At 65.4% G+C, this 54,207-nt stretch carries 59 protein-coding genes (2 of these 59 running past the window's edge); 15 read left to right on the top strand and 44 right to left on the bottom strand.

Features of this window, described 5'->3' with window-relative positions; genetic code table 11:
* The 7 genes from GJV37_RS04310 to GJV37_RS04280 all read right to left on the bottom strand — a co-directional run.
* Nucleotides 1-570, bottom strand: the 5' portion of a protein-coding gene (locus GJV37_RS04310) for an MraY family glycosyltransferase (protein WP_038803625.1). It extends 456 nt beyond the left edge of the window; only the first 570 of its 1,026 coding nucleotides appear in the window; its start codon is at nucleotides 568-570; the stop codon falls past the left edge of the window.
* Nucleotides 567-1,529 carry a UDP-glucose 4-epimerase family protein gene (locus GJV37_RS04305; RefSeq protein WP_193452166.1) on the bottom strand — a complete coding sequence of 321 codons (963 nt, stop codon included), beginning with the start codon at nucleotides 1,527-1,529 and terminating at the stop codon, nucleotides 567-569. The genes GJV37_RS04310 and GJV37_RS04305 overlap by 4 nt, the downstream gene beginning before the upstream one ends.
* A 55-nt stretch (nucleotides 1,530-1,584) precedes the next feature.
* Nucleotides 1,585-2,736, bottom strand: coding sequence for a hypothetical protein (locus tag GJV37_RS04300; protein WP_170858334.1), 1,152 nt, complete (start codon nucleotides 2,734-2,736; stop codon nucleotides 1,585-1,587).
* Complete coding sequence (locus GJV37_RS04295; protein WP_024765972.1) at nucleotides 2,729-3,034, bottom strand: lipopolysaccharide assembly protein LapA domain-containing protein; 306 nt, start codon at nucleotides 3,032-3,034, stop codon at nucleotides 2,729-2,731. Before GJV37_RS04295 ends, GJV37_RS04300 begins: the two co-directional genes overlap by 8 nt.
* Before the next feature lie 33 nt (nucleotides 3,035-3,067).
* Nucleotides 3,068-3,352: an integration host factor subunit beta gene (gene ihfB, locus GJV37_RS04290; RefSeq protein WP_003091441.1), complete on the bottom strand. Its 285-nt coding sequence runs from the start codon at nucleotides 3,350-3,352 to the stop codon at nucleotides 3,068-3,070.
* A 197-nt stretch (nucleotides 3,353-3,549) separates the two neighbouring features.
* A complete protein-coding gene (locus GJV37_RS04285) occupies nucleotides 3,550-4,149 on the bottom strand; it encodes an FMN-dependent NADH-azoreductase (RefSeq protein ID WP_037013416.1) in 600 nt (199 codons plus the stop codon).
* Between the two features lie 147 nt (nucleotides 4,150-4,296).
* A complete protein-coding gene (locus GJV37_RS04280) occupies nucleotides 4,297-4,611 on the bottom strand; it encodes a hypothetical protein (RefSeq protein WP_024765971.1) in 315 nt (104 codons plus the stop codon).
* 55 nt (nucleotides 4,612-4,666) lie between these two features.
* On the opposite strand from GJV37_RS04280, the gene GJV37_RS04275 reads away from it, so the two are divergent.
* From GJV37_RS04275 to GJV37_RS04260, 4 genes are all read left to right on the top strand, one after another.
* Entirely contained in the window at nucleotides 4,667-5,593 is a 927-nt protein-coding gene (locus GJV37_RS04275; RefSeq protein WP_024765970.1) for a PA3225 family LysR-type transcriptional regulator, read from the top strand.
* A 31-nt stretch (nucleotides 5,594-5,624) separates the two neighbouring features.
* Nucleotides 5,625-6,416 (top strand): alpha/beta fold hydrolase, encoded by a 792-nt coding sequence (locus GJV37_RS04270; protein ID WP_024765969.1) that lies wholly within the window; start codon nucleotides 5,625-5,627, stop codon nucleotides 6,414-6,416.
* A 28-nt stretch (nucleotides 6,417-6,444) separates the two neighbouring features.
* A complete protein-coding gene (locus GJV37_RS04265) occupies nucleotides 6,445-7,005 on the top strand; it encodes a peptidylprolyl isomerase (protein WP_024765968.1) in 561 nt (186 codons plus the stop codon).
* A gap of 75 nt (nucleotides 7,006-7,080) precedes the next feature.
* Nucleotides 7,081-8,913, top strand: coding sequence for an ABC transporter ATP-binding protein (locus GJV37_RS04260; RefSeq protein ID WP_170858333.1), 1,833 nt, complete (start codon nucleotides 7,081-7,083; stop codon nucleotides 8,911-8,913).
* Nucleotides 8,914-9,126: 213 nt separating this feature from the next.
* On the opposite strand, the gene GJV37_RS04255 is transcribed toward GJV37_RS04260, so the two are convergent.
* From GJV37_RS04255 to zwf, 3 genes are read right to left on the bottom strand one after another with little or no spacing between them, the layout of a single operon-like run.
* Nucleotides 9,127-9,774: a bifunctional 4-hydroxy-2-oxoglutarate aldolase/2-dehydro-3-deoxy-phosphogluconate aldolase gene (locus GJV37_RS04255; protein ID WP_170858332.1), complete on the bottom strand. Its 648-nt coding sequence runs from the start codon at nucleotides 9,772-9,774 to the stop codon at nucleotides 9,127-9,129.
* 17 nt (nucleotides 9,775-9,791) lie between these two features.
* Nucleotides 9,792-10,508 (bottom strand): 6-phosphogluconolactonase, encoded by a 717-nt coding sequence (pgl, locus tag GJV37_RS04250; RefSeq protein WP_024765965.1) that lies wholly within the window; start codon nucleotides 10,506-10,508, stop codon nucleotides 9,792-9,794.
* Nucleotides 10,495-11,964, bottom strand: coding sequence for a glucose-6-phosphate dehydrogenase (gene zwf / locus GJV37_RS04245; protein ID WP_024765964.1), 1,470 nt, complete (start codon nucleotides 11,962-11,964; stop codon nucleotides 10,495-10,497). The genes pgl and zwf overlap by 14 nt, the downstream gene beginning before the upstream one ends.
* A 186-nt stretch (nucleotides 11,965-12,150) precedes the next feature.
* Between zwf and GJV37_RS04240 the strand changes: the two genes are divergently transcribed.
* Nucleotides 12,151-13,008 carry a MurR/RpiR family transcriptional regulator gene (locus tag GJV37_RS04240; RefSeq protein WP_024765963.1) on the top strand — a complete coding sequence of 286 codons (858 nt, stop codon included), beginning with the start codon at nucleotides 12,151-12,153 and terminating at the stop codon, nucleotides 13,006-13,008.
* A 109-nt stretch (nucleotides 13,009-13,117) separates the two neighbouring features.
* On the opposite strand, the gene def is transcribed toward GJV37_RS04240, so the two are convergent.
* Together def and GJV37_RS04230 are read right to left on the bottom strand one after the other, a co-directional pair.
* Nucleotides 13,118-13,657, bottom strand: coding sequence for a peptide deformylase (gene def / locus GJV37_RS04235; RefSeq protein ID WP_170858331.1), 540 nt, complete (start codon nucleotides 13,655-13,657; stop codon nucleotides 13,118-13,120).
* Between the two features lie 64 nt (nucleotides 13,658-13,721).
* Entirely contained in the window at nucleotides 13,722-13,886 is a 165-nt protein-coding gene (locus tag GJV37_RS04230) for a hypothetical protein (protein ID WP_193452165.1), read from the bottom strand.
* A 340-nt stretch (nucleotides 13,887-14,226) separates the two neighbouring features.
* Here GJV37_RS04230 and GJV37_RS04225 point away from each other — a divergent pair, with 340 nt between their 5' ends.
* Complete coding sequence (locus GJV37_RS04225) at nucleotides 14,227-14,640, top strand: DUF5064 family protein (RefSeq protein WP_037013483.1); 414 nt, start codon at nucleotides 14,227-14,229, stop codon at nucleotides 14,638-14,640.
* A gap of 4 nt (nucleotides 14,641-14,644) precedes the next feature.
* Here GJV37_RS04225 and GJV37_RS04220 read toward each other — a convergent pair whose 3' ends face one another.
* The gene (locus GJV37_RS04220; RefSeq protein WP_170858330.1) at nucleotides 14,645-15,481 is read right to left on the bottom strand and encodes a CvfB family protein; all 837 of its coding nucleotides are present in this window, start codon (nucleotides 15,479-15,481) and stop codon (nucleotides 14,645-14,647) included.
* A gap of 169 nt (nucleotides 15,482-15,650) precedes the next feature.
* On the bottom strand, nucleotides 15,651-17,423 hold the full coding sequence (locus GJV37_RS04215) for an ABC transporter transmembrane domain-containing protein (protein ID WP_024765958.1): 1,773 nt from the start codon (nucleotides 17,421-17,423) through the stop codon (nucleotides 15,651-15,653).
* Between the two features lie 157 nt (nucleotides 17,424-17,580).
* Between GJV37_RS04215 and GJV37_RS04210 the strand changes: the two genes are divergently transcribed.
* The 3 genes from GJV37_RS04210 (at nucleotide 17,581) to GJV37_RS04200 (ending at nucleotide 19,738) form a co-directional block, all read left to right on the top strand.
* Complete coding sequence (locus tag GJV37_RS04210; protein ID WP_024765957.1) at nucleotides 17,581-17,781, top strand: hypothetical protein; 201 nt, start codon at nucleotides 17,581-17,583, stop codon at nucleotides 17,779-17,781.
* Between the two features lie 182 nt (nucleotides 17,782-17,963).
* Nucleotides 17,964-19,073, top strand: a complete 1,110-nt coding sequence (locus GJV37_RS04205; RefSeq protein WP_024765956.1) for an AI-2E family transporter — start codon at nucleotides 17,964-17,966, stop codon at nucleotides 19,071-19,073.
* A 56-nt stretch (nucleotides 19,074-19,129) separates the two neighbouring features.
* Complete coding sequence (locus GJV37_RS04200) at nucleotides 19,130-19,738, top strand: DUF4893 domain-containing protein (RefSeq protein ID WP_170858329.1); 609 nt, start codon at nucleotides 19,130-19,132, stop codon at nucleotides 19,736-19,738.
* Nucleotides 19,739-19,760: 22 nt separating this feature from the next.
* On the opposite strand, the gene GJV37_RS04195 is transcribed toward GJV37_RS04200, so the two are convergent.
* Nucleotides 19,761-20,384: a hypothetical protein gene (locus GJV37_RS04195; RefSeq protein ID WP_024765954.1), complete on the bottom strand. Its 624-nt coding sequence runs from the start codon at nucleotides 20,382-20,384 to the stop codon at nucleotides 19,761-19,763.
* 104 nt (nucleotides 20,385-20,488) lie between these two features.
* Here GJV37_RS04195 and GJV37_RS04190 point away from each other — a divergent pair, with 104 nt between their 5' ends.
* Together GJV37_RS04190 and GJV37_RS04185 are read left to right on the top strand one after the other, a co-directional pair.
* Complete coding sequence (locus tag GJV37_RS04190; protein ID WP_024765953.1) at nucleotides 20,489-21,211, top strand: RNA pseudouridine synthase; 723 nt, start codon at nucleotides 20,489-20,491, stop codon at nucleotides 21,209-21,211.
* Between the two features lie 248 nt (nucleotides 21,212-21,459).
* The gene (locus tag GJV37_RS04185) at nucleotides 21,460-21,726 is read left to right on the top strand and encodes a hypothetical protein (protein ID WP_024765952.1); all 267 of its coding nucleotides are present in this window, start codon (nucleotides 21,460-21,462) and stop codon (nucleotides 21,724-21,726) included.
* 19 nt (nucleotides 21,727-21,745) lie between these two features.
* Here GJV37_RS04185 and GJV37_RS04180 read toward each other — a convergent pair whose 3' ends face one another.
* The 3 genes from GJV37_RS04180 to GJV37_RS04170 form a co-directional block, all read right to left on the bottom strand.
* Complete coding sequence (locus GJV37_RS04180) at nucleotides 21,746-22,570, bottom strand: enoyl-CoA hydratase/isomerase family protein (RefSeq protein WP_170858328.1); 825 nt, start codon at nucleotides 22,568-22,570, stop codon at nucleotides 21,746-21,748.
* An 83-nt stretch (nucleotides 22,571-22,653) separates the two neighbouring features.
* Nucleotides 22,654-24,468 carry a monovalent cation:proton antiporter-2 (CPA2) family protein gene (locus tag GJV37_RS04175; protein WP_193452164.1) on the bottom strand — a complete coding sequence of 605 codons (1,815 nt, stop codon included), beginning with the start codon at nucleotides 24,466-24,468 and terminating at the stop codon, nucleotides 22,654-22,656.
* 58 nt (nucleotides 24,469-24,526) lie between these two features.
* A complete protein-coding gene (locus GJV37_RS04170; protein WP_038803626.1) occupies nucleotides 24,527-25,240 on the bottom strand; it encodes a lipoate--protein ligase family protein in 714 nt (237 codons plus the stop codon).
* A gap of 221 nt (nucleotides 25,241-25,461) precedes the next feature.
* On the opposite strand from GJV37_RS04170, the gene GJV37_RS04165 reads away from it, so the two are divergent.
* The gene (locus GJV37_RS04165; RefSeq protein ID WP_193452163.1) at nucleotides 25,462-26,664 is read left to right on the top strand and encodes a GGDEF domain-containing protein; all 1,203 of its coding nucleotides are present in this window, start codon (nucleotides 25,462-25,464) and stop codon (nucleotides 26,662-26,664) included.
* A gap of 109 nt (nucleotides 26,665-26,773) precedes the next feature.
* Here GJV37_RS04165 and GJV37_RS04160 read toward each other — a convergent pair whose 3' ends face one another.
* From GJV37_RS04160 to GJV37_RS04110, 11 genes are all read right to left on the bottom strand, one after another.
* On the bottom strand, nucleotides 26,774-27,178 hold the full coding sequence (locus GJV37_RS04160) for a hypothetical protein (protein ID WP_037013473.1): 405 nt from the start codon (nucleotides 27,176-27,178) through the stop codon (nucleotides 26,774-26,776).
* A gap of 23 nt (nucleotides 27,179-27,201) precedes the next feature.
* Nucleotides 27,202-28,413: a c-type cytochrome biogenesis protein CcmI gene (gene ccmI, locus GJV37_RS04155; protein ID WP_170858326.1), complete on the bottom strand. Its 1,212-nt coding sequence runs from the start codon at nucleotides 28,411-28,413 to the stop codon at nucleotides 27,202-27,204.
* Nucleotides 28,410-28,880 carry a cytochrome c-type biogenesis protein gene (locus GJV37_RS04150; protein ID WP_170858325.1) on the bottom strand — a complete coding sequence of 157 codons (471 nt, stop codon included), beginning with the start codon at nucleotides 28,878-28,880 and terminating at the stop codon, nucleotides 28,410-28,412. Before GJV37_RS04150 ends, ccmI begins: the two co-directional genes overlap by 4 nt.
* Nucleotides 28,877-29,419, bottom strand: a complete 543-nt coding sequence (gene dsbE, locus GJV37_RS04145) for a thiol:disulfide interchange protein DsbE (RefSeq protein WP_024765947.1) — start codon at nucleotides 29,417-29,419, stop codon at nucleotides 28,877-28,879. The genes GJV37_RS04150 and dsbE overlap by 4 nt, the downstream gene beginning before the upstream one ends.
* A 2-nt stretch (nucleotides 29,420-29,421) precedes the next feature.
* Nucleotides 29,422-31,395 carry a heme lyase CcmF/NrfE family subunit gene (locus GJV37_RS04140; protein WP_038803628.1) on the bottom strand — a complete coding sequence of 658 codons (1,974 nt, stop codon included), beginning with the start codon at nucleotides 31,393-31,395 and terminating at the stop codon, nucleotides 29,422-29,424.
* Nucleotides 31,396-31,397: 2 nt separating this feature from the next.
* Entirely contained in the window at nucleotides 31,398-31,883 is a 486-nt protein-coding gene (ccmE, locus tag GJV37_RS04135; RefSeq protein ID WP_024765946.1) for a cytochrome c maturation protein CcmE, read from the bottom strand.
* The gene (gene ccmD, locus GJV37_RS04130) at nucleotides 31,880-32,056 is read right to left on the bottom strand and encodes a heme exporter protein CcmD (RefSeq protein ID WP_024765945.1); all 177 of its coding nucleotides are present in this window, start codon (nucleotides 32,054-32,056) and stop codon (nucleotides 31,880-31,882) included. Before ccmD ends, ccmE begins: the two co-directional genes overlap by 4 nt.
* Complete coding sequence (locus GJV37_RS04125) at nucleotides 32,053-32,799, bottom strand: heme ABC transporter permease (RefSeq protein WP_089285719.1); 747 nt, start codon at nucleotides 32,797-32,799, stop codon at nucleotides 32,053-32,055. Before GJV37_RS04125 ends, ccmD begins: the two co-directional genes overlap by 4 nt.
* Before the next feature lie 65 nt (nucleotides 32,800-32,864).
* Nucleotides 32,865-33,536: a heme exporter protein CcmB gene (ccmB, locus tag GJV37_RS04120; RefSeq protein WP_037007440.1), complete on the bottom strand. Its 672-nt coding sequence runs from the start codon at nucleotides 33,534-33,536 to the stop codon at nucleotides 32,865-32,867.
* The gene (gene ccmA / locus GJV37_RS04115; protein WP_170858324.1) at nucleotides 33,533-34,186 is read right to left on the bottom strand and encodes a cytochrome c biogenesis heme-transporting ATPase CcmA; all 654 of its coding nucleotides are present in this window, start codon (nucleotides 34,184-34,186) and stop codon (nucleotides 33,533-33,535) included. Before ccmA ends, ccmB begins: the two co-directional genes overlap by 4 nt.
* A gap of 141 nt (nucleotides 34,187-34,327) precedes the next feature.
* Entirely contained in the window at nucleotides 34,328-34,966 is a 639-nt protein-coding gene (locus GJV37_RS04110) for a serine acetyltransferase (RefSeq protein WP_170858323.1), read from the bottom strand.
* A gap of 326 nt (nucleotides 34,967-35,292) precedes the next feature.
* On the opposite strand from GJV37_RS04110, the gene fliK reads away from it, so the two are divergent.
* Complete coding sequence (fliK, locus tag GJV37_RS04105; protein WP_170858322.1) at nucleotides 35,293-36,903, top strand: flagellar hook-length control protein FliK; 1,611 nt, start codon at nucleotides 35,293-35,295, stop codon at nucleotides 36,901-36,903.
* Nucleotides 36,900-37,241: an EscU/YscU/HrcU family type III secretion system export apparatus switch protein gene (locus GJV37_RS04100; RefSeq protein WP_024765939.1), complete on the top strand. Its 342-nt coding sequence runs from the start codon at nucleotides 36,900-36,902 to the stop codon at nucleotides 37,239-37,241. The genes fliK and GJV37_RS04100 overlap by 4 nt, the downstream gene beginning before the upstream one ends.
* 6 nt (nucleotides 37,242-37,247) lie before the next feature.
* Here GJV37_RS04100 and GJV37_RS04095 read toward each other — a convergent pair whose 3' ends face one another.
* A complete protein-coding gene (locus GJV37_RS04095) occupies nucleotides 37,248-37,745 on the bottom strand; it encodes a hypothetical protein (RefSeq protein WP_024765938.1) in 498 nt (165 codons plus the stop codon).
* Between the two features lie 441 nt (nucleotides 37,746-38,186).
* On the opposite strand from GJV37_RS04095, the gene GJV37_RS04090 reads away from it, so the two are divergent.
* A complete protein-coding gene (locus GJV37_RS04090) occupies nucleotides 38,187-39,587 on the top strand; it encodes an amino acid permease (protein WP_170858513.1) in 1,401 nt (466 codons plus the stop codon).
* A gap of 66 nt (nucleotides 39,588-39,653) precedes the next feature.
* Here the strand turns inward: GJV37_RS04090 and GJV37_RS04085 are convergent, their stop codons facing one another.
* From GJV37_RS04085 to flhA, 14 genes are all read right to left on the bottom strand, one after another.
* Nucleotides 39,654-40,061: a DUF2802 domain-containing protein gene (locus tag GJV37_RS04085; protein WP_170858321.1), complete on the bottom strand. Its 408-nt coding sequence runs from the start codon at nucleotides 40,059-40,061 to the stop codon at nucleotides 39,654-39,656.
* A gap of 1 nt (nucleotide 40,062) precedes the next feature.
* A complete protein-coding gene (locus tag GJV37_RS04080) occupies nucleotides 40,063-40,542 on the bottom strand; it encodes a chemotaxis protein CheW (RefSeq protein ID WP_015476565.1) in 480 nt (159 codons plus the stop codon).
* Nucleotides 40,543-40,614: 72 nt separating this feature from the next.
* On the bottom strand, nucleotides 40,615-41,559 hold the full coding sequence (locus GJV37_RS04075; RefSeq protein ID WP_170858320.1) for a CheW domain-containing protein: 945 nt from the start codon (nucleotides 41,557-41,559) through the stop codon (nucleotides 40,615-40,617).
* A 97-nt stretch (nucleotides 41,560-41,656) separates the two neighbouring features.
* On the bottom strand, nucleotides 41,657-42,445 hold the full coding sequence (locus tag GJV37_RS04070; RefSeq protein WP_024765935.1) for a ParA family protein: 789 nt from the start codon (nucleotides 42,443-42,445) through the stop codon (nucleotides 41,657-41,659).
* A 52-nt stretch (nucleotides 42,446-42,497) separates the two neighbouring features.
* Nucleotides 42,498-43,382 (bottom strand): flagellar motor protein MotD, encoded by an 885-nt coding sequence (gene motD, locus GJV37_RS04065; RefSeq protein WP_024765934.1) that lies wholly within the window; start codon nucleotides 43,380-43,382, stop codon nucleotides 42,498-42,500.
* 177 nt (nucleotides 43,383-43,559) lie between these two features.
* Entirely contained in the window at nucleotides 43,560-44,300 is a 741-nt protein-coding gene (locus GJV37_RS04060) for a flagellar motor protein (protein ID WP_024765933.1), read from the bottom strand.
* Entirely contained in the window at nucleotides 44,300-45,418 is a 1,119-nt protein-coding gene (locus GJV37_RS04055) for a protein-glutamate methylesterase/protein-glutamine glutaminase (RefSeq protein WP_170858319.1), read from the bottom strand. The genes GJV37_RS04060 and GJV37_RS04055 overlap by 1 nt, the downstream gene beginning before the upstream one ends.
* A 62-nt stretch (nucleotides 45,419-45,480) precedes the next feature.
* Nucleotides 45,481-47,700, bottom strand: a complete 2,220-nt coding sequence (locus GJV37_RS04050) for a chemotaxis protein CheA (RefSeq protein WP_038803629.1) — start codon at nucleotides 47,698-47,700, stop codon at nucleotides 45,481-45,483.
* 31 nt (nucleotides 47,701-47,731) lie between these two features.
* Entirely contained in the window at nucleotides 47,732-48,514 is a 783-nt protein-coding gene (locus GJV37_RS04045) for a protein phosphatase CheZ (protein WP_024764972.1), read from the bottom strand.
* A gap of 19 nt (nucleotides 48,515-48,533) precedes the next feature.
* On the bottom strand, nucleotides 48,534-48,908 hold the full coding sequence (locus GJV37_RS04040; RefSeq protein ID WP_085988857.1) for a chemotaxis response regulator CheY: 375 nt from the start codon (nucleotides 48,906-48,908) through the stop codon (nucleotides 48,534-48,536).
* A gap of 197 nt (nucleotides 48,909-49,105) precedes the next feature.
* Nucleotides 49,106-49,855: an RNA polymerase sigma factor FliA gene (gene fliA, locus GJV37_RS04035; protein WP_024764971.1), complete on the bottom strand. Its 750-nt coding sequence runs from the start codon at nucleotides 49,853-49,855 to the stop codon at nucleotides 49,106-49,108.
* The gene (gene fleN / locus GJV37_RS04030; protein WP_017520297.1) at nucleotides 49,852-50,679 is read right to left on the bottom strand and encodes a flagellar synthesis regulator FleN; all 828 of its coding nucleotides are present in this window, start codon (nucleotides 50,677-50,679) and stop codon (nucleotides 49,852-49,854) included. Before fleN ends, fliA begins: the two co-directional genes overlap by 4 nt.
* 164 nt (nucleotides 50,680-50,843) lie before the next feature.
* A complete protein-coding gene (flhF, locus tag GJV37_RS04025; protein WP_054907290.1) occupies nucleotides 50,844-52,154 on the bottom strand; it encodes a flagellar biosynthesis GTPase FlhF in 1,311 nt (436 codons plus the stop codon).
* A gap of 15 nt (nucleotides 52,155-52,169) precedes the next feature.
* Nucleotides 52,170-54,207: the 3' portion of a flagellar biosynthesis protein FlhA gene (gene flhA, locus GJV37_RS04020; protein ID WP_084357438.1), read on the bottom strand. It continues 86 nt past the right edge of the window; 2,038 of the gene's 2,124 nt are visible here — the last part of the coding sequence; its start codon lies off the right edge, out of view — the gene reads right to left on this strand; it ends in the stop codon at nucleotides 52,170-52,172.

Raw genomic sequence — 54,207 nt, 5'->3', positions numbered from 1 at the left:
CAGCAGCAACGGCAGCCAGACCTGCTCCACCACCCCGAACGCCCAGCCGCAGAGGGCTCCACCCAAACAGACGCTGACGGCCTCCAGGCCGGCAATACCGTCGATGCCGTCCATGAAGTTGTACAGGTTGAGCAGCCAAACCAGGAACACCAGCCCCAGGAGGTCACCTGCCAGGCCCAGGTCCAGCGCGCCCCAGGGCAACGGCAACACGGGCACGCCACCCAGCCAGCAGAGCAGCCAGAGCGCCGCGACAAAATGCCCCAGAAGCCGCCAGCGTGCCGGAATATGGCGGTGATCGTCGAGGAAGCCAATGGCCGCAACCAGAGCGCCGGCCGGCAGCAGGGCCACCAGGCTGGCCCCGCCGACCATCCCGAGCACGGCCGCCAAGGGCAGGCTGCCGAGAAAACCCAGTACAATCGCAACACCACCACCGCGCGGCGTGGGAATCCGGTGCGAACTGCGGGCGTTCGGAATATCCATGATGCTGCGCGCCAGCGCGTAGCGACGAACACCCGCCGTCATGGCCCAGGACGCAATGAACACTGCCAGAAGCAGCAATGCCGCACTCATCTTCTCTGCTCCTGACCGTATCCCTGCACTGTTTCCAGCAGGGCCTGTTCGACGCTCACGGGGGGAGCCCAACCCAGCCGGCTGCGGGTTGCGGAAATATCCACCTGCAGGCATCCCAGCAGGCGCTGAACCTGTTGGCCTCGCCCGGCCAGCAGCCCCAGCAGGCGCAACAACCCCGCCGGAACCGGCAGAAGTCGAGGCTGCAAGCCCATGGCCCAGCTCAGGCTGCGACACAGCTGGGCCGTGGACAGATCTTCCCCATCACTGACCAGGAACATCTGCCCTGCCGCCGCAGGATGACGCGCGCACAGCACCAACAGGTCGACCAGATTATCCCGGGCCACCAGGCTGCGGCGATTGTCGATAGCGCCGAAGGGTAACGGCAGACGGCGCTGCAAGGCGCGCATCAGGCTGGCGAAGTTGGCCTTGACCCCTGGGCCGTAGACCAGTGGCGGGCGCACCACCACGACCTCCAGTCCCGTCTGCCGGGCAATCTCGAACAAGGCTCGCTCGGCCTCGAGCTTGGATTGACCGTAAGGGTCCTGCGGCTGCGGCTCGGCATCGGCCGTGAACGGCCGACCAGGCGTGGTTTCCTCGCCATTGACCTTGATCGAACTGACAAAGACAAAACGCCTCACGCCCGCCGCCGCAGCCTGCTGCGCCAGATGCCGGGTCGCCTCGACATTCACCGCGCGAAACTCGGCGAGTGGATCGGCAGCCAGCTCGTCCATGACGTGAACCCGGGCAGCGCAATGAATCACGGCATCGATCCCTTGCAGGGCCGGCGTCCAGGATTGCGCCACGCTCAACCCGTCGATGAGCGCCACCTCGACACCTTCCGGAAACTGCACAATGGCGCCACGCTGGGCGACGCGAACCTGCACATCATCTTCCTGGCACAAGCGAGCCAGCACGCCTCGGCCGACAAAACCGCTCGCGCCCGTGAGTAGAACCTTCAATCCAGCACCTGCAGAACCTGACGCCAGCGGCGCCTTCCATGTTTGAGCGAACGCGTCAGAGCGGCGAGATGACCGGTCGCAGCGCATTCCAAGCGTGACAGCTGGGACATTGCCAGTGCAGTTCGCGGCCGGCGAAACCACACTTGCCGCATCGATAGCGCGGCATTGTCTTATACAAACCGATGATTATTGGAGCGATTTTTCCGGCTGCCGAGTCTTTTTCGCCATCGTTTCCGACTACTTCAAGGTACTCGCCGACTCCTTGCCAGGAAGGATGACGCTCCACCCGCTCCAGCAGGCTCTCGCGCCAACCGGACGCTCCCGCTGGCAGCTCGTTTTGCGCCAGTAGGGCGAGGATTGCCGGCGGCACTTCCTCGCCAGCGGCCAAACCCCGCAGGCACGCCAGCAACTCGGGCCGGGCAAGGCCATCATGGCGACGCAACAGCGGCACGATCTCGCCCAGGAAGGCCTTGGCATCGCTCGCCAACTCGCCAACGGTAGCCACGGCAGCGACCTGATCCTTGCGCCACAACTCGCAGTCCAGCCGCATCAGCAGAGCGCGCACGCAGCGCTTGTCCACACGGCGAGCCTCACGCAGCAACTCCTGCATGGCACTGCGATCGCCGGTCCTGCCCTTCTCCTGGGCGAGTTCGCAGTAGTAGTTGGCCAACGCCGCGCTCAGTTCGGGGCGACTTGCGACCAGGCGCGACGCCAACTCGATGGCGCGCGACCAGTCCTTCTCGCGCTCGCAGATCAGCCGTTGTTCATCCAGCGCTTCGAGGGAGATGGGTTCATCGCGCTGCTGCGTCAGCTCGTCCAGCAGTTCCTCGGCGCTACCCAACAGGCCGCCAGCGATGTAATCGCGCGCCAGTTCCAGGCGCACCTGTGCCACCAGCGAACCATCTTCGCCGGCGCGGCCCAGCAGTTCCTGGTGAATGTGGATGGCTTTCTCGATATCGCCGCGACGGCGAAACAGGTTGCCGACGTGCAGGTGGCTTTCGAGAGTCTCCGGGCTGACGACCAAGCCCTGGGACAAGCTTTCCAGCGCATCGTCGGAGTGTCGCTCCAGCAGGTTGTGCATGCTGTGGATACGGCTCCGAAGGTGGGTTTCGGAGGCTTCCCGGGGTCGGGAAAGAGAACGACGCCCCATCCACCAGCCGATGGCCAGGGCGCAGAAGAAGAACAGCGTGGCGATGACGCTAGGCATGGTCCGTCAGCGACTTTTCACGCAGCGCGTCATTCTCCTTGCGGAAACGAGTGACTTCGGAGCGCAGGCCGCTCATGCGGGCATGCGCCTTTGCCCGGAAGGGAATGCTCAGCAGCAGGCCGATCACGCCACCGACGATGAAGGCAAGGGAAATGAAGACCACCAGCGGCCACTGCGGCGATTGCCAGCCGAGGAAGGTCAGCTGTGCGGACTGCAGGTTCTCCAGGACGAAAACCACAACGATGGCGGCCAGGACGACCAACGCCAGAATCAGCAGGAAACGTTTTGCCCGAAGCATGGACACTCCTTCTTGAAGACGGATACCCCGGGGTCACTCGGGTTCGTTGACGCGGTCGCGCAGCTCCTTGCCGGGCTTGAAGTGCGGGACGAACTTGCCGTCCAGGCGCACGGACTCGCCGGTTTTCGGATTACGCCCCACGCGCGGTGCGCGGTAGTGCAGAGAGAAGCTGCCGAAACCCCGGATTTCGATGCGATCCCCCGTCGCCAGAGCCTGGGACATTTGCTCAAGCATGGTCTTGATCGCCAGCTCCACATCCTTTGCGGAAAGCTGCCCCTGATGGGTGACGATTCTCTCGATCAACTCCGACTTGGTCATGGTTTTCCCTTCTTTTTCAAGCGGCTAGATCAGCTCTAGGTTCTTTTAGCATGCTGATCATGCTTTGAACAGCCCGAACGGAAAGGATGTGTTTTCTGCCGGTCAAGTAGCCGGCGAATAAAAAATGGCCGACTCCCAGGCAGGGAATCGGCCACGGTCGCGTCCAGGAGCGGGAGGACGCGCAAGCGGGAAGCGGATCAGGCGATGGCGGCGAGCTGCGCCTTGGCCTTGGCCAGGCCTTTCTCGGCGAATTCACCGCCCATGTTCAGGCCTTCGGCGTGGATGAAGGTCACGTCATGGATGCCGACGAAGCCCAGCGCCTGGCGCAGGTAGGGTTCCTGGTGATCCAGCGCGCCGCCGGCGTACACGCCGCCACGGCTGGTCAGGACGAAGGCGCGCTTGCCGGTGAGCAGGCCCTGCGGGCCGGTCTCGGTGTATTTGAAGGTGACGCCGGCGCGCAGCACATGGTCGAGCCAGGACTTCAGCGTGCTGGGGATGGCGAAGTTGTACATCGGCGCGGCCAGCACCAGCACATCGGCGGCTTGCAGTTCGGCCGTCAGCTGGTTGGAGCGCTCCAGCGCGATGCGCTCGATCTCGCTGTGCTCCTGGGCCGGCTTCATCCAGCCACCCAGCAGGTTGGCATCCAGGTGCGGCACCTGCTCGATGGCCAGGTCGCGAACCTGGATCTCGTCCGCCGGGTGCGCCGCCTGCCACTGCGCGATGAAATCGCGGGTCAACTGGCGGGAAACGGAACCTTCCTGGCGGGCACTGCTTTCGATGACGAGAACGCGGGACATGGACTGGACCTCCATCGGTCATTGAATGTGTCGATGGAGGCTATCCTAGAGATGAATAAATCGATAAAAAAGCGCAAATAATCGCTTCTAATTATCGAATAAATTGATTTCTCGCAAAACTGCTTCTAGTCTTGTCCGGCAGAGTACTCAACCCGGCACGCAGGTGAGCTTGATGCGCAGCTTGATCACTGCGCGACTGAAGCTGGAAGTCAGGTTCGCTTCCTTGCCCGGCGCGATGGAAGCCTTGCGGACATGCGGAGTTTCCGGGCCATTGACGAAGACTGCGGTGCAGGTCGCCTGTTCCTGACCATTGTTGCGCAGGATGATGGCACCCATCTGGTCGCCTATGTCCTGGGTGTCATAGTCCACCTGGGTGCCCTTGAGGGATTTCTCCACTTCAATGGGATAGGCCAGGGCGGTCAGCGGCAACAGTGCCAGAACGGCACAACAAAATTTTTTCATGGCGGTCTCTTGTTGGTCTTCTGCGGACCGCCAGATTAGACAAGAGGAAGCGAGGATGAAAGCGCCCCGCGTTACCCTGGATCAGTGGAGAACCCTGCAGGCCGTGGTCGATCACGGCGGCTTCGCCCAGGCGGCGGAAGCCCTGCATCGTTCACAGTCGTCGATCAGCTATACCGTGGCGCGCATGCAGGAGCAACTCGGCGTACCGTTGTTGCGCATCGACGGGCGCAAGGCGGTGCTCACCGAGGCCGGTGAAGTGCTGCTGCGTCGCTCCCGGCAGCTGGTGAAATCCGCCGGCCAGCTGGAAGAGCTTGCCCATCACATGGAGCAGGGCTGGGAGCCGGAAGTACGCCTGGTGGTCGACGCCGCCTACCCCACCGTGCGCCTGGTGCGCGCCCTCTCCGCCTTTATGCCGCAGAGCCGCGGCTGCCGCGTGCTGTTGCGCGAGGAAGTATTGTCCGGCGTGGAGGAAGCGCTGGTGCAAGGGCACGCCGACCTCGCCATCAGCGGCCTGAACATCCCCGGCCACCTGGGCGCCGACCTCTCCATCGTCGACTTCGTCGCCGTTGCCCATCCCGATCACCCGCTGCACCGCCTGCAACGCGAAGTCACCCACCAGGACCTGGAAACCCAGATGCAGGTGGTGATCCGCGATTCCGGTCGCCTGCAGCCGCGCGACGTCGGCTGGCTCGGCGCCGAGCAGCGCTGGACGGTGGGCAGCCTGGCCACCGCCGCCACGTTTGTCAGCAACGGCCTGGGCTTCGCCTGGCTGCCGCGGCACATGATCGAGCGCGAGCTGCGCGACGGCCAGGTCAAGCCACTGCCGATGAAACAGGGCGGCGTGCGCGAGAGCCGGTTCTATCTTTACCCGAACAAGGAAAAGCCCCTGGGCCCGGCCACGCAGATCCTCGTGGAACTGCTGACCACCTTTGCCAATGTGCCACTCGACGCCCATTTCGCCGCCCCCGAAAGCCCGGTCTGAGCATATAGGCCGCACGAAAAAGGAGCCCGTCATGCCGTTCTTCGACCACGCCGGCCACCGCCTGCACTATGAGGAAAGTGGTTTCGGCACGCCGGTCCTGCTGGTGCACGGGCTCGGCTCCAGCACCCGCGACTGGGAGTTTCAGGTGCCGGAACTGGAAAAGCGCCACCGGGTGATCGCCCTCGATGTACGCGGCCATGGCCAGTCGGACAAGCCGCGCCAGCGCTACAGCATCGGCGCCTTCGCCGAGGATGTGATCGCCCTGCTCGACCACTTGCGCCTGGGCCGCGTGCACCTGGTGGGCATCAGCATGGGTGGCATGATCGGCTTCGAACTGGCCACCCGCTGGCCGGAGCGGCTGAACAGCCTGACCATCGTCAACAGCGCGCCGGAGGTAAAGCCACGCAGCCCTCGCGAGTACCTGGAAGTGGCGCGCCGGCTGTTCCTCGCCCATGTGCTGGGCCTGGATACCGTGGGCAAGGCACTGGGCAAGATGCTCTTCCCCAAGCCAGAACAGGGCGACCTGCGCCGCAAGATCCAGCAGCGCTGGCCGCAGAACGACAAGCGCGCCTATCTGTCCAGCCTGCATGCCATCATCGGCTGGGGTGTGCAGGAACGCCTGGCGCGCATAACCTGTCCAACCCTGGTGATCAGCGCCGACCGCGACTACACCCCGGTTTCGCTCAAGCAGGCCTATGTCGGGCAGATGCCCAACGCACGCCTGGTGGTAATCGAGGATTCGCGCCACGCGACGCCGCTGGACCAGCCCGAACGCTTCAACACCACCCTGCTCGACTTCATCGATCAGGTCGACCATCCCTAGAACCTCAGGAAACATCCACCAAATGACCCTGTTCAAACGCTTCCTGCTCGCTGCCTGCTCCCTGGTCCTGGCCGGCTCGGTGTTCGCCGCCGACAGCAAGAACCCGCATGTGCTGTTGTCCACCACTTCGGGCGAAATCGAAATTGAGCTGTACGCCGACAAGGCGCCGATTTCTGTGAAGAACTACCTGTCCTACGTCGACAGCGGCTTCTACAACGGAACCATCTTTCACCGCGTCATCCCCAACTTCATGATCCAGGGCGGCGGTTTCACCGAGGCCATGAAGGAGAAGGACACCCAGGCGCCGATCAAGAACGAGGCCGACAACGGCCTGCTCAACGAACGCGGCACCCTGGCCATGGCACGCACCAGCGACGTGAACTCCGCCACCAGCCAGTTCTTCATCAACCTGACCGGCAACGACTTCCTCAACCACGGCGCCCGCGACTTCGGCTACGCCGTATTTGGCAAGGTCGTACGCGGCATGGGCGTGGTCGACCAGATCGCCGGGGTCAAGACCGGCAACCGCGGCATGTTCCAGGACGTACCGACCACCCCGGTGGTCATCCTCTCCGCCAAGCGTCTGTGATTCTGCGCAATCACGGCTGACGGAGGCCATTCAAGGCGGGGCCAGGACGGCCCCGCCGACAACCCGAGACCTATCATGCTTTACCGTCGTTTCGAGCGTCTGATCGATCCCTTCCGCGACGTCCCCGAGCGCATGCCGCCGTCCGATGTCATCCGCTTCTACGTCTATTACCTGCGCCAGGTCTGGCCGGTCTTCCTCGCCCTGCTCTTCGTCGGTCTGATCGTTGCCCTGATCGAAGTCGCGCTGTTCAGCTACCTGGGGCGCATCGTCGACCTCGCGCAAGGCACCGCGCCCGCGGACTTCTTCACCCTGCACGGCCGCGAGCTGATCTGGATGGCCGTCGTCGCGCTCATCCTGCGCCCGGTGTTCAACGGCCTGCACGACATGCTGGTGCACCAGAGCATCAACCCCAGCATGACCAACCTGATCCGCTGGCAGAACCATCGCTACGTGCTCAAGCAGAGCCTGGGTTTCTTCCAGAACGACTTCGCCGGGCGCATCGCCCAGCGCATCATGCAGACCGGCAACTCCCTGCGCGATTCCGCCGTGCAGGTGGTGGATGCCATCTGGCACGTGGTGATCTACACCGTCAGCGCCCTGGTGCTGTTTGCCGAGGCCGATTGGCGCCTGATGATCCCGCTGCTGCTGTGGGTCGTCGGCTACGTCGGCGCGCTGGGCTACTTCATTCCCCAGGTGAAGCATCGCTCGGTGGTCGCCTCGGACTCGCGCTCCAAATTGATGGGCCGGATTGTCGACGGCTACACCAACATCACCACCCTCAAGCTGTTCGCCCACACGCGCCAGGAAGAGGACTACGCCCGCGAAGCCATCGACGACCAGACCCGCAAGGCCCAGCAGGCCGGACGCGTGGTGACCTCGATGGACGTCACCATCACCGTCTTCAACGGCCTGTTGATCGCCGGTACCACCGGCCTGGCCCTGTGGCTGTGGACCCAGTCGTTGATCTCGGTTGGCGCAATCGCCCTGGCCACCGGCCTGGTCATCCGCATCAACAACATGTCCGGCTGGATCATGTGGGTGGTCGGCGGCATCTTCGAGAACGTCGGCCAGGTGCAGGACGGCATGCAGACCATCGCCCTGCCCCGCCAGGTGAACGACCAGCCCGGCGCCAAGCCGTTGGTGGTGAGCCATGGCGAAGTGCGCTTCGACCAGGTGGATTTCAGCTACGGCAAGGGCGGCGGCCTGATCAGTGGGCTGGACCTGACCGTACGCCCCGGCGAGAAGATCGGCCTGGTCGGACCGTCCGGGGCCGGCAAATCCACCCTGGTGAACCTGCTGCTGCGCCTGTACGACCTCGAGGGCGGGCGCATCCTGATCGACGGCCAGGACATCGCCCACGTGACCCAGGAAAGCCTGCGCGCGCAGATCGGCATGGTCACCCAGGACACTTCGCTGCTGCACCGTTCGATCCGCGACAACCTGCTCTACGGTCGCCCGGATGCCAGCGAGGCGGAGTTGCAGGACGCCATCCAGAAGGCGCGCGCCTCGGAGTTCATTCCGCAACTGAGCGACGCCGAAGGCCGTACCGGTCTCGACGCCCACGTCGGTGAGCGCGGCGTGAAGCTTTCCGGCGGGCAGCGCCAGCGCATCGCGATCACCCGCGTACTGCTCAAGGACGCGCCGATCCTGATCCTCGACGAGGCCACCTCGGCGCTGGACTCCGAGGTGGAAGCGGCGATCCAGGAAAGCCTGGAAACCCTGATGCAGGGCAAGACGGTAATCGCCATCGCCCACCGGCTTTCCACCATCGCCCGCATGGACCGGCTGGTATTGCTGGAGCACGGCCGCGTGGTCGAGAGCGGCAGCCATGCCGAGTTGCTTGCCCATGGCGGGCTCTACGCGCGGCTGTGGCGGCACCAGACGGGCGGCTTCGTCGGGGTGGATTGAAGCCCGAGGGTCACGCGCGATCCTTTCGCGAACAGCCCCGCGTCGGGGTTTGTTCGCGAGCAAGCTCGCTCCTGCTGGGAGCAGTCCTGCACCGGGCGCGCTTTTCTGTAGGAGCGAGCTTGCTCGCGAACCCGCACGGCAACTCTGCTCAGCCGCAGAAGCCCCCATAAAAAAGCCCGGCACAAGGCCGGGCACGTCCAAATCCAGGACAGCTCAGTGTGTGTCCAGTAGCGCCAGCGCCTCACGACTCAGGCGTTCGACCGTCGACCAGTCGCCGCCGTCGACGGCGGCCTTGGGCAGCATCCAGCTGCCGCCCACGCACATCACGTTGGCCAGGCGGTAATAGTCATTCAGGTTGTCCGGGCCGACGCCGCCGGTAGGGCAGAAACGGATGTCCGGGAACGGACCGCCGAAAGCCTTGAGCGCTTCCACGCCGCCGGCGACCTTCGCCGGGAACAGCTTGAAGCGGCGCAGGCCATGGCGATAAGCGGCCATGATTTCCGACGCGGTGGCAACGCCCGGCAGCAACGGCACAGGGCGAGTCACAGCGTACTGCAGCAACTCCTCGGTGCAGCCGGGCGTGACGATGAACTTCGCCCCCGCCTCTTCCGCCTGGGCGAAAGTTTCCGGGTCGAGCACGGTGCCGGCGCCGACGATCAGCTCCGGGCGTTGCTCGCTCAACTGGCGGATCGCGGTGAGACCCAGCGCCGTCCGCAAGGTCACTTCCAGAACGGTGATGCCGCCGGCTGCCAGAGCATCCGCCATGGGCAGGATGTCTGCCTCGCGGTCGATGGTGATCACCGGCAGGATGCGCGCACGCTGCGCCAGGGCATCGATCTGCTGGATGTGTTGTTCAGGCATAGCGGTAACTCCGTGCTTCAGGGGCACCAGTGGATCGAAAGAGGTGAACGCAGGAACGCATTGACCGGCATGCGCTGGTCGTCGTTATCGCTGAGCGCCTGACTCAGCGTGGCCAGCTTGGACTCGCCCTGGATGGCCAGGATCTGCACCCGCGCGCCCTGCAACACGGCTCGGGTGAGGGTCAGGCGCTGGTGCGGCACGGTCGGCGCCCACATCGGCAGGCATCGGCGTGTGCCGGCCGGGTCGAGCGCCTCGACCAGGTTGGTGCTGCCAGGGAACAGCGAAGCCGTGTGGCCATCGTCGCCCATGCCCAGCACCAGCACATCGATGGGCAGCGTCAGCTCGTGGAGGAAGCGATCGGTCTTGTCGGCCGCCTCCTCAAGGCTGCTCGCCGGCTGATACAGGCCGATGAACTGCGCCTTGCCCGCCTCGCCCTTGAGCAGATGGCGGCGCAGCAGGCCTGCATTGCTGTCAGGGTGCGACTCGGGCACCCAGCGCTCGTCGGCGAGGCTGACGGCCACTTTCGACCAGTCCAGTACCGCGCCGCTCAGGGCCTCTAGGAAAGCCACCGGACTGCGCCCGCCGGACACCACCAACAATGCGCGACCGCGTTCGATCAATGCCTCACGCAGCGCGTCGGCTACCGCTTCGGCGAGGCCGCGGGCCTGCTCGGCGGCGTTGTTCCAGGTCTTCCAGGCCATGCCTTCTTTCAGTGTCGGTTCAAAGATCGCCATACCAGTCCCTCCCGTCGCGAGCGATCAGGGCAACCGACGCCTGCGGTCCCCAGCTTCCGGCCGGGTAAGGCTTGGGCTCCTCGCCCAGGCGGCCCCAGCCGTCGATCAGGCCATCGCACCATGTCCAGGCGGCCTCGATCTCGTCCTTGCGGACAAACAGGTTCTGGTTGCCTTGGGTGACTTCCAGCAACAGTCGCTCATAGGCATCCGGCGTACGGGCGGTCTGGAAGGTTTCGGAGAAATTCAGTTGCAGCGGGCCGGTGCGCAGTTGCATGCCCTTGCCCAGGCCCTGGTCCTTGGTCATCACCTGCAGGGAAATGCCCTCGTCCGGTTGCAGACGGATGATCAGCCGGTTGCTGATCAACGAGCGCTGCTCCGGGGCGAAGATGTAGTGCGGCGGTTCCTTGAAGTGGATGACGATCTGCGAGTGCTTCTGCGGCATGCGCTTGCCGGTACGCAGGTAGAACGGCACGCCGGACCAGCGCCAGTTGCGGATATCCACCCGCAGGGCGACGAAGGTCTCGGCGTCGCTGTTGGGGTTGGCATTTTCCTCGGCGAGATAGCCCGGCACGGGCTTGCCGTCGATGTAGCCGGCGGTGTACTGGCCGCGCACCACGCGGGTCGCCAGTTGCTCGGGAGCGATGGGCTCCAGCGCGCGCAGCACCTTCACCTTCTCGTCGCGAATGCTGTCGGCGGTGAGGTTGGCCGGCGGGTCCATGGCGATCAGGCAGAGCAGTTGCAGCAGGTGGTTCTGCACCATGTCGCGCAGCTGGCCAGCCTTGTCGAAGTAGCCCCAGCGGCCCTCGATGCCGACCTTCTCGGCCACGGTGATCTCCACGTGGGAGATGTGGTTCTGGTTCCACTGGGTCTCGAACAGGCTGTTGGCGAAGCGCAGCGCGATGAGGTTCTGCACCGTCTCCTTGCCCAGGTAGTGATCGATCCGGTAGATGCGGTTTTCCGGGAAGAAACGCGCCACGGCGTCATTCACCGCGCGGGACGATTCCAGGTCGTGGCCGATGGGCTTCTCCAGCACCACCCGGGTGCGTTCGGCGAGGCCGGCAGCGGCAAGGTTCTCGCAAATGCCGCCGAACACCGAGGCGGCGGTGGCGAAGTAGGCGACCAGGGTCTTCTCGTCGCCCACCAACTCGGCCAACGCCTGGTAGGAGCCGGCGTCGAGGAAGTCCATGCTCAGGTGATGCAGGCGCGCCTGGAAGCGGGCCCAGACCTGTTCATCCCACTCTTTCGCCGGGACATACTGGCGCAGACGGCGTTCGATGGTTGCCAATGGCGCTTCCGTGGCGCCGTCATCGCGGGCCAGTGCAAGAATGCGGGTATCGCGGTGCAGCAGGTCTTCGCGGTCGAGCTGGTAGAGCGCCGGCAGCAGTTTGCGCAGGGCGAGATCCCCCAGGGCGCCGAACAGCGCAAGGGTGCAGGGCAGAACGCGGACTTCAGGCATTTGTTGTTACCAACCAAATTTTGAACGATAGTTAGCCTTCTACGCCGGCATTAAGACAAATATGTAGTAATTAAACAACATATTTCTGCCGTTTCGCGCCGTTGTTGGTCGCTTGCCAGCCTGACGTTAGGATAGCGCCGCTGGCCGCACCTACCCGGTCAACCGTCGATTGCCCAAGGAGCACGGATGAAAAACCTGCTGGAGCAGATCCAGAGCCGTCTGGAAGAGCTGAACAAGGCCGAGCGCAAGGTCGCCCAGGTGATCCTGCACGACCCGCAGCAGGCCACGCGCTTCAGCATCGCCGCGCTGGCCCAGGCATCGAGTGTCAGCGAGCCGACGGTGAATCGCTTCTGCCGCTCCTTCGGCATGAGCGGCTATCCGGAGCTGAAGATCCAACTGGCGCAGAGCCTGGCCAGCGGCGCAGCCTTCGTGACCCAGGCCGTGGCAGCCGACGACGGCCCCGAGGCCTACACGCGCAAGATCTTCAGCAGCACCATCGCCTCGCTGGACAGCGCCCACAAACTGCTCGACCCGAAGGTGATCGACCGCGCCGTGGACCTGTTGATCCAGGCCCGGCAGATCCACTTCTTCGGCCTTGGCGCGTCCAGCTCGGTGGCCCTCGACGCGCAGCACAAGTTCTTTCGCTTCAACCTGGCGGTGTCAGCGCAGAGCGATGTACTGATGCAGCGGATGATCGCCTCGGTAGCACACACCGGCGACCTGTTCGTGGTGATTTCCTACACCGGGCGCACCCGCGAGCTGGTGGACGTGGCCCACCTGGCGCGACAGAACGGCGCCTCGGTGCTCGGCCTGACCGCCGCGGACTCGCCGCTGGCCCGCGCCAGCACCCTGAGCCTGGACATCCCGCTGCCCGAGGACACCGACATCTATATGCCGATGACCTCAAGGATCATCCAGCTCACCGTGCTCGACGTGCTCGCCACCGGCGTGACCCTGCGCCGCGGCGTGGATTTCCAGCCGCACCTGCGCAAGATCAAGGAAAGCCTGGTGCCGACCCGTTACCAGCTCGACGAGGAAAGTTGAGGGCGGCGCCGCCCTCGGCTCTGGAAAAGCCCACTCCTGCAAACGCGCGCAGAACCATCACCTGCTGTAGCAGCAAGTTCGCTGCTATGGAGAAAAGCTTGAGCTGGTGTCAGTCATCCGCGCTCGGATCGAGCCCCGGGAACAGCACCTCGGTAAAGCCGAACTTGCTGAAATCGGTGATGCGCGACGGATACAGCCGGCCGATCAGGTGGTCGCACTCGTGCTGCACCACCCGCGCATGGAAGCCTTCCACCATACGGTCGATGGGCTGGCCCTGGGGATCGACGCCCTGGTAGCGGATGCTCCGGTAACGGTCCACTGCGCCACGCAGGCCCGGCACCGACAGGCAGCCTTCCCACCCCTCCTCCAGCTCGTCGCCGACAGGCGTGATCAGCGGATTGAGCAGGATGGTCGGCGGCACTGCCGGTGCATCCGGGTAGCGCTCGCTGCGCTCGAAACCGAAGATCACCAGCTGCAGGTCCACGCCGATCTGCGGCGCGGCCAGGCCAACGCCGCCAACGTGGTGCATGGTCTCGAACATGTCATCGATGAGTTCCTGCAACTCGGCCGTTCCGATCATCGAATCCGGTACCGGCGGTGCAATGCGCAACAGGCGGTCGTCGCCCATCTTGAGAATGTCGCGGATCATGGCGATCTCCAGCAGCCAGCGAGAGTCGCATCCTCGTCCAGCCACCGCCTCCACGCAAGCCCCGTCAGGACAGCGCTAGAGCTGCCAGGCCGCAGGTTATCGCCCCGATCAGCCCCAATAGAACCAACGCACCGACCTTGTGCTGCAGATGATCGATGCGCTTCACAGCCGCCAGGTCATCGATCTCGGCCATCCGATGCCGGCGGAACACCAGCACAGCGCAATACATGATGTAGCGCTAGCCAGCTTTTTCCCCTTTTCCGTGGTTCGGAAGACCCGCAGCGCCCCGTCTGCAGGCAGTTGAAGCGCGACCCCGCCCTGCTTCGGCAGCCTGTGCCCCACCCTTGATGCAGGTCAGCCGAGTCCCAGCGGGCGGGTTCGAGAATATCCGCGGGCAGCTTTGCAATAGCTGCCTGAGCGTTGAGATCGAAGGTGGTGTCTCGGCACTGCCGTAGACTGCCCTGTGCTGGCCGCAATGCGGGAAGCGAGCTACGGTCACTACGCTTGCCAGTTGAGCCGCTGAGCCCCCGGGGTGCGGTGGCCATGGGTTCTTACCTCCAGGAGAGAGAATGACCGCTCCCGCTCAGGTCACCATCCATTCCACCGCTGGCCTCGACCGCCAGCAGTACCGGATCCGCCTGCGCTACCGGGTGGAGAACGCCGCCAGCCGAGAGGCGCTGGTGGTATTCGAAGTGGATGGCGAAATCGATGGTCAGCCGTTCAGCGACAGCTTTGAGTTGCCCGGTGATATCGCCTTCAACTTTGCCGGCAGCGCCACGCGCATCCTGCGCCGTCACGGCCTGCGTGCATGCGCTGGGCCGGTGCTGCGCTTTCGCAAGGAGCATGACCAGGTATTCGACGACCTGCGTCGCCAGCTGAAGGCCGAGCCGGGCACGCCGGTCGACCTGCAGCGCATGGGCTCGCTGGCCCCGGCCGAGCCGCGTTGCGCAGTGGCCGAATCCATCGTCCGCGGGCGCGGCTGAGCCGTCAGGCCAGCTCGATGCGATCGTCGTGGATGACGATCAGGCCCTGCTTGAACAGGCCGCCGATGGCCTTCTTGAAGTTGCCCTTGCTGACGCCGAACTGCTGGGCGATCCGCTCCGGCGGGCTCTTGTCGCTGATCGCCAGCTTGCCGCCGGCATCGCGCAGAGCCTGGAGTATCTTCTCGCTCAGGGCATCCGAGAGCCCCGCGCCGGCGGGTTGCAGGCTCAGGCTGATCTTGCCGTCGGCGCGCATCTCCTTGATGTAGCCCTTCTCACGCAGGCCACCCCGGAGGAACTTGAACGCTTCGTTCTTGTGGATGAGCCCCCAGTGTTTGCCTTCGATGATCGCCTTGTAGCCCAGGTCGGTACGCTCGACGACCAGCAGGTCGACTTCCTGGCCGGCCTTGTAGTTCGCCGGGGTGTTGTCCAGGTAGCGGTCCAGGCGCGCGGTGGCGGTGATGCGGCGGCTGCGCTCGTCGAGGTAGACGTAGACCACGCAGTAATCGCCAACCTGCAGCGGACGTTTCTCTTCCGAGTGCGGCAGGAGCAGGTCCTTGGGCAGCCCCCAGTCGAGGAACAGACCGATGCGATTGACCTCCACCACCTTGAGGCTGGCGAAACCGCCGACCTGCACCTTGGGCTTCTGGGTGGTGGCGATCAGGCGGTCTTCGCTGTCCAGGTAGATGAACACGTTCAGCCAGTCGCCCACCTCGGTGGGTTCGTTCTTCGGCACGTAGCGCTTGGGCAGCAGGATTTCGCCGTGGCTCTCGCCATCCAGGTAGAGACCGAAATCGGTGTGCTTGGCCACCTGCAACGAATTGAACCGACCTATGACTGCCATGACGCTTACCTCGTGAACGGGGCGGGTATTCTACGCGCATTGGCGCAAGGATGCGCCTCAAGCCGCCGAACGCCGGCTTCATGTAGGACCGAGGGGACGCCCAGCCCTTGCTCGCGAACCAGGCTCTGCGGCAGCTCCGGAGTTAAGCAGTTCGCGAGCGAGCTCGCTCCTAAAGGCTGTGTTCCTTCTGGCCGAACTGGAGTTCGGCCAGGCGCGCATACAGGGGACTGCTTACAACCAACTCGGCGTGCCGCCCCAGCGCCACCAGGCGACCATGCTCGATCACCGCGATACGGTCGGCATTGAGCACCGTGGCCAGGCGGTGGGCGATCACCAGCGTGGTGCGGTCACGCATCAGCCCCGGCAACGCCTGCTGGATCAGGTGTTCGCTCTCGGCATCCAGCGCGCTGGTGGCTTCGTCCAGCAACAGGATAGGCGCGTCCACCAGCAACGCGCGGGCAATCGCCAGGCGCTGGCGCTGCCCGCCGGAAAGCCCCTGGCCGCTCTCCCCCAGATGAGTCTGATAACCCTCGGGCAGACGCAGGATAAATTCGTGGGCGTGGGCTGCACGGGCGGCAGCCTCCACTTCAGCATCGCTGGCGCCGGGGCGGCCGTAGCGGATGTTCTCCTCCACCGTGCCGAAGAACAGCGCCGGGTTCTGCGAAACCAGCGCGAAGCTGCGGCGCAGGTCCGTCGGATCGAGTTGGGCGATGGGCTGGCCGTCGATCAGGATGCGCCCCTGCTGCGGGTCGTAGAAGCGCAAGAGCAGGTCGAACAGAGTGGACTTGCCCGCGCCCGACGGCCCCACCAGCGCCAGGGTTTCGCCCGGCTCCACGTGCAGGTCGATGCCATCGATGGCCCATTGCTCCGGGCGCGACGGATAGGCGAAATGCACGCCCTGCAGATCGATACTGCCGACGATGCGCTCGGGCAAACGCAGCAAGTCGCTGGCCGGTGCGTGGATTTCACTGCGCGCCCGCAATAGCTCGGCGATACGCTCGGCCGCACCGGCGGCGCGCTGCAGCTCTCCAATCACCTCGCTCAGCGTGCCGAAGGCCATGCCGACGATCAGGCTGTAGAACACGAAGGCAGCGAGGTCGCCGGGGCTGATGCGCCCGGCGATCACGTCCATGCCGCCGACCCAGAGCATCACGCCCACTGCGCCAAGTACCAGCAGGATCACCACGCTGACCAGCCAGGAGCGCTGCATGATGCGCTTGCGCGCGGTGTCGAAGGCGTCTTCCACCGTGCGCCCGAAGCGTGCGCGGTCCTGCGCCTGGTGGTTGTAGGCCTGTACCGTCTTGATCTGGCCGAGGGACTCGCCGACGTAGCTGCCGACATCCGCCACGCGATCCTGGCTGAGCCGCGACAGGCTGCGCACGCGGCGGCCGAACAGCAGGATCGGCGCAATCACCAGCGGCAGCGAAGCAACCACGATGCTGGTCAACTTGGCGTTGGTGAAGAACATCAGGATCACCCCGCCCAGCAGCATCAGAACATTACGCAGCGCCATCGACAGCGAGGAGCCGATCACCGACTGCAGCAGCGTCGTGTCGGCGGTCAGCCGCGACTGGATTTCCGAGGCGCGGTTGTTCTCGTAGAAGCCGGGGTGCAGTTCGATCAGGTGGTCGAACACGCGCTGGCGGATGTCCGCGACGAACCGCTCGCCAATCCACGACACCAGGTAGAAGCGCACGAAGGTACCCACCGCCAGGCACAGCACCAGGGCGAAGAAGATACCGATGGCGCGGGTGAGCAGCTGTTCGGACTGGGTGATGAAGCCCTGGTCCACCAGCAGGCGGATGCCCTGTCCCAGGGACAGGGTGATGGCGGCGGTGAACAGCAGCGCCAGCAACGCGCCAAGGGCACGCCAGCGGTAGGGAGCGAGGAACGAGCGAGCCAGGCGCAAGGCATTGCGCTGGCGGGACGACAGCAGGGACATGGCGGGCTCTGAAAGGCCGGAGTGCGCAGAGGGTAGCACTGCCGCCACACCGCGCGCGAAGGACGATTCAGGCAGCCGAATGAGACCGTTCGTTCCATGACCGCCCCGAAACCTGCTCGTTTGATGTACAATGGGCGGCCAATTTGCGCAGACAGGTATGGCAGATATGACTACCAAGCCCTCCACCCGCCAGAAAGCCGCCCCCAAGGCTCCCGCCGCTACCGCGACCAGCGAAGCCCTGGAAGCCCAGATCGCCGCCTTCCTGAACTCCGGCGGTGAGATCCAGCAGATCGCCAAGGGCGTGACCGGTCAGAACTACGGCGCACCGAGCCGCCACATCAGCCTCGGCAAGAAGTAATACCCGCTGGCAAGCCTGCCGAACCTCGGCAGGCTGCCCGCCTCCCCCCGCTCCACCTCCGCGCTTTTCACGATCTCCCCGCAATACCGAACTTCCTTTATTGCCTGAATACCTTGCACTCGGGCAGAGTCCGCCGATAGTTAAGGACTGGGCCACGTCGCGCCCGCTGCAAGGAGCACCCCATGCTGCCCTCCCCGGAAAAGCTGCTGTCGCGCAACCTGCTCGATGTGCTGATCCGCGCCGGCCTGATCCTGTTGCTGGCCCTGTTCTGCTTCCGCATCTTCCATCCCTTCCTCGACCTCATGCTCTGGTCGGTGATCCTCGCCATCACCCTCTACCCGTTGCATCAGTTGCTCAGCGGCTGGCTGGGCGGACGGCCCAACAGCGCGGCGACGCTGATCGTGATCCTCGGCCTGGTGATCCTGCTGGTGCCGGTGGTGGTGATCGGCATGTCGATGGCCGATTCGGTGCGCGACCTGGTGCACGCGATCCAGAACCGCACCCTGCAGATACCTCTGCCACCCGACTCGGTGCAGACCTGGCCGGTGATTGGGCAGTACATCTATCCCTTCTGGACACGCGTGGCCACCGACTTCATGGGCGTGGTGCACCAGATGGCCCCGCACCTGCAGGGCGTCGCCAAGACCCTGGCGGGTCAGGCGGCGGGTGCGGGCATGGGCCTGATGCAGTTCCTCGCCGCGTTCGTCATTGCCGGGGTGATCATGGCCTACGGCGAACTGGGCAGCCGAACCTCCTGCGATATCGCCATCCGTATCTCCGGCCCGGAGCGCGGACCGGGGCTGGCCGAGCTGTGCACCGGCACCATCCGTGCGGTAGCCCAGGGCGTGGTCGGCGTGGCCTTCATCCAGACCATGATCCTCGGCCTGGGCTTCGTCGTCATGGGCATCCCCGGCGCCGGCCTGCTGGCCCTGGGCGTCCTGTTGCTGGGCATCACCCAGTTGCCGGTGGTGCTGATCACCATCCCGGCGATCATCTATGTATTCATGACCAACGATTCGCTGCTGGTCGCCATCCTGTTCACGATCTGGACCATGGCCGGCGGCCTCTCCGACAACGTCCTCAAGCCGCTGATGTTCGGCCGCGGCGGCAAGGTGCCGATGCCGGTGATCCTGATCGGCGCCCTGGGCGGCATGCTCAGCAATGGCATCATCGGCCTGTTCGTCGGCCCGGTGGTACTGGCGCTGGGCTACGAGCTGTTCATGTCCTGGGTCCACGAGCGCGAGGCGCCCGTCGCTCCGCCCATCGAGCCAACAGTTCGGGACGCCCCCTGAACCCCCTCGCCCGCGGCTCGCGCCGCGGGATTTCCCCCTGCAATGGAATGCACAAGATGTCGAAACGCTGCTCCCTCACCGCTGCCCTGCTCACCGCCGGCCTGCTGCTCTCCCCGTTGGCCTTCGCCGACGACACCGCGACCGTCTGGCCCGCCGCGGTCAACGCTGCCGACCAGCAGCGCCTGACGACCCTCGATGGCGAGGTCAAGCGCCTGCTCGACCAGCTCCAGCAGAGTGAAGACGAGACCACCCGCAACGAAGCGCTGAATCTGTACCGCATCGTGCTGGAAGATCCCGAACCACTGGCCGACGCGGCCCTGACCGGGAACTGGAAATGCCGCTCGGTGCAGATCGAAACGGAAGCACTGTACGGCTACCCGAATTTCAAATGCTCGGTGCGGCAAACGCCCAAGGGCCTGTACCTGGAGAAGACCAGCGGTTCGCAGCGCATCAGCGGCTATCTGCAACGCCTGGACGACAAGCGGCTGGTATTCGTCGGCGGCGCTTCGGTGAACGACGACCCGCAGGTGGGATACAGCGGCCTGGAGCAGGCGGCGGCGCGCGAGACCGACGTGGTCGGCTTGGTGCGCAACTCGCACGACGGTTTCGTGCTGCTGGTGCCCGAGCAACTGGGTGGCTACAACCTGTTCCGCTTCACTCGCTGAACCCTGCCACACCAGCAAGGGCCTAGAGCAGCGCCACCATTTCCTTGAGCGTCACCGCCCAGGTACCTTTCGCGTTGAGGTAGCGATAACCGAAGCGCGAGCCATTGGCCTGGGTGGTGAGCACCGCGTTCCAGGCCAGCCCGCGCTGCAGGTCGTGCGCCGGGTCGAGAAGGAAGAAGGCGTCGTCGCTCATCCCCACCGCCAGGCACCAGTGGCGGATATCGCTGTCCTTGCGGCCGTGGAAGCCCAGCACCACCGGGATGTTCTCGTCGAGGTGCCGCCGGGTCAGCTCGACCATCCGCGTACCGTTGCCGCGTTCGACGCGGTATTCCTTGTCGCTGATGACCTTGAGCAGCTCCAGCAGATCCGCGCCGGTGGTGCCAACGCGCACCAGGGTCTCGTGCGCGTTCAACGCCTCCATCAGCCGCCCGTAGCGGGTGCGCGAATCCACCGGCGCCAGGCCCTTGGCCGCGCGCCGGCCGAGCTGGTTGCGCGCCAGCATCGCCATCACCAGGCAGTACGGGCCGCACGCGCCGTCCATGTCGCCCTGGCGCAGGTGCACCTTCTCGCCACGCTTGTTGATCAGGCCGCCGCTGCCGTGTTCGTCCAGGTCCCAGCCCAGGCCGTCGATCAGGGTGATCCGCATCGCGCTTCCTCATTGCTTGCTCTGCAGTTGTGACCGGAAGCCGCGCGGATCATTCCGCCGGCTTGCGGTTACAATGATCGCTTTCCCCTGTCTGGTTACCCGAAATGTCCGAAGCCATCCGCCTGTCCAAGCGCCTCGCCGAGCTGCTGCCCTGTTCGCGCCGCGAAGCCGAGCTGTACATCGAGGGCGGCTGGGTCACGGTGGACGGCCAGCGCGTGGAAGAACCGCAATTCAAGGTCGACGCCCAGCGCATCGAACTGCTGCCGGGTGCCTCCGCCGACCCGATTCCGCCGGTGACCATCCTGGTGCACAAGCCGGTCGGCCTGGGCAGCGGCAACGGCGCGAACTCCGCCCAGCAACTGCTGACGCCGGACAAGCGCTGGGCCGAGGACAACCTGCAGCAGCGCCTGCTGCGCAAGCACTTCGGCCACCAGTTCAACACCACGGTGCTGGAGACCGACGCCAGCGGCCTGCTCGTCTACACCCAGAGCCGCGGCGTGCAGCGCCGGCTGGTGGACGAGGCGGACAACATCGAGCACGAGTACGTGGTCGAGGTCAGCGGGCAGATTGCCGACAATGGCCTGAAGCGCCTGTGCCGTGGCCTGGTCATCGACGGCCGCGAGCTGCCGTCGCTGAAGGTCAGCTGGCAGAGCGAAAACCGCCTGCGCTTCGCCGGCAAGCAGTTCCGCCCTGGGCAGATCGGCGCCATGTGCCGGGCCGTCGGTCTGCATGCCCTGTCGATCCGCCGCCTGCGCCTGGGCGGCGTGGCCATGGGCAAGCTGCCGGTTGGCCAATGGCGCTTCCTGCAGCCGGGCGAGAAGTTCTGAGCGTCTACGAGACCAAGGTCGCAGGCGCCCGAAAATAACCTGGGCGCCTCTCTAAACTGCGGCTTCCAGCCGTTATCGATAACGTCGATAGTCACCAGTCGGCGCATTCAGTTCTCTTGATAGTCCGTGCGCGGCATCTTTGCCCCATCAACTCGCTGGCAGGAGATTCGCCGGCCCCGCAGTCGGGCCGCAGGGGCGAACGAGCTACTCGCGAGACGCCCCCAACGGATCGTCAAGAGGACACCACCATGCAAGTCATTCTCGATTTCCTGCTGCTCGTTGGCTCCCTGGTGGAGCTGCTGCTGTATGTCGCCCTGGCCAGCATCGTGCTCGCCGCCGTGGTGCTGCTCAGCGTCATTGCCGTGCTGACCCTGCGCTCGCCGGGCTCGGCCGTGGTCATCCCCGACCGTCGCCCCTCGGTCAGCCGCCAGCCGCGTCCGGCGGTCAAGCATCAATTGGCCCGGCCGATACTGGTCGCCGTGGCGAACGAGCCGATCCTGGCGAAGACCGCGTGACGCCGTCCTCGCCAGCGGTTCAGGCCGGGTAGCGCCCGAGCGCTGCCCCCAGTTCGCGTTCGAGTTCCCCGTCCCGCTGGCCACCGTTGTCCATCATCCAGCGCACCCGCTCCAGCGTCGCGGGTGCGGACATGTCACCGACGAAGCGCTGCGATTCATCCACCAGTGCCGCCTGGTCCGCTGCGGTCACCTGATCCACCACCGCCTTCACATGGACGATGCCTGCCGCCGGGAAGGCCGCGATCCGTCGCGCCAGGGCCTCGCAGAATCCTTCCAGTTCCGCATCCGCCAGTGCCCGGTTGATCCAGCCGTAGCGCTCTGCCGTGTCCGCATCGAAGTCCTCGCCACCCAGGCAGACTTCCAGCGCCCTGCCCCGCCCGAGCATCTGTGCCAGGCGCACCGTACCGCCCGCGCCAGGCAACAGGCCGACCGCCACTTCCGGCTGGCCAAGCAGCGCGCGTTCACGGGAGGCGAAGCGCATATCCAGCGCCAGGAGGAATTCGCTGCCGGCGCCACGCGCGCGGCCGCGCAGTTCACCAATGGTCACCTGCGGCAACCGGCTGAAACGGCTGAGCAGCGCGCTGAGCGGGCTGGCCATGCCGGCGGGCAGCTTCATCGGCGGCGCGTCGAGCTGGCTGCCGAGATCGTAGTGGGCAAGGAAGAAGTCCGGGTTGCTGCTGCGGAACAACACCACACGGATATCGGCGTTGCGCTCGAGCTCATCGGCCAGATGCAGCAGGTCGATGACCATGGCGCGGTCGATCAGGTTGATCGGTGGATGACGGAAGCTCACCACGGCTACGCCGTCGCGGTCCTCCCGGGTAAAGGTGCGGTAGTCGCTCATCGATGGGGCCTCCATTGCGAAGACCCGAGGATGCGCCGGGGCGGGCAGCCCACCCCAGCACTATCGATGCGCGGAATGGCCCGTCAGTGGTGGCCGATACCCTGGTCTTCCAGGTGGTCAGCCTCGAACAGGGTTTCCAGCTCCTTGCGTGCCTCGCGTGCAGTCTGGACTACGGCTTTCTCGTCGTCGTAGACGCGGTACTGGGCCATCAGCACCGCCTCGTCGTGGCGCTTGAAACGGCGGATGCGCGCGCCGACCTGCTCCTCGTTCAGGCCCAGGCCGGTGAGCAGCAGGCGGCTCATTTCCAGGCTCGAGTGGAAGGTTTCGCGCACCGGCGTCGCGTCGGCGTCCAGCAGGTGATAGACGTGCTGGCGGTTGCGCGCCCGGCCGATGACCTTGATGTGCGGGTAGAGCTTGCGCACCAGGCGCGCGGTCTCGATGTTGGTCTGCGGATCGTCGGTGGCGACGACGAAGAACTCGGCTTTCTCCACCTGGGCGGCACGGAGGATCTCCGGGCGCAGCGGGTCGCCGTAGAAGATCGGGATATTGCCATAGCTGCGGGTCAGTTCGATGGTATCCACCGAGGTGTCCAGCGCGACGAAGGGCACGCCCTGGGCGCGCATGATACGGGCGACCACCTGGCCCATCCGGCCCATGCCGGCGATCACCACGCGCGGCGCGTCGTCCGGCAGTTGGCGGTATTCCGGCGGCGGTTCGCGCAGTACCGCGGGCTTGGGTTTGATACTACGTGCAAGGGCCAGCACCATCAGCGGCGTCATCGCCATGGACAGCGTGATGCCCAGCACCAGCAGTGAATGCATGTCGGCGTCCATCAGTCCCTGCGCCGCCGCCAGCTTGAACACCACGAAGGCGAATTCGCCGCCGGCGCCGAGCAGCACGCCCAGGCGCAGCGCCGACACCTTGTCCAGGCCACCGGCCAGACGGCCGATGACGAACAGCAGCGGCAGCTTGATCGCCACCAGCAGCAGGGTCAGGCCAATGACCCGGAACGGCTCGTTCTTGAGCAGGCCGAGGTCAGCGCTCATGCCCACGCTGATGAAGAACAGCCCCAATAACAGGCCCTTGAAGGGCTCGATCTGCGCTTCCAGTTCATGGCGGTACTCGGAATCCGCCAGCAGCAGGCCGGCGAGGAAGGCGCCCAGCCCCATGGATACGCCGGCCTCCTCCATCAACCACGCCGTACCGACCACCACCAGCAAGGCAGTGGCGGTGGACAGGTCCGCCTGGCCGGTACGCGCCACCGAGCGGAACACCGGGCGCAGCAGGAAGCGCCCGCCGATCACCACCACGGCGATGCTGCCCACCACTTCGATCACATGGGCGACATCGCCACCGGGCGCGAGGGTGTCGGCGCGGGCGCCCAGCAGCGGGATCATGGCGATCAGCGGGATCGCGGCGATGTCCTGGAACAACAGGATGGCGAACGCCAGGCGTCCATAGGGACTGTTGAGTTCCTTGCGCTCCGCGAGGATCTGCAGGCCGAAGGCGGTGGACGACAGCGCCAGGCCGCCACCGATCACCACGGCGGTATTCACCAGCAGCTCGAACACCAGCACGGCGAGGCTGCCCAGTGCCAGGGCGGTCAGCAGCACCTGCGCCAGGCCCACGCCGAATACCTGCTTGCGCATCACCCAGAGGCGCTTGGGCGACAGCTCCAGCCCGATGATGAAGAGCAGCAGCACCACGCCAAGCTCGGAAAGACTGGCGACGCTTTCCGGGTTGTCGATCAGGCCCAGCAGGTATGGCCCGATGATCACCCCGGCCAGCAGGTAGCCCAGCACAGCACCGAGTTGCAGGCGCTTGGCCAACGGCACCATGAACACCGCGGCGATCAGGAAGACCACCGTGGATTGCAGGTAATTCGTCCCATGTTCCATGTATCAAGACTCCTTGGAAGGGTTGGGGCGAAGCGAAGATCCACCCACGTCGTTCGTATCACACATCCAGCGCCACACCCTCGGCCAGCAAGTGCCGCTGGAACTGCCCGGCCAGGGCGTCAACCTGGTCCCAGGGCTGTTCGTACAACTCATCCAACGCCACGTGGCTGGTGGCGCGCACGCGGGCGTCGAGCCCACAATTCTCGTAGAAGGCGTTCACCGCATCGACCATCGGCTCGCGCTGGTTTTCCATCAGGATCGCGCCGTGGGCCAGGACCACATAACGCCCGTCGCTGGGCCGGCGACGCCAGCGCTGGGCGGTGCCCACCAGCTTGCGACCGCCCAGGTTGACGTTGTAGCGGCCATCGCAGAAGGCGCCATCCACTTCCCCCAGGCCCGGATCGAGGCCGAGGGCGGCCAACCAGTCGCACAGCGGCTGGCACAGGCGCAGGTAGGCGGTTTCGATACGCGTCTGCTCGTTATCGCCCGGCGGGATCGCATAGACCAGTGCGACATTGAGCACGCCAGGGGACTGCGGTACCGGTTCGCCACCGGTGTCGCGCAGGGCTATCGGCCACCCCAGCCCGGCACACGCGGCCTCGGCGGCAGAAAAGCCTTCCAGTCGGCTCAGCCGGCGCGGCATCACCAGGGACTGCTCCAGTGGGCGCCAGAACAGCAGGCCGCTGTCACGCTGGCCGGCAAAGGTGGCGTCCAGCAGCGTGCGCTCAGCATCCAGGCCCTGCTCCGTCGGCAGTCTTTGCACTCTATTCATGACGCATATCCTTGAGCGAACCGGGTTGCGGACTATGCCCGCAGAGGGCCTATCCGACAATGTTCCAGGCCAATTCGTTGCCAGGGTCGGAAATTTATCGATAGCGGTCTGTGACTCCCTCAATGCAAGGCCAGGTCACGTCAGGCTCGATCGCCACGACAGCGTGGCAGCGGCTGACTATTCTGCAACTGCCCGACACTTTGCGCAGGAGGCCAGAGCCCGTGTCCAGGACGTTGCTCCAGCGACTGCACCACGCCATCGCGGTCAACGACGCGCTGGCGCTGCCGATCGCCCGGGAAAACCTCAGGCGGCTGTATCTGTCGGCACCGCTGGCCGTGCTGTTCGATCTGATCCACATCATCGTGTTCAAGCTCAATCTGCAAGGGGCGAGCGCGGCGCACGACGGCTGGAGGATGGACATCATCCGCGTGCATGCCACGGTCGCGGTGCTCTTCTCCCTGCTCGGGCTGCTGGCATGGCTCGCCTTACCCCCCAGGCGCAGCGCGCCGCTGTGGTACATGCAACTGCTGACCACCCTGGGCAGCGCCTTGTTGCTGGGCTTCGGCGTCGCCATAACCGGCGCAGACCAACAGGTCACCAGCAGCATCACGCCCTTCCTGATGGCCTCGGTGGCCGCCGCCCTGATCCTGCTGATGCGCCCCCGACTGGCGGTCTCTCTCTACATTCTCGCCTTCGCCGCCTTCGAACTGACGATCGGCCTGACCCAGGCTGATCCGCAGCTGCGCCTGTCCAACCAGATGGGCGGGCTGACCATCTGTGGCATCGGCGTGATCCTTTCGCTGATCCTCTGGCACGGCCATGTGCGCAACCTGCGCCAGCGCGAGTTCCTCCGCCAACAGCGGCTGGAACTGGAGGAAAAGAACCGCCAGCTGGAATACCTCGCCGGCCACGACCCGCTGACCGGGTTGTTCAACCGCCGCCAGTTCGACCAGCTGGTGAGCATGGAACTGTCCCGCGCCGCGCGCCAGCCGGCGCCCATCAGCCTGCTCATGGTGGACCTGGATCATTTCAAGTTCATCAACGACCGCTATGGCCATCCACTGGGCGATGAAGTCATCCGCCACACCGCCACGCTCCTGCGCAACTACACACGCACCGGCGACAGCGTGGCGCGCCTGGGTGGCGAGGAGTTCCTGCTGCTGTTGCCCGACACCTCGCAGCCGCAGGCGCGCACCATCGCCGAAAAGGTGCGCCGCTTGCTGGAGGAAACCCCGTTGCCGATGAAGGACGGCCTGCTCTACCTCACCGCCAGCTTCGGCATTGCCTGCCTGGAAGCGGGCGTTCCCGGCACCTACGAGGGACTTTACGCAGCAGCGGACAAGGCGATGTACAAGGCCAAGGCGAGCGGACGGAATCGGGTGGAAGTGATCGAACTGGGGACGGAGATGGGGAGGTTCGATTGAGCGCCGCCTCGGTGGAACCTGTAGGAGCGAGCTTGCTCGCGAACGAGACTCCCGGCGACACCGGCGTCAAGCGGTTCGCGAGCACGCTCGCTCCTACGAAAAGTCCGCGTTATTGCGCGTACTTGCGCGTCAGCCCCGGCGGCACGCCGCTGCTGTCGGTTTCGGTCCAGGGGCCTTGCGGGCCGACGCCCCAGTACCAGCCGTTGTCCCAGTGGTAATAGGTACGCTGGCGGTAGTAGAGGTCCTTCTGGCCCTGGATCACGTAGACGCCCAGGCTGGCATCCCAGCGCCCCTTGCCACCGGGCGGCGGGGCGAACTGGGTCGGGCGCTTGGCAGCCGGTGCGGAGCTCGGCTGCGGGGTGATCGGCGAAGACGACTGCTTGGGCGGCGGTGTCGGGGTAGTCGGATGCGCAGGCGGAGACGTCTGTTGTGGCGGCTGCTCAGGTTGCTGCGGCTGCACCACGCAACCACCCAGTACCAGCATGGCGCCCAGCGCCAGCACTCTGCCCTTCATCGCTCAACCCTCTCTTGTTCGTCTTAGTTCTGATCCGGGCTGTCGATGGTGATGCTCTGCTCGCCCGCGTTGGCAGTAGACAACGCTTCGCTGCGTCCGATCCATTCGCCGGTGATGGCATTGCCGGCACGGGAGATCCGCGCGACGAGCTGCACCTGCGGGTGCTGCGAGAGCTTGAGCTGCGGCATCATCGCGTCGGCATCACTGAGGGAAACCTCGCTGGGCAGGTCGGAGACCTTCAGGCGCTTCACCGCCAGCGGCATCGGCGGGCCGCTCACTGCGCGGGCGAAGACGAACACGCTGTCGTCCGGCTTGACCTGGCCCTTCACGGCGGCGGTGAGGTCGACCTTCACCTTCAGGGTCACGCCGGCAGTCTGCGCAGCGGCAGGCGCCTCCGGCGGGATCTCGCCCTTCTCGACCATGCGCTGGCGGGCGCGCTCGATGCCACCGGCAATGGCGCTGCGGGACGGATCGTCCTGCGGCAGCACGGCAACCAGGCGGCCCCAGTAGTCGATGGCGTCGGCGTACTTCTCGTCCTCGAAGGCGGCGATGCCGAGCAGACCGAGGGTGGTGACTTCCTGCGGGTCCTTCTTCAGGGCTTCGTCGGCCAGCTCGCGGACCTGCTGGGTCAGCGCCTTGTCACCGGCGAAATACAGCGCCTGGGCCCACTGGCCGAGCACTTCCGGCTGGCGCCCGGAGAGGCGCGCGGCCTGCTCGAAAGCCTTGGCAGCGTCGCCGGCGCGGTTCTGGGTCATGTAGGTGCGGCCGAGGAAGTACCAGCCTTCGGCGGAATCCGGCTGGGCCTGAACCGCACGCTCCAGGCGAGTGGTCATTTCTTCCATGGAATGCGGCGCGGTGGCGAATTCGCGGGCCAGGGCGACCTTGTCGCTGGCGCCCCAGTGCAGATACAGGCCCAGGGCGAGGAATGGCAGGACCAGCGCGACGATCATCGGCGCCGCACGGCCCAGGCGCGAGCGACGGTCCTCGCTGGCACCGTCGGTATCGGAGAGCAGCTCGCGGGCCGCTTCGGCGCGGCCGGCTTCGAGCTGAGCGTCGTCGAGGGTTCCGGCGTCACGCTGGGCGGTCAGCTCTGCTAGGCGTTCCTGGTACAGGGCGACGTTGAGGGCGGTGCGGTCTTCCTCGGCCTGGGCCTTGCGGCCACGCAGCAGAGGGACGAGGAGAAATGCCAGGGCTACCAGCAACAGCAGGCCGGCAGCGAGCCAGAAATCGATCATTTGTCTTGGTTATCCAGCAATTGGTCGAGACGCGCCTGCTCCTCGGCGGACAGCGTGGTGGAAGTGGCAGCGGCCGGGCGACGGCGGCGCACGACGATGGCGCCGATGACGATCACGCCCAGCCCCAGCAGCGCGGCGGGGCCGAACCAGAGCAGCCAGGTGCGCTCGCTGACTTCGGGCTTGTAGCGCACGAACTCGCCGTAGCGGTCGACCATGTAGTCGACGATCTGCTGATTGCTCTTGCCGGCCGCCATCTGGGTGTAGATCTGCTTGCGCAGGTCGGCGGCGATCGGCGCGTTGGAGTCGGCGATGTCCTGGTTCTGGCACTTGGGGCAACGCAGCTCGGTGGTCAAGTCGCGGAAACGTTCGCGCTCGGCGTCGTTGGCGAACTCGTAGGTGTCGATGGCCGCGTGGGCGATACCAGTAAGAGCCAGGCCCAGCGCTGCGGCGGCAACAAGTCGCTTCATTTGCCTAGCGCCTCGTCGACCAGCCCCTGGTAGATCGGCGCCAACTGCTCGCGCCAGACCTTCTCGTCGACGGCACCAACCAGCTTGTGGCGGATGATGCCGTCTTTGTCGATGATGTAGGTCTCCGGCGCGCCGTAGACACCCAGGTCCAGGCCGAGGGTGCCCTGTGCGTCGGCGATGTTCAGCAGGTAGGGGTTGTGCAGCTCCTTGAGCCACTTCTGCGCGGCGGCGCCGTCATCCTTGTAGTTGATGCCGTAGATCACCACGCCCTTGGCGGCGAGGTCGGTCAGCACCGGATGCTCGAAGCGGCAGGTCGGGCACCAGGTGCCCCAGACGTTGACCAGCGCCGGCTTGCCCTTGATATCGGCCTCGGTGTAGGTCTTGCCCGGCTCGGTGACGCTGGGCAGGGAGAACGCCGGGAACGGCTTGCCGATCAGCGCCGAGGGCAGCTCGCTGGGGTCCAGCCACAGACCACGGAAGAGGAATACCGCGACGACCAGGAAGATCGCCAGGGGCAACAGCAGGATCGCACGCTTCACACTCAGGCTCCCTGTCCGGCGAGGCCCAGGGCCTCGCGTACACGCGTTTTCACTTTCAGCCGGTAGCGACGGTCGAGCGCCGCCAGCACGCCGCCCAGGGCCATCAGCAGGCCACCGAGCCAGATGAAGCGCACGAAGGGCTTGATGTGCACGCGCACGGCCCAGGCGCCGCTATCCAGCGGCTCACCCAGGGCGACATAGAGGTCGCGGGTCAGGCTGCCGTGGATGCCGGCCTCGGTCATCATCGAGTTCTGCACGCTGTACAGGCGCTTCTCCGGGTGCAGCGTGGCGACTTCCGAACCATTGCGGGTCACGACGATGGTGCCCTTGTCGGAGGTGAAGTTCGGCCCTTCGAAGTGATGGGTGCCCTCGAAGCGGAACTGGTAGCCGGCCAGCTCGACCGACTCGCCCGGCGCCATGCGCAGGTCGCGCTGGGCGCTGAACTGGCTGGTGAGCACCACGCCGATGGCGCAGATGGCAATGCCGAAGTGCGCCAGTTGCATGCCCCAGTAGCTGCGGTTCAGGCCCGCGGCACCGGCGATCACGCCCTTGTGGCGGACCTTGTCGAAGAAGTCGCGCACACCGGCCAGTACCACCCACGCGGCGAGCATGAACACGGCGAGCACTTCCCAGTGCAGTTCGCCATACAGGAAGCTGCCGAGGCCACCCAGCACCACGGTGCCGATCAGCACCGGGGTGAGCATGTTGCGCAGCCAGCGGGTCGGAGTGTCCTTCCAGCGCACCAGCACACCGACCGCCAGGGCCAGCATGAGGATGGCGATCAGCGGCACGAACAGCGCGTTGAAGTAAGGCGGGCCGACCGACAGCTTGGCGCCGCTGATGGCGTCGAGCACCAGCGGGTAGAGGGTGCCCAGCAGGATCATCGAGGCGGTGACCACCAGGATCAGGTTGTTCAGCAGCAGCAGGGTCTCGCGGGACCACAGGGCGAAGCCGACCTGGCTCTTGACCACCGGCGCGCGCAGGGCGAACAGCGTCAGCGAGCCACCGACCACCACCAGCAGGAAGGCCAGGATGAACACGCCACGCTCGGGGTCCGAGGCGAAGGCGTGTACCGAGGTCAGCACGCCGGAACGGACCAGGAAGGTGCCCAGCAGGCTCAGCGAGAAGGCCGCGATGGCCAGCAGCACGGTCCAGCTCTTGAACACGCCGCGCTTCTCGGTCACCGCCAGCGAGTGGATCAGCGCGGTGCCCACCAGCCAGGGCATGAACGAGGCGTTTTCCACCGGGTCCCAGAACCACCAGCCGCCCCAACCCAGTTCGTAGTAGGCCCACCAGGAGCCCAGCACGATACCGACGCCGAGGAAGGTCCAGGCCACCAGCGTCCAGGGCCGCGACCAGCGCGCCCAGGCGGCGTCGAGGCGACCGCCGAGCAGCGCGGCAATAGCGAAGGCGAAGGCCACCGAGAAGCCCACGTAGCCCATGTAGAGCATCGGCGGGTGGATGATCAGGCCCGGGTCCTGCAACAGCGGGTTGAGGTCGTTGCCGTCCGCCGGCACCTGCGGCAGCAGGCGGCTGAAGGGGTTGGAGGTGATGATCAGGAACAGCAGGAAACCGGTGCTGATCATGCCCATCACGGCCAGCACGCGGGCCAGCATCACTTCCGGCAACTGGCGGGAGAACACCGAGACAGCGAAGGTCCAGCCGCCGAGGATCAGCGCCCAGAGCAGCAGCGAGCCTTCGTGAGCGCCCCACACGGCGCTGAACTTGTAGTACCAGGGCAGCGCGCTGTTGGAGTTGCTGGCGACGTAGGCCACCGAGAAATCATCGTGGAGGAAGGCCCAGGTCAGGCAGCCGAAGGAGAACAGCAGGAAGGCGAACTGCCCCCAGGCTGCCGGGCGCGCCAGGCTCATCCACTGGCGATCGCCGCGCCAGGCGCCGATCAGCGGGAAGAACGACATCACCAGCGCCATGCACAGCGCGAGGATCAGCGAGAGGTGGCCGAGTTCGGGGACCATCGTCAGTTGCTCCCTTGTTGCGGCGCGGCATTGCCGTTCTGGCTGGCTTCGTAGTGCTCCAGCTTGCCGCTGTCCTTGAGTGCCTTGGTGACTTCCGGCGGCATGTATTTCTCGTCGTGCTTGGCCAGCACTTCATCGGCGGTCAGCACGCCGGCCTCGTTGATCTTGCCGAGGGCGACGATGCCCTGCCCTTCACGGAACAGATCAGGAAGGATGCCGCGGTACTTCACCGTGACTTCCTTGGCGAAGTCGGTGACCACGAACTCCACGTCCAGCGAATCCGCCGAACGCTTGAGCGAGCCCTTCTCCACCATGCCGCCGGCGCGGATACGCGTGTCGTGCGGCGCTTCGCCGTTGGCGATCTGGGTCGGGGTGTAGAACAGGTTGATATTTTCCTGCAGGGCCGACAGCGCCAGGCTGACGGCGACACCGACACCGGCAACGATGGCGAGAACGATGTACAGACGCTTCTTGCGGACCGGATTCACTTGCTGGCCTCCCGGCGCAGACGACGCGCCTCTTCTTGCAGGTAACGCCGGCGCGCCACGATGGGCGAGACGACGTTGATCGCCAGGACCACCGCGCAGATGGCGTAGGCGGACCACACGTAAGGGCCATGGTGCCCCATGGCGAGGAAATCGGAGAAAGACTCGAAACTCATAGCACGCGCTCCACCTCGGCCTTCACCCAGCTCGCGCGGGCTTCGCGCTTGAGCACTTCCAGGCGCATGCGCATCAACAGCACCACGGCGAAGAAGCAGTAGAAACCGGCGACCATCATCAGCAGCGGAATCCACATCTCCGGCGGCATTGGCGGCTTTTCGGTCAGGGTGAAGGTGGCCGGCTGGTGCAGGGTGTTCCACCAGTCCACCGAGTACTTGATGATCGGGATGTTCACCACGCCGACGATCGCCAGCACGGCGCAGGCCTTGGCGGCGCTGTCGCGGTTGGTGATGGCCTGGCCCAGGGCGATGATGCCGAAATACAGGAACAGCAGGATCAGCATCGAGGTCAGGCGTGCGTCCCAGACCCACCAGGCGCCCCAGGTCGGCTTGCCCCAGATGGCCCCGGTGACCAGCGCGACGAAGGTCATCCAGGCACCGATGGGCGCGGCGCACTGCACGGCGACGTCGGCGATCTTCATTTTCCAGATCAGGCCGATGGCGCCGGCCACGGCGAGCATGACGTAGCAGGACTGGGCGAGGAACGCCGCCGGCACGTGGATATAGATGATCCGGAAGCTGTTGCCCTGCTGGTAGTCCGGCGGCGCGAAGGCCAGGCCCCAGACGGTGCCGGCAGCCATCAGCACGATTGCAGCGACGGCGAACCACGGCAGCCAGCGTCCGCTGATCTCGTAGAACCACTTGGGCGAGCCAAGTTTGTGAAACCAAGTCCAGTTCATCATCAGGCTCTGTATTTCAAAGCTCTAGTCTGCCGCCGGTGCCGCTTCCCAGCCCGGCGATCGTTCGTTCACTCGCCGACGCTGATCTTCAGCCCGGCGGCGATGGCAAAGGGCGTCAGCGTCAATGCTAACGCCGTCAGGCTGGCCAGCCACAACAGGTGCCCGGCGGTGGGCAGCCCCTGCAGCGACGCCTGAAGCGCTCCGCTGCCCAGGATCAGCACCGGAATGTAGAGCGGCAGAATCAGCAAGGCCAGCAGCAGGCCGCCACGCTTCAGCCCGACGGTGAGTGCAGCGCCCACGGCGCCCAGCAGGCTCAGTACCGGCGTACCCAGCAGCAGCGACAGCAGCAGGTCCGCCAGGCAGCGCGCCGGCAGGCCCAGCATCAGGGCGAACAGCGGCGACAGCAGCACCAGGGCCAGCCCTGAAACCAGCCAGTGTGCCAGCACTTTGGCCAGGACCAGTAGTGGCAGGGGGTGCGGCGAAAGGACCCACTGCTCCAGGGAACCATCCTCGAAATCGCTGCGGAACAGGCCGTCCAGCGACAGCAGCACCGCCAGCAATGCCGCGACCCAGACGAGGCCGGGCGAAAGGTTCTTGAGCATTTCCGATTCGGGGCCGACCGCCAGCGGGAACAGCGCGATGACGATGGCGAAGAACACCAAAGGATTAGCCAGCTCCGCCGGACGGCGGAACAGCAGGCGCGCTTCGCGGGCGAGCAGCAGGGTGAAGACGTTGCTCATCGCGCCGCCTCCCGTGCGTGCTGACCCAGGTCGAGGGCGCGATAGCCTGAAGGCATACGCTCCAGGGTGTGGTGGGTGGTCAGCACCACCAGGCCACCGCGCTCGCAATGGCCGGCGAGGTGTTCTTCGAGCTGCGCCACGCCCTGTTTGTCCAGGGCCGTGAAGGGTTCGTCGAGGATCCACAGCGACGGCGCGTCGAGGTAAAGACGCGCCAGGGCCACGCGGCGCTGCTGGCCGGCGGACAGGGTATGGCAGGGAACGTCCTCGAAACCGCGCAGGCCGACGGCCTCCAGCGCTTGCCAGATGGCATCGCGGTTGGCCGGCTGGTGCAGCGCACAGAGCCAGGCGAGATTCTCTTCGGCGGTGAGCAGGCCCTTGATGCCGGCGGCGTGGCCGATCCACAACAGCAGCCGGGCCAGCTCGTGGCGTTGCTCGGCGAGCGGCTTGCCGTTGAGCAGCACCTCACCGGCGGTGGGCTGCATCAGCCCGCTGAGCAGGCGTAGCAGGCTGGTCTTGCCGCTGCCGTTGGGGCCGACGATCTGTAGCATCTCGCCCGCGCCCAGTCGCAAATCGAGACGCTCGAACAGCATGCGCCAGTCCCGCTCGCAGGCGAGCGCCACGGTTTCGAGGAGGGGATGGTTCAAGGGCATCGGCAACCGTCGGGCAGAAAACAGTCAGTGGTGCAAAAAAGCGGCCATACCGTCCGGACCGCCAAGCGCAGCCTCGGGCGGCGCATTATACACAGCCGTTCCTAAGCCCGACGTCAGGTTTTTCGACAGCTTGTAACGCCCTCAGGCGCGGCGTCTGGCCTCTGAACCACCCGGCTCGCCCGACTGCGCCTCTTCGTCGCGGGCGTTGCGGGTGTGCATGGAGCTGATCGGTGAGCGCCCGTGCTGCTGCTTGATCAGGCTGTGGGTGTGCCGGGAGATATAGGCGTGGTCGGCCGGGATATCGCGGTTGACGAACGCCGAGGCACCGATGGTGACGTTATCGCCGATGTGCAGGCCATCGCCTACGATGCAGACATTGGCGCCAATACTCACGTTGTCACCAATGACGATGGGCTGGCTGCCATCGTTCTTCTGGCCGATGGTGGTGTTCTGGAAGATGCTGAAGTTCTTGCCGATCACCGCCTTGCGGGTAATGACGATGCCCACCAGATGCGGAATGTACAGGCCCTCACCGACCGGGATGGTCACCGGGATCTCGATACCGAAGCGCTCCGCCAGGCGATCGCCCATGCGCTCGGCGCGCTTCTGCCAAAAACGATAGGGGCTCGAATGGAGGAACTGGGCAAGACGAAACCAGAACATGTAACGGTAGCGGGAGCGCTGACGGTAGCGCCGCCACAGGCGCGACCAGCTGAAGTGGCGTTGCTCGCCGCCCAGCATCTCGATTCGCCAAAAACGCTTCAGTTCCGCAAAGGTCATTACTGCATTCCACCTGATACAGCCAGCGCTCCCTGCGGCAATGAAAACGTAATATTACGCCGATAGTGGGCCATGTCTCAAAGCAAAGCAGCCTTCCCGGTCAGGTAACAATGGCGTAAAGCCGCGAAACTGAGCGCCTTGAGAACATTTTCGAGATTTACGGCAACATTTTGCCGTCGTCTCGCTTAAGCCAGTCTTAACGCTTTGACAGCCTGCGAACTTCCTCGCCCTGTTGAGGATCGCCCATCCGGACCGCCGGTCTAAAGTGTCCACGGTCGCGGCCGATACACTGGCCGTAATCCCGTCACGCCGCCCACAGGTCCCCGATGCCGAGCGAAATTGGCGCTTCCCGTCCGCTACCGCCTACGCCGTCGCTGCGCAGCACGCAGAACGCCGCCGAGCTGACGCTCAAGCTCGCGCAAAGCCTGGGCGACCTGCTGCCGCCGGGGGACAAGGCCCATGCGGAAGTGCTGGCGGTACGCGACGGACAGGTGAATTTCCAGTTGCTACTGCGCCTGACCATGGCCAGCGGCCAGCAGGCGCTGGTGGTGGCGGAAAGCTCCCAGGCGCTGCCCAAGGGCAGCACCCTTCAGCTGTCGACTCTGAACCAGACCAGCCTCGCCGCCACCCTGCTGACCCAACCAAGCCTGGGCTCGCTGGGCCTGGGCGGCGCCAGCCAGACACCGCTGGGAAGCCTCGACCTCGACGTATTGCCGGTCGGCACGCTGATCCAGGGCAAGGTCGATGCCAGCCAGTTGGTCGCCCTCGGCAAGGCCGAACAGGTGGTTTACAAGGTCCTGGTGACGCTGCTCAACACTCCGCTGGCCGGGCGCCAGCTGAGCATCGAATCGCCCAACCCGCTACCGCTCAACAGCCTGCTCAGCGCCCGTGTGCAGGACCAGCAGGCCTTGCAGTTCCTGCCGATGAATGCCCGCCTGGAACAGCTCGACCTGAGCCTGCAACTCAGCGCCCAGCAGAGCCGCCAGGGCCCCCTGGACGGGCTGCTCAAGGCGCTGCAGGGCGCCGGCAGCAACCCGGACGTGAGCCCCGAGTTGCGTCAGTCGGTGGACAAGTTGCTCGGCGCACTGCCGGACATTCGCCAGCTCAGTGACGCCAAGGGCGTGGCCCAGGCCTTCCAGCAGAGCGGCGCGTTCCTCGAAGGGCAGATGCTGCGCGGTGTCGAAAGCCTTCCCCTGGACCTCAAGGCCAACCTGCTGCGGCTGATCGCCCAGTTGCTGCCTGCCGTGCAAGGCGGCACGGCGGCGGCCGTGCTGAACAATCTGCCGGGCAACGCCATGGCCGGTGCCAGCAATCTGGCGCAGGCCATGCCGGCCTTCGTGCGCAACGCCCTGGGTGTCATCGGCCAGACCAGCGGGCGCACACCGTCAGCGATCAGCTTTCCGCTCCCCAGCCGGCTTGCCAGTGAGCTGGAGCAGGAAGGTGATCTCGAATCGCTGCTCAAGCTCGCCGCGGCCGCGGTTTCGCGCCTGCAGACACACCAGCTGGGCAGCCTGGCGCAAAGCGACGTTCTCCCCGACGGCACGGTGGTGAATACCTGGCAGCTGGAAATCCCCCTGCGCCATCAACATCAGATGGTGCCGATCCAGGTGCGTATCCAGCAGGAAGAAAAGGACAGCCCGGCCAGCGAGCGCGAGCAGCAGACCCGCGACATGCTCTGGCGCGTCGACCTGGCATTCGACCTGGACAGCCTCGGCCCGCTGCAGGTCCAGGCCACCCTGGCCCACGGCAGCATCGGCACCCAGCTGTGGGCCGAGCGCGACACCACCGCCAACCTCATCGATGGCGAACTGGGCACCCTGCGCCAACGCCTGAGCGACGCCGGCCTGACCGTGGGCGAGCTGAGCTGCCGCCAGGGCAAGCCGCCCCAGGGGGCGCGGACGGCCGTGGAACAGCGCTGGGTGGATGAGACCGCATGAAGAAGGCCAGGAAAGCCCCACACCAGGTGATCGCGCTCAACTATGACGGGCAGAGCGCGCCGACCCTCACCGCCAAGGGTGACGACGAACTGGCGGAAACCATCCTCGCCATCGCCCGCCACCATGAGGTGCCGATCTACGAGAATGGCGAACTGGTGCGCCTGCTGGCGCGCCTGGAGCTGGGCGACGCGATTCCCGAGGCGCTCTACCGCACCATCGCCGAAATCATCGCCTTCGCCTGGTATCTCAAGGGCAAGAGCCCGCTGAACGACACACCAGGGGCGCCGCCGGACGCGATGCCCCTGTTGCTGGAAGGACCGGACTCCCGGCGCCAATGACCAGCCTCAGCTGCGACACTCGCAGCCGAGCTGGGCCGGCGGATGATCGCCTGCCGGGGCGAAATCGCAGAACTCTCGAACCGATTGACGGATTGGCTGCCGGTCCTCGCTGTGATAGAGCACCATGCCGCTGGTCACTTCGCGCAACTGCGCCAGCGACAGCGGCTTGTCCAGCACATCCAGCAGCGGTACGCGGTTGGCCCAGGCCCATTGCATCAGCCCGCGCTTTTCCTCGGCACTGTAGTGCCCGACCAGCAGGAACTGGCGGAAGGTATTGCTCTGGCTCAGCGCCTTGAGGCTCAGCAGCTCGCCGGGCCCCGGGCGGAAGTCGTCATGGATGAACAGGCTGTAGCGTTGCCGGGTGGCGAGCGCCTTGCGTACTTCATCCAGGTTCAGGCACAGGCTCAGGTGATAGAACTCCAGACGATTGAGCAGCACGCTGTAGTTCAGCAGCCGACCGGGATGCGAGCACAGCACCATGGCACGTCGGGAAATGGTCGCCATATCGATGGCCTCGGGAGAAGTTTTGACGAGGCCAATTTAGCGACGATTTGACGCCTTTCTTATCAGATAAATCCGAATCACCTGTCAGCCTCATCCCACAAAATCCTGATCAGATGGATGGTAGTCCGCCGCTATCGCCCAACATCGGCACGGAACTGCCCCCCAGCTTTCGCCATCCATGCAGTCCGGATCGGAATCTGGAACCTGTTCAACTTTGAGAGCCAGCCCGGCGACAGGTGGGCAAAAGCACATGAAGTCGCCGTCCTCTTCGGCTACACACAACCGTCAAGCTGTGCAGTGACCGGAACCGAACCGGCAGTCACCAGTGTCAATTGGACGACGGGGCGCCGGAAGGACGAGTTCTCGGTGATTCGATTGGCAAGCACCTCCATCCGTTCATACCGTCCACCGTGCGGCAAGGGAAGTCTGATTTTGAGCAAGATGAATGATCTGGCCAGCGAGGCCCCCAGCACCGAACTCAAAGGCGGCCTGAAGTCCCGCCATCTGACCATGATGTCCATCGCAGGAGTGATCGGCGCGGCGCTTTTCGTCGGCTCCGGCAAGACCATCGCCATGGCGGGGCCGGCTGCGGTACTAGCCTACCTGGGCGGCGGCATTCTGGTGGTGCTGGTCATGCGGATGCTCGGCGAAATGGCCGTCTCGCAGCCCGATACCGGATCGTTCTCCACCTACGCCGACCGCGCCATCGGACGCTGGGCCGGTTTCACAATCGGCTGGCTGTACTGGTACTTCTGGGCTCTCCTGATGGGCTGGGAGGCCTTCGTCGCCGGCACCATCCTCAACAGCTGGTTCCCGATGATTCCGGGCTGGAGCTTCGCCCTGATCGTTACGCTGGCGTTGATGCTGGTGAACTTCATGAACGTGCGCAACTACGGCGAATTCGAGTTCTGGTTCGCCCTGATCAAGGTCGTTGCCATTGTCCTATTCATCTGCATCGGCGGCCTGGCGATCGCCCACCTGTGGCCATGGGGGAACACCAGCGGATGGTCGAACCTGACCGCCGTCGGTGGCTTCATGCCCAATGGCGGGCAGGCCGTGGTGGTAGCCCTGCTAGGCGTGATGTTCGCATTCCTCGGCGCCGAGATCGTCACCGTAGCCGCAGCCGAGTCGGCCAATCCCGGCAAGGAAATCATCAAGACGACTAGATCGGTGGTCTGGCGCATCTGCCTGTTCTACATCGGCTCGATCTTCATCGTGGTGGCCCTTGTGCCCTGGAACAACCCGCACCTTGGCGATCCGACCTGGGGTTCGTATCGCGTCACCCTGGATATGCTGGGTATTCCCCACACCGGTCTGATCGTCAATTTCATCGTCCTGACCTCGGTGTGCAGCTGCTTCAACTCGGCGCTCTACACGGCCTCGCGCATGCTCTACTCGCTGTCGCGACGCGGCGATGCCCATCGCATCATGCAGATCACCGGGCGCAGCACCGGCACCCCCTACGTGGGCGTGATGATCTCCAGCATCTTCGCCCTGGTGGCGATATTCCTGTCGGCCATGCACTGGATGGACGTGTATGACGTGCTGATGCAGGCCACCGGCACCATCGCCCTGTTGGTCTACCTCGTCATTGCGTTCTCTCAGTTGCGCATGCGCCGCAAGCTGGAGGCCGAGGGCCGGGACATCCAGCTCAAGGTCTGGCTGTTCCCGTGGCTGACCTATACCGTGATCGTGTTCATCATCGGCGCCTTCATCATCATGGTCTGGGAAGGAACCTACTTCTACGAAGTCGTCTACACCCTGCTGCTGGCAACAGTCATCGTCGTCATGGGCATCGTCGCGCAGACGTTCAACATCGGCACGAAAAGTCGCAGGCACTGAGTACGGCGACAATCACCAGGCCCCACTTCCGGGGCCTGATTCATTTTCGGGCTAGATGCCCGGCACTCAGTCGCGCACCTTGCCCTGATGCAGGCGGGCGACCAGCTCGGCCTCGGCCTGGGACAGGCCGCAGCTCTGGGTCAGGTCTTCGGGGCTGGCGCCCATGCCGACCAGGCGCGCGGCCTGGCTGAAGGACAGGCTGGTGGGGTCGCGCTGCTCGATGCGCACCAGGCGCTCCGGCAGCGGCGCGACCTGTTTGGCCAGCTCGCGCAGCTCTTCGCCCATGCGGATATTGATCTGCTGGTACGACTCGATGCGCTTGCCCTGCTCTTTCAGGCGCTGCTCGAACACTGCCAGCTGCTTGGCCAGTTCGGCAGCCTGCGCCTGCTGGTCGCGCTGCCGGCCGGACAGCCAGACGCAGGCCAGCGCCAAACCGGCGCAGACGATACCGAGTACCACCAGGGCGATCAGCACCTCAGATGCTCTCCAGCTCCGACCACTCTTCCTCGGTCATCATCTTGTCCAGCTCGACCAGGATCAGCAGCTCACCGTTCTTGTTGCAGACGCCCTGGATGAACTTGGCCGATTCCTCGTTACCGACGTTCGGCGCGGTCTCGATCTCGGACTGGCGCAGGTAGACGACCTCGGCAACGCTGTCGACCAGGATGCCCACGACCTGCTTGTCGGCCTCGATGATGACGATGCGGGTGTTGTCCGAGACCGGCGCCGGGTCCAGGCCGAAACGCTGGCGGGTGTCGATCACGGTGACCACGTTGCCGCGCAGGTTGATGATGCCCAGCACGTAGCTCGGGGCACCGGGGACCGGCGCGATCTCGGTGTAGCGCAGCACTTCCTGGACCTGCATCACGTTGATGCCGTAGGTCTCGTTGTCCAGGCGGAAGGTGACCCACTGCAGAATCGGATCTTCGGCACCTTGCGCTGACGTTTTCTTCATATCCCCTCGCCTCTTCTGGTACCGCGCCGCCTGCGGCGCGATGGTTGTCTTTCAATAAGGTAGCGCCCGGCCTCAGGGCTTCAGGTGCTTGGCCGCGCCGCTGGCGATCAGTTCGGCCAGGGCCGAGACATCCAGCAGCGCGCACATCTGGTCGATCACCGTGCCGGCCAGCCACGGGCGCTGCTGGCGCTGGCTGCGCCACTTCACCTCGGACGGGTCGAGGCGAACCGAGCGGCTGACCTGGTGCACGGCCAGCCCCCACTCGTAGCCCTGCACGGAAATCACGTACTGCAGCCCCTCGCGGTAGTCGTCGCGGTAGCGCTCGGGCATCACCCAGCGCGCGGTGTCGAGCACCTTGAGGTTGCCGTTCTGCCCCGGCAGGATGCCAAGGAACCAGTCCGGCTGGCCGAACAGCGGGGTCAGGTCGTGCCCCGCCAGCGGATAGATCGAGCCCAGGCAGACCAGCGGCACTGCCAGGGTCAGGCCGGCGACGTCGAACAGCAGGCACTCGAACGGCTCGGCAGCCCATACCGGACGACCATCGTCGAGCAGCTTCAGCGGCGCAGCGGGCATCTCGGCACTGCCGGGCTGGTGCAGGTCGATGACCTGGCCGATCTGCGCAGGCGGCTCGTCGGCGATCGGCGCCTCGATGACCGGGGCGACCGGTTCGGGCAGCCGAGCCTCGATGACCCTGGGTTCAGCAACTGGCGCTCGGGCGACGCCGCTCAGGCGCGCATCACGAACCTGCTCTTCGAGCACGGCCGCTTCGAATTCGTCGAGGCTGACGCTGGTTTCCGGCGCCTGCATCACCGCTGCCTGAGGTTCGGCGGTGAGTGGCTCCACCGGCTCGCTGACCACCAATGCCACCGCGGCGACCGGAACCGGTGCAACGGGTGCGGCAACGGGCTGCGCCAGCGGCTCCACGGCGAAGTCTTCGAAAGTGGCCTCCTGCAGCAGCGCGTCCAGGTAGGACTGCAGCGCGAGCTGGGGGCGAGTGGCGGTAGCGGAACGACTCATGATGGATAACCGCGCAAGGTAACTGTCCAGCCTATCGGCAGCGGATGCGCAGGACTTGAACGCATCCGTCGGATTCTTCTGTGGGTGCCAGCCATGCTCAGGCTACCTGGCTCGCCGGCACATGGGCCAGCAGATGCTTGAGCAACGCACGGTAGGCGATCACGCCCCGGCTGTTGCTGTCGTTGCGCGACGGCACCATGCCCAGGCGGCTGGCGTCGCGCAGCTTGGTATCCACCGGGATGAAGGCTTGCCACAGCGTGTCCGGGTAGGTATCGCGCAATACCCGCAGGGTGCCCAGGGACGCCTGGGTACGGCGGTCGAACAGGGTCGGCACGATGGTGAACGGCAGCGCCTGCTTGCGCGAGCGGTTGACCATCTTCAGGGTGTTGACCATGCGCTCCAGGCCCTTGAGGGCGAGGAACTCGGTCTGCACCGGGATCACCAGGTGCTGGCTGGCCGCCATGGCGTTGACCATCAGCACACCCAGCAGCGGCGGGCTGTCGATGATCGCGTAGTCGAATTCGTTCCACAGTTGCGCCAGGCTCTTGGCGATCACCAGGCCCAGGCCGTTCTGCCCCGGCGATTGGCGCTCCAGGGTGGCCAGCGCGGTGCTCGATGGCAGCAGACGGATGTTCTCGTGGCTGGTGGGCAGCAGCAGTGACTCGGGCAGTCCCTCGGGCACGTTGCCCTGGTGCAGGAACAGGTCGAAAACGCTGTGCTCCAGGCTGTCCGGGTCATGGCCGAAATAGCTGGTCATCGAGCCGTGGGGGTCCAGGTCGACGATCAGCACGCGCTTGCCGGCATCCGCCAGCAGGCCCGCCAAGGCGATGGAGGAAGTGGTCTTGCCGACGCCACCTTTCTGGTTGGCTACCGCCCAGACTTTCATAGTGCGCGCTCCCCGGTGGCACAGCATCGGCTCAGGATCGTAGTCATGGTTCTCATTGCCCTGTGGCCGATGACGAAGAATTGACGGCACCACTGGCGGGCGCCTCACTGGCAAGCACTGGTGCAGGTTGCGTGCCAGCATGCCGCAAGGCCGGATCGGGCTGTGCCTTGCCGCTACCGACACCGCTGATGCTGCGGCGCACCTCCAGGTTGCGGGAGATCACCAGCACCACCCGGCGGTTGCGTGCGCGACCATCCGCCGTGGCATTGTCCGCCACTGGCTGGAATTCGCCATAGCCCACCGCTGCCAGCCGACCGGCGTCGAGGCCGTCCTGGGCGAGCATGCGGACGATGCTGGCGGCACGGGCCGCGGACAACTCCCAGTTGGTCGGGTACTGCGAATTATGGATCGGCACGTTGTCGGTGAAGCCTTCGACATGCACCGGATTGCGGTAAGGCGCCAGAATCCTGGCGACCTTCTCGATGATGGCGAAGGCAGCGTCATTGGGGATCGCGTCGCCGCTGGGGAACAGCAGGCTGGAATTGAGGGTGATCTCGATCCAGAACTCGTTGCCGCGCACCGACAGCTGTTCGCTGGAGATCAGGTCGCCGAACGCCTGGCGCACGCTGTCGCTGATCTGCTGCAGGGTATCGGGGCTGCCCTGGGCCTGCCCCTCGTCCTGCGGCTCGGTGATCGACTGGTCCGGCTGCTGGGTCCGCGGGCGCTCCTCGCCGACAGGAATCGGGCGGATCGAACGATCCGGCTGGTTGAACACACCGGTCAGGGTTTCCGAGAGGATCTTGTACTTGCCTTCGTTGATCGAGGAGATCGAGTACATCACCACGAAGAAGGCGAACAGCAGGGTGATGAAGTCCGCGTAGGACACCAGCCAGCGTTCGTGATTCTCGTGTTCCTCGTGGCGTCTGCGGCGAGGCATGTCAGTGGCCTGCGCGATCGATTGACGAGATCAGCGTTGGATGCCAGGGGCTTCCAGACAGGGCGGCGAGACGAGCCATAGTTACTCTATGGCGAGGAGCGCCAACGCAGTATGGGAGACTCTGGCGCCGAAGATGGCTTGGCGAATCGGTCAAGCAGGCCACTTTGTCCCTCCCCCTCAGCCGACGAAGCCTTGCAGCTTCAGCTCGATGGAGCGCGGGTTCTCGCCTTCGGCGATGGACAGCAGGCCCTCCATCAACATTTCGCGGTAACACGACTGGCGCAGCACGATGCTCTTGAGCTTGTTGCCGATGGGCAGCAGCAGGAGGTTGGCCAGGCCGACGCCATAGATGGTGGCGACGAAGGCCACGGCAATGCCGTTGCCCAACTGGCTGGGGTCGGCGAGGTTGCCCATCACGTGGATCAGGCCCATCACCGCGCCAATGATGCCGATGGTCGGCGAATAGCCGCCCATGGCTTCAAATACTTTGGCCGCCGCGAGGTCGCGGCTTTCCTGGTTGTACAGGTCGACTTCGAGGATGCTGCGGATGGCCTCGGGCTCGGTGCCGTCCACCAGCAGTTGCAAGCCCTTGCGCGCATAGGGGTCACGCTCGGCGTCGGCGACGGTTTCCAGGCCCAGCAGGCCTTCCTTGCGCGCCGTCATGCTCCAGCCGACCACCTGGTTGATGCCGCCGACCAGGTCCACCTTGGGCGGCAGGACCATCCAGCGCAGCATGGTCAGCGCCCGCTTGAGCACTGCCACCGGGGTCTGCAGCAGCGCGGCGGCCAGGGTGCCGCCGACCACGATCAGCGCCGCCGGGCCGTTGGCCAGGGCACCGACGTGCCCGCCCTCGAGGAAGTTGCCACCGATGATGGCAACCAGCGCGAGGATCAGGCCGACCAGGCTGAGGACATCCATCAGCCGCAGGCCTCGGTCAGGTGGCGACCGATGTCGTCCAGGCTGTACACCGCATCGGCCAGGCCGGCCTTGGCGATCGCCATGGGCATGCCGTAGATCACGCAGCTGGCCTCATCCTGCGCCCAGACCTGGGCGCCGCCCTGCTTGAGCATGCGCGCACCTTCGCGGCCGTCGGCGCCCATGCCGGTGAGAACCACCGCCAACACCTTGTCGCCATAGGCCTTGGACGCGGAACCGAAGGTCACGTCGACACAGGGCTTGTAGTTCAGGCGCTCGTCGCCGGGGAGAATGCGGATAGCGCCGCGAGCGTCGACCATCATCTGCTTGCCGCCGGGAGCCAGCAACGCCACGCCGGGACGCAGTATGTCGCCATCCTCGGCTTCCTTGACGGTGATCTTGCACAGCTTGTCCAGGCGCTCGGCGAAGGCCTTGGTGAAGGCCGCCGGCATGTGCTGGATCAGCACCAGCGGCGCGGGGAAGTTGGCAGGCAGCTGGGTCAGGACCCGCTGCAGCGCCACCGGCCCACCGGTGGACGTACCGATGGCTACCAGCCGGTAGGGCTTACGCTTTGGGGCGACGGAAGTCGTCGGCGCCGGAGTCGCTGGCGCATGGCTGCTGCCCGAGGAAGCGGGAGCGGCATGGCGCGCGGCGCTGCTGGCCGCCGGTGCTGCTGAAGTCGGCGTGCTGGAGGAATAGGACGAGTACGCGGCAAAGCGGCGATTGCTCTTGGCGATGGTGTGGACCTTCTCGCACAGCAACTGGCGGACCTTGTCCGGGTTGCGCGAGATGTCCTCGAAGTTCTTCGGCAGGTAATCGACGGCGCCGGCGTCCAGCGCATCCAGGGTCACCCGCGCACCCTCGTGGGTCAGCGAGGAGAACATCAGGACCGGCGTCGGGCAGCGCTGCATGATGGTCCGTACGGCGGTGATGCCATCCATCAGCGGCATCTCGTAGTCCATGGTGATCACGTCGGGCTTGAGCGCCAGCGCCTGATCGATCGCCTCGCGGCCGTTGGTCGCCGTGCCGACCACCTGGATCTGCGGATCAGCCGAAAGAATCTCCGAGACGCGGCGGCGGAAGAACCCCGAATCGTCCACCACCAGGACTTTGACAGCCATAGACACTCCTGAAAAAAACTTCTTCCATCACGGGCGCGGGCCTCGCGGCCCGCGCACGGCGGTCAGATACGACGGGCGTAGCGCTTGAGCATGCTCGGCACGTCGAGGATCAGCGCGATGCGCCCGTCCCCGGTGATGGTCGCTCCGGCCATGCCCGGCGTGCCTTGCAGCATCTTGCCCAGCGGCTTGATCACCACCTCTTCCTGGCCCACCAGTTGGTCGACCACGAAGCCGATGCGCTGGGTGCCCACGGAGAGGATCACCACGTGGCCCTCGCCCGGCTCGTCATGCTGCGCGCCCGGCACCAGCCAGCGCTTGAGGTAGAACAACGGCAGGGCCTTGTCGCGGACGATCACCACTTCCTGGCCGTCGACCACGTTGGTGTTCGACAGGTCGAGGTGGAAGATCTCGTTGACGTTGACCAGCGGGAAGGCGAAGGCCTGGTTGCCCAGCATCACCATCAGGGTCGGCATGATCGCCAGGGTCAGCGGGACCTTGATGACGATCTTCGAGCCCTGGCCCTTGGTCGAGTAGATGTTGATGATCCCGTTGAGCTGGGAAATCTTGGTCTTCACCACGTCCATGCCGACACCGCGGCCGGAGACGTCGGAAATCTCGGTCTTGGTCGAGAAGCCCGGCGCGAAGATCAGGTTGTAGCAGTCGGACTCGGACAGGCGATCGGCCGCGTCCTTGTCCAGCAGGCCCTTCTCCACCGCCTTGGCGCGCAGCACGTCCGGGTCCATGCCTTTGCCGTCGTCGGAGATCGACAGCAGGATGTGGTCGCCTTCCTGCTCGGCGGACAGCACCACCTTGCCCGAGCGCGACTTGCCGGCGGCTTCGCGCTCGTCCGGGCCTTCGATGCCGTGGTCGACCGCGTTGCGCACCAGGTGCACCAGCGGGTCGGCCAGGGCTTCGACCAGGTTCTTGTCCAGGTCGGTTTCTTCGCCGATCAGCTCGAGGTTGATCTCTTTCTTCAGGTTGCGCGCCAGGTCGCGGACCTGCCGCGGGAAGCGGCCGAAGACCTTTTTGATCGGCTGCATGCGGGTCTTCATGACCGACGACTGCAGGTCGGCGGTGACCACGTCGAGGTTGGAGACGGCCTTGGCCATCGCCTCGTCGCCGCTGTTCAGGCCCAGGCGCACCAGGCGGTTACGCACCAGCACCAGTTCGCCGACCATGTTCATGATCTCGTCCAGGCGGGCGGTGTCCACGCGCACGGTGGTTTCCGCTTCGTTGGCCGGCTTCTCTGCGGCGGCGGCCGTGCTGGGCTTGGCCGCGGCAGGCTTGGCGGCAGCAGCCGGTGCGGGCGCGGCGGCGGGCTTGGGCGCCGGCGCAGCAGGCTGGGCAGCCGGCTTGGCGGCCGCAACCGGCTCTTCCTTCGCGCCGGTGAACTGGCCCTTGCCGTGCAGCTCGTCGAGCAGCTTCTCGAATTCGTCGTCGGTGATGTTGTCGTCGCCGGAGGCCGCCGGAGCTTCCTCGGCCCTGGCCGCGGCAGCAGCCTCGACGGGAGCGGCGGCTTCTTCCTTCGCGCCGGTGAACTGGCCTTTGCCGTGCAACTGGTCGAGCAGCGCTTCGAACTCATCGTCGCTGATCTCGTCACCGCCACTGGCGGCCGGAGCCTCGGCCAGCGGAGCCGGGGCGGACTTGGCGGCTTCCTTGGCGCCGGCACTGAACTGGCCCTTGCCGTGCAACTGGTCGAGGAGTGCTTCGAATTCGTCGTCGGTGATGTCGTCGCCACCCGCGCCAACCGGTGCGGCAGGCGCATCAGCGGTGGGCTCGAGGGCATCCATCAGTTGCTCGAACTCGGCGTCGGTGATGTCGCCGTAAGCGGCTGGAGCTTCTTCCGCCACTGGCTCGGCCACGGCCGGAGCAGGAGCTTCGGCCGGGGCGGCGTTCGGATCGGCCAGGCGCGACAGGGCAGCGAGCAGCTCGGGCGTCGCCGGAGTCGGCTCCTGCGCGTCACGCACCTGCTGGAACATGACGTTGACGGTATCCAGCGCCTGCAGCATCACGTCCATCAGCTCGGCATCCACGCGGCGTTCGCCCTTGCGCAGCATGTCGAACACGTTTTCGGCGATGTGGCAGCACTCCACCAGCGCGTTCAGCTGGAGGAAGCCGGCACCACCCTTGACGGTGTGGAACCCACGGAAGATGGCATTGAGCAGGTCCATGTCTTCCGGGCGGCTTTCCAGCTCGACCAGTTGCTCGGACAGTAGCTCGAGAATCTCGCCGGCCTCCACCAGGAAGTCCTGGAGGATTTCGTCATCGGCGTCGAAGCTCATTCGGTGCTCCCTCTACAGCGTCAGGCGACGCTTAAAAACCAAGGCTGGACAACAGGTCGTCGACATCGTCCTGACCGGACACGACGTCCTTTCTTGTATCGGCAGCAATCTGCGGACCTTCACCCTTGGACGATCTTTCTTTTTCCACCGCGTCGCGCATGCCGTCGTGGTCATGCTCGATACCGGCGTAGCGATCGACCTGACCCGCCATCCAGACCAGCTTGACCAGGTTCGACTCGACCTCGGTCACCAGCTTGGTGACGCGCTTGATCACCTGCCCGGTGAGGTCCTGGAAGTCCTGCGCCAGCAGGATGTCGTTCAGGTGGGCGGAGAGCTTGCGGCTGTCCTGGGCGCTGATGTAGAGGAACTGCTCGACGCGCTTGGCCAGGTCGCGGAAGGCGTCGGCGCCCAGCTCGCGGCGCATGAAGCGCGACCAGTCTTCCTGCAGCTCCTTGGCCTGGGTCTCGATGTGCATGACCACCGGAGTGCACTCCTCCACCAGGTCCATGGTGCGATTGGCCGCTTTCTCGGTCATCGTCACCACGTAGGACAGGCGGTCGGTCGCGTCGGCGATCTGCGACATCTCCTCGGCGTGCCGGGAGTTGGGATCGATCTGGAAGTTGACGATGGCGTTGTGCAGCTCGCGGGTGAGCTTGCCGACCTCCTGGTAGAGGCCTCGGTCGCGCGCCTGGTTAAGCTCGGAGATCAGTTGCACGGCGGTCTGAACGTCGCCGCGTTCGAGGCAGTCGACCAATTCGCGCGCGTGTTTTTTCAGGGTCGACTCGAAGTCACCCGCGGATTCGTTGAAATCCATGACGCCCTCTATGCCGGCCTTAGCTGCCGACCCGCTCGAAAATCTTCTCGATCTTTTCTTTCAGCACCTGAGCGGTGAAAGGCTTGACCACATAGCCGTTGACCCCGGCCTGGGCCGCTTCGATGATCTGGTCGCGCTTGGCTTCGGCGGTGACCATCAGCACCGGCAGGTGCTTGAGGCGCTCGTCGGCGCGGACCGCACGAAGCAGGTCGATGCCGGTCATGCCGGGCATGTTCCAGTCGGTCACGAGGAAATCGAAGTTGCCGCTGTGCAGCATCGGCAGCGCAGTGGTGCCGTCGTCGGCTTCTGCGGTGTTGGTGAACCCCAGGTCTCGCAGGAGGTTCTTGATGATGCGCCTCATCGTGGAAAAGTCGTCCACGATGAGAATTTTCATGTTCTTGTCCAAACCTGCCTCCATCGATACCAAACGCGCCCTGGCGGGCGTGCCGTCAATTCATTGAGCGCCGTGCGCTCTTTGGGGTGGATGCGTCAAAGGAACGTCACCCAAAAATTCGTAAGCCTATAACTTGCCTAAGGAAATTCCTTTCAGGCTTTCCGCTCAGAACAAGCAGCCGCGAAACTACCCGATGCTCAGCGCGCGCGCCACTCCGCCAGTCGCGAGCGCAGGCGCGCGGCGCACTGGCTGTGCAACTGGCTGACGCGGGACTCGCTGACGCCCAGTACTTCGCCGATCTCCTTGAGGTTGAGTTCCTCGTCGTAGTACAGCGCCAGCACCAGCCGCTCGCGCTCGGGCAGCTTGGTGATGGCGTCGGCCAGCGCCGCCTGGAAGCGTTCGTCTTCCAGGCCGTGGGACGGCTCGTTGTCGTGGTGGGATGCGTCTTCGGCAAGGCCACCGCCCTGTTCACCGTCCTGCAACATGTCATCGAAGCTGTACAGCCGGCTGCCCTGGGTGTCGCTGAGGATGCCGTAATAATCTTCGAGGCTCATATTGAGTTCGGCAGCAACCTCCTGATCTTTAGCGTCGCGTCCGGTGCGCGCCTCGACGGCGCGGATGGCGTCGCTGACCATACGGGTGTTGCGGTGCACCGAACGGGGCGCCCAATCGCCCTTGCGCACCTCGTCGAGCATGGCGCCACGGATACGGATGCCGGCGTAGGTCTCGAAGCTCGCGCCCTTGCCCGCGTCGTACTTCTTCGCTGCCTCCAGCAGGCCGATCATCCCGGCCTGCATCAGGTCTTCCACCTGCACGCTGGCCGGCAGGCGGCCCAGCAGGTGGTAGGCGATGCGCTTCACCAGTGGTGCGTGTTTCTGGATCAGCAGTTCCTGGGAGTTGTGCGCCTGTGCCTTGCTGTACATACGCGCTCCGGAGGCCGCGGTCATACGGCCGAACCCGTGGGATGTTGCACCAGGCGCTCGACGAAGAACTCCAGGTGCCCTCGTGGGTTGGCCGGCAGCGGCCAGCTGTCGACCTTCTGCGCCACCGCCCGGAAGGCCAGGGAAGCCTTGCTGCGCGGGAACGCCTCATACACCGAACGCTGCTTCTGCACCGCCTTGCGCACCGACTCGTCGTAGGGGATGGCGCCGACGTACTGCAGCGCCACGTCGAGGAAACGGTCGGTGACCTTGGTCAGCTTGGCGAACAGGTTGCGGCCCTCCTGGGGGCTGTGCGCCATGTTCGCCAGCACGCGGAAACGGGTCATGCCGTAGTCGCGGTTGAGCAGCTTGATCAAAGCATAGGCATCGGTGATGGACGTGGGTTCATCGCAGACGACCAGCAGCACTTCCTGGGCCGCGCGAACGAAGCTCACCACCGAGTCGCCGATGCCGGCGGCGGTGTCCACCACCAGCACGTCGATGTTGTCGCTGATGTCGCTGAAAGCCTGGATCAGGCCGGCATGCTGCATCGGCGTGAGGTGCACCATGCTCTGGGTGCCCGAGGCCGCCGGGACGATGCGGATGCCGCCGGGCCCCTGGAGGATCACGTCGCGCAGGTCGCATTCGCCTTCGATCACGTCGGCCAGCGTGCGCTTGGGCGACAGGCCCAGCAGCACGTCGACGTTGGCCAGGCCAAGGTCGGCGTCCAGCAGCATGACGCGGCGACCAAGATCGGCCAGCGCCAGCGACAGATTCACCGACACGTTGGTCTTGCCCACGCCACCCTTGCCACCGGTGACTGCGATTACCTGAACGGGATGCATGCCCATATCAATACCTTGTCTCGTCGTTCGACCGTCACGCTTCTGGCGTTCCGGCTAATCCGGCTGCGGTGCTCCACCGCTTCCGGTGCTCGCGGATCATCTTGCAGAGCATCCGCATCGCTTGGGCGGCCCAACCGGCCGCCCCACGCCCCACCCGGGGCTCACAATCCTCAGCTGGCGCGACGCACCGGCTGCTGGTAAAGGCCGGCGAACATGTCGGCCATGGCGTCCTCGCTGGGCTCTTCCGGCGACTGCAGGCTCACCGCACGGCTGACCAGTTGGTGCGCGCGTGCCACATGCAGGTCATCCGGGATCTTCGGCCCGTCAGCCAGATAGGCTACCGGGAGATGCTGGCTGATAGCCAGAGCCAGAGCTTCGCCGAGGCTTCCCGCTTCGTCCAGCTTGGTCAGGATGCACCCGGCCAGCCCACAGGAACGATAGTTCTGCCAGGCGGACTTGAGCACCTGGCTCTGGCTGGTCGCGGCCAGCACGAGGTAATTCTTCACGTTCAGGCTCAGCGACGACAGCGCTTCGAGCTGCATGCGCAGCGCCGGATCGTTGGCCGGCAGGCCGGCGGTATCGATCAGCACCAGACGCTTGCGCGCCAGCGGCGCCATGGCCTGGATCAGCGACTGGCCAGGATCGACCAGGGTCACCGGCACATTGAGGATACGGCCCAGGGTCTTGATCTGCTCCTGGGCGCCGATGCGGAAGCTGTCCATGGACACCAGGGCAATGCTCTGCGCGCCGTACTTGAGTACGTAGCGGGCAGCCAGCTTGGCCAGGGTGGTGGTCTTGCCCATGCCGGCCGGGCCGACCAGGGCGATCACGCCGCCCTGCTCCAGCAGGTCGGTTTCCGGGGTGTTGATCGAGCGCGCCAGGTGCGCCAGCAGCATGCGCCAGGCCTGCTTCGGATCGGCGATGGAGGCTACGCGCTCCAGCAGGCTGCGCGACAGGTCGGCCGGCAGGCCCATGCGCTGCAGGCGACGCCACAGGTTGGCCTGCTTCGGGCGCTGGTTCTGCAGCTGGTTCCAGGCGATGGAGCCCAGTTGCACTTCAATCAGTTCACGCAGGCCGTTGAGCTCGAAGCGCATGGCTTCCAGCGCCTGCTGGCCGGCGGCAGCCGGCGTCGGGGCGGCCGGCGCGGCCATGGCTTCGGCCAGGGTCTCGGCAGCACTGCGGCGCGGCGCTTCGGTGCCGTACATTTGACGGTCCTTGCGCACGCCATCGGTTGCGCGGGCCGGGGCCGACAGGTCCGCCTTGGCCTGGGCGATCTTCGCCTGGGTCTTGCGCAGCTCGGCTTCCAGCGCCGGGTTCGGCTTGCTGGCGGCCACCGGTGCCTGGTAATCCAGCGCGGCGGTCAGCTCCACGCCGCCGGCGACACGGCGGTTGCCGATGATCGAGGCATCCGGGCCCAGCTCGTCACGGACCAGTTTCATGGCCTGACGCATATCGGCGGCGAAGAAGCGTTTTACCTGCATGGCCTAGGACCTCAATCAGTTCTGCCCAACAGTGGCGACAATCGTGACTTGTTTGTTGTCCGGGATTTCCTGGTAAGCCAGCACGTTCATGGTGGGAACCGCCATCCGGGCGAATCGCGACATCATCGCGCGGATGGGACCCGCCACCAGCAGAATCGCCGGCTTGCCGAGCATCTCCTGACGCTGCGCCGCTTCAACCATCGAGCGTTGCAGCTTTTCGGCCATTCCGGGTTCCAGCAACATGCCGTCTTCGGAGCCCTGTCCGGCCTTCTGAAGACTATTGAGCAATATCTGTTCCAACCTGGGTTCCAGAGTGATCACAGGCAGCTCCGGCTCTAGTCCCACAATGGTTTGCACGATTGCGCGGGACAGCGCGACGCGAACCGCCGCCACCATCGCGGCGGGATCTTGACTCTTCGCCGCCACGTTGGCGATGGCCTCGGCGATGGTGCGGATATCGCGTACCGGCACCTGCTCCTGCAGCAGTGCCTGAAGCACCTTGAGCAGGGTCGACAGGGAAATCAGCCCCGGCACCAGCTCCTCGGCGAGCTTGGGCGAGGTCTTGGCCAGCAGTTGCATCAGTTGCTGGACTTCCTCGTGGCCGAGCAGCTCGTGGGCATGCTTGTGCAGCACCTGGTTCAGGTGAGTGGCAACCACGGTGCTGGCATCCACCACGGTGTAGCCCAGGGACTGCGCCTGGTCGCGCTGCGAAGCCTCGATCCAGACGGCTTCCAGGCCGAAGGCCGGGTCCTTGCCGGCGATGCCGTTGAGGGTGCCGAACACCTGGCCGGGGTTGATCGCCAGGTCGCGATCCGGATAGATCTCGGCTTCGGCCACGCTGACACCCATCAGCGTCAGGCGATAGGCGTTGGGCAGCAGGTCGAGGTTGTCGCGGATATGCACCGACGGCATCAGGAAGCCCAGGTCCTGGGACAGCTTCTTGCGTACGCCCTTGATCCGCGCCAGCAGCTGGCCGCCCTGGTTGCGGTCCACCAGCGGAATCAGGCGGTAGCCCACTTCCAGGCCGACCATGTCCACCGGAGTCACGTCATCCCAGCCCAGTTCCTTGGTCTGCTCGGCGCGCTGGGCGGGCAGCAGTTCCTGCTGGGTCTGGGCTTCCTGCTCGGCCTTCTGGCTGGCCTTGCGCTGGCGGCTCCAGATCATCCAGGCGCCGCCGGCAGCCAGGCCACCCAGGCCGACGAAGGAAACGTGCGGCATGCCGGGCACCAGGCCCATGGCGATGAGGATGGCGGCAGAGATGGCCAGCGCCTTGGGCGAGGCGAACATCTGACGGTTGACCTGGGCCCCCATGTCCTCGGAGCTGGACACACGGGTCACCATGATCGCGGCGGCGGTGGACAGCAGCAGCGAGGGCAACTGCGCCACCAGACCGTCACCGATGGTCAGCAGGGCGTAGACCTTGCCGGCATCGCCGAAGCTCATCGAGTGCTGGATCACCCCGATGGCCACGCCACCGATGAGGTTGATGAACAGGATCAGCAGGCCGGCGACGGCGTCGCCGCGGACGAACTTGCTGGCACCGTCCATGGAGCCGTAGAAGTCGGCTTCCTGGGCCACTTCGGCGCGGCGCTTCTTGGCTTCCGCCTGCTCGATCAGGCCGGCATTGAGGTCGGCATCGATGGCCATCTGCTTGCCGGGCATGGCGTCGAGGGTGAAACGCGCACTCACCTCGGAGATACGCCCGGCGCCCTTGGTGACCACCACGAAGTTGATGATCATGAGGATCGCGAAGACCACGATGCCGACGACGTAGTTGCCGCCGATCACCACCTCGCCGAAGGCCTGGATCACCTTGCCGGCGGCCGCGTGACCGTCGTGGCCGTGCAGCAGCACGACGCGGGTGGACGCGACGTTCAGCGCCAGGCGCAGCAGGGTGGCGACCAGCAGGATGGTCGGGAAGACGGCGAAATCCAGCGGGCGCAGGGCATACACGCTGACCAGCAGGACGACGATGGACAGCGCGATGTTGAAGGTGAACAGCACATCCAGCAGGAACGGCGGGATGGGCAGGGTCATCATCGCCAGCATCGCC

Origin of the sequence: Pseudomonas nitroreducens (assembly GCF_010994165.1) — a bacterium.
Classification (GTDB): domain Bacteria; phylum Pseudomonadota; class Gammaproteobacteria; order Pseudomonadales; family Pseudomonadaceae; genus Pseudomonas; species Pseudomonas nitroreducens.
This window is presented reverse-complemented; position numbering and strand designations above follow the sequence as displayed.

Bases quoted from the DNA above. Each gene is read 5' to 3' on its own strand.
- GJV37_RS04300 (WP_170858334.1), bottom strand. From the start codon at position 2,736: ATGCCTAGCGTCATCGCCACGCTGTTCTTCTTCTGCGCCCTGGCCATC.
- GJV37_RS04295 (WP_024765972.1), bottom strand. From the start codon at position 3,034: ATGCTTCGGGCAAAACGTTTCCTGCTGATTCTGGCGTTGGTCGTCCTG.
- ihfB (WP_003091441.1), bottom strand. From the start codon at position 3,352: ATGACCAAGTCGGAGTTGATCGAGAGAATCGTCACCCATCAGGGGCAG.
- GJV37_RS04285 (WP_037013416.1), bottom strand. From the start codon at position 4,149: ATGTCCCGCGTTCTCGTCATCGAAAGCAGTGCCCGCCAGGAAGGTTCC.
- GJV37_RS04280 (WP_024765971.1), bottom strand. From the start codon at position 4,611: ATGAAAAAATTTTGTTGTGCCGTTCTGGCACTGTTGCCGCTGACCGCC.
- GJV37_RS04275 (WP_024765970.1), top strand. From the start codon at position 4,667: ATGAAAGCGCCCCGCGTTACCCTGGATCAGTGGAGAACCCTGCAGGCC.
- GJV37_RS04270 (WP_024765969.1), top strand. From the start codon at position 5,625: ATGCCGTTCTTCGACCACGCCGGCCACCGCCTGCACTATGAGGAAAGT.
- GJV37_RS04260 (WP_170858333.1), top strand. From the start codon at position 7,081: ATGCTTTACCGTCGTTTCGAGCGTCTGATCGATCCCTTCCGCGACGTC.
- GJV37_RS04255 (WP_170858332.1), bottom strand. From the start codon at position 9,774: ATGCCTGAACAACACATCCAGCAGATCGATGCCCTGGCGCAGCGTGCG.
- pgl (WP_024765965.1), bottom strand. From the start codon at position 10,508: ATGGCGATCTTTGAACCGACACTGAAAGAAGGCATGGCCTGGAAGACC.
- zwf (WP_024765964.1), bottom strand. From the start codon at position 11,964: ATGCCTGAAGTCCGCGTTCTGCCCTGCACCCTTGCGCTGTTCGGCGCC.
- GJV37_RS04240 (WP_024765963.1), top strand. From the start codon at position 12,151: ATGAAAAACCTGCTGGAGCAGATCCAGAGCCGTCTGGAAGAGCTGAAC.
- def (WP_170858331.1), bottom strand. From the start codon at position 13,657: ATGATCCGCGACATTCTCAAGATGGGCGACGACCGCCTGTTGCGCATT.
- GJV37_RS04230 (WP_193452165.1), bottom strand. From the start codon at position 13,886: ATGTATTGCGCTGTGCTGGTGTTCCGCCGGCATCGGATGGCCGAGATC.
- GJV37_RS04225 (WP_037013483.1), top strand. From the start codon at position 14,227: ATGACCGCTCCCGCTCAGGTCACCATCCATTCCACCGCTGGCCTCGAC.
- GJV37_RS04220 (WP_170858330.1), bottom strand. From the start codon at position 15,481: ATGGCAGTCATAGGTCGGTTCAATTCGTTGCAGGTGGCCAAGCACACC.
- GJV37_RS04215 (WP_024765958.1), bottom strand. From the start codon at position 17,423: ATGTCCCTGCTGTCGTCCCGCCAGCGCAATGCCTTGCGCCTGGCTCGC.
- GJV37_RS04210 (WP_024765957.1), top strand. From the start codon at position 17,581: ATGGCAGATATGACTACCAAGCCCTCCACCCGCCAGAAAGCCGCCCCC.
- GJV37_RS04205 (WP_024765956.1), top strand. From the start codon at position 17,964: ATGCTGCCCTCCCCGGAAAAGCTGCTGTCGCGCAACCTGCTCGATGTG.
- GJV37_RS04200 (WP_170858329.1), top strand. From the start codon at position 19,130: ATGTCGAAACGCTGCTCCCTCACCGCTGCCCTGCTCACCGCCGGCCTG.
- GJV37_RS04195 (WP_024765954.1), bottom strand. From the start codon at position 20,384: ATGCGGATCACCCTGATCGACGGCCTGGGCTGGGACCTGGACGAACAC.
- GJV37_RS04190 (WP_024765953.1), top strand. From the start codon at position 20,489: ATGTCCGAAGCCATCCGCCTGTCCAAGCGCCTCGCCGAGCTGCTGCCC.
- GJV37_RS04185 (WP_024765952.1), top strand. From the start codon at position 21,460: ATGCAAGTCATTCTCGATTTCCTGCTGCTCGTTGGCTCCCTGGTGGAG.
- GJV37_RS04180 (WP_170858328.1), bottom strand. From the start codon at position 22,570: ATGAGCGACTACCGCACCTTTACCCGGGAGGACCGCGACGGCGTAGCC.
- GJV37_RS04175 (WP_193452164.1), bottom strand. From the start codon at position 24,468: ATGGAACATGGGACGAATTACCTGCAATCCACGGTGGTCTTCCTGATC.
- GJV37_RS04170 (WP_038803626.1), bottom strand. From the start codon at position 25,240: ATGAATAGAGTGCAAAGACTGCCGACGGAGCAGGGCCTGGATGCTGAG.
- GJV37_RS04160 (WP_037013473.1), bottom strand. From the start codon at position 27,178: ATGAAGGGCAGAGTGCTGGCGCTGGGCGCCATGCTGGTACTGGGTGGT.
- ccmI (WP_170858326.1), bottom strand. From the start codon at position 28,413: ATGATCGATTTCTGGCTCGCTGCCGGCCTGCTGTTGCTGGTAGCCCTG.
- GJV37_RS04150 (WP_170858325.1), bottom strand. From the start codon at position 28,880: ATGAAGCGACTTGTTGCCGCCGCAGCGCTGGGCCTGGCTCTTACTGGT.
- GJV37_RS04140 (WP_038803628.1), bottom strand. From the start codon at position 31,395: ATGGTCCCCGAACTCGGCCACCTCTCGCTGATCCTCGCGCTGTGCATG.
- ccmD (WP_024765945.1), bottom strand. From the start codon at position 32,056: ATGAGTTTCGAGTCTTTCTCCGATTTCCTCGCCATGGGGCACCATGGC.
- GJV37_RS04125 (WP_089285719.1), bottom strand. From the start codon at position 32,799: ATGATGAACTGGACTTGGTTTCACAAACTTGGCTCGCCCAAGTGGTTC.
- ccmB (WP_037007440.1), bottom strand. From the start codon at position 33,536: ATGAGCAACGTCTTCACCCTGCTGCTCGCCCGCGAAGCGCGCCTGCTG.
- ccmA (WP_170858324.1), bottom strand. From the start codon at position 34,186: ATGCCCTTGAACCATCCCCTCCTCGAAACCGTGGCGCTCGCCTGCGAG.
- GJV37_RS04110 (WP_170858323.1), bottom strand. From the start codon at position 34,966: ATGACCTTTGCGGAACTGAAGCGTTTTTGGCGAATCGAGATGCTGGGC.
- fliK (WP_170858322.1), top strand. From the start codon at position 35,293: ATGCCGAGCGAAATTGGCGCTTCCCGTCCGCTACCGCCTACGCCGTCG.
- GJV37_RS04100 (WP_024765939.1), top strand. From the start codon at position 36,900: ATGAAGAAGGCCAGGAAAGCCCCACACCAGGTGATCGCGCTCAACTAT.
- GJV37_RS04095 (WP_024765938.1), bottom strand. From the start codon at position 37,745: ATGGCGACCATTTCCCGACGTGCCATGGTGCTGTGCTCGCATCCCGGT.
- GJV37_RS04090 (WP_170858513.1), top strand. From the start codon at position 38,187: ATGAATGATCTGGCCAGCGAGGCCCCCAGCACCGAACTCAAAGGCGGC.
- GJV37_RS04080 (WP_015476565.1), bottom strand. From the start codon at position 40,542: ATGAAGAAAACGTCAGCGCAAGGTGCCGAAGATCCGATTCTGCAGTGG.
- GJV37_RS04075 (WP_170858320.1), bottom strand. From the start codon at position 41,559: ATGAGTCGTTCCGCTACCGCCACTCGCCCCCAGCTCGCGCTGCAGTCC.
- GJV37_RS04070 (WP_024765935.1), bottom strand. From the start codon at position 42,445: ATGAAAGTCTGGGCGGTAGCCAACCAGAAAGGTGGCGTCGGCAAGACC.
- motD (WP_024765934.1), bottom strand. From the start codon at position 43,382: ATGCCTCGCCGCAGACGCCACGAGGAACACGAGAATCACGAACGCTGG.
- GJV37_RS04060 (WP_024765933.1), bottom strand. From the start codon at position 44,300: ATGGATGTCCTCAGCCTGGTCGGCCTGATCCTCGCGCTGGTTGCCATC.
- GJV37_RS04055 (WP_170858319.1), bottom strand. From the start codon at position 45,418: ATGGCTGTCAAAGTCCTGGTGGTGGACGATTCGGGGTTCTTCCGCCGC.
- GJV37_RS04050 (WP_038803629.1), bottom strand. From the start codon at position 47,700: ATGAGCTTCGACGCCGATGACGAAATCCTCCAGGACTTCCTGGTGGAG.
- GJV37_RS04045 (WP_024764972.1), bottom strand. From the start codon at position 48,514: ATGGATTTCAACGAATCCGCGGGTGACTTCGAGTCGACCCTGAAAAAA.
- GJV37_RS04040 (WP_085988857.1), bottom strand. From the start codon at position 48,908: ATGAAAATTCTCATCGTGGACGACTTTTCCACGATGAGGCGCATCATC.
- fliA (WP_024764971.1), bottom strand. From the start codon at position 49,855: ATGACCGCGGCCTCCGGAGCGCGTATGTACAGCAAGGCACAGGCGCAC.
- fleN (WP_017520297.1), bottom strand. From the start codon at position 50,679: ATGGGCATGCATCCCGTTCAGGTAATCGCAGTCACCGGTGGCAAGGGT.
- flhF (WP_054907290.1), bottom strand. From the start codon at position 52,154: ATGCAGGTAAAACGCTTCTTCGCCGCCGATATGCGTCAGGCCATGAAA.